Raw genomic sequence first — 57,671 nt, 5'->3', positions numbered from 1 at the left:
GGCCAACCAGAATTACTGACAAAGCTAAACAGTGGTCCAAATCGTGCTTTGTTACAGCGGGTGGCTATTAGTAAAGCGTTGGGTTACTTAAATCGTGCCCTTACAGAAAATTACATCGATTATCGTTTAAAAACAGCAGGTGTTACACGAAAAGTATTTACGCACGCTGCGGTTGATTTAATTTATACCATTTCGTCAGGGAGTCCTCGCTTAATTAATCAGGTTTGTGATGCGAGTTTATTTCATGGTTATCTGAAAAAATGTGACACTATTGATGATAAAATTGTCACTCTAGCTAAAGCCGATCTACCCTTTTTAAGTAGTGTACCGCCAGCACAAACATCGGTAGAGCAGGTAAATGACGCGGTTTTAACTGAAGCTGTTCAAAATGAGCCTGAACCATTAGTTGCCATTCCTTTACCAAGTAAAAAAATAAATCAACCATCACGTATCTCATTTGATAAAGCCATGCTCATTAAACTTGCAGGTGTTTTGGTGGTTTTGTTATTGATTTACTTAGTTTATTTAACGATTTCGTTATCAAATCAAGCAAATAGCAATTCAAGTTCACAACGTAATATGCAGCAAAAGTTGCCATCATCATCTTATAGCCAAACGCCACTGCGATATGATTCTGAAGAGGCAAATGCTGATATGAGACCTTCGATGCCAGTTGATAATTCTAACAGTCGGTATCAGATTAAATCTCCAACTAGTGTACAGTCGAATTTTGACCGTAGTTTTGAAAAGGTTGCCCCTTCAAATCCAGCAGCGATGAATGATCATCGTCTTAGTATGCCTTTGGCTGCGGTTGATAAAAGTAAAATTTCAACCACAAATACAGCAGCTGTATCTGAGTCATCATGGGATTCAGAGCATGATATTTATTTTCCTTTCCATCCTAATATGCAGGGTTTAAATGCGATTCGAGTCGATGAAGGTGTTGCACTTAGCCAAGTTATAAAAAATCAATACGGCGCGTGGAATGCGACAATTGAAGATATTGTCAGGCAGGTTAACCCTCATATAAATAACTTAAATGAAGTTAATAGCCAGCATGATCTTCAGTTACCTATTTTATCTGAGATTGGTTTATTAACTCGGACTAAGACCGGAAGTGTATATGTCTATTATGGTTCTTTTACCAAACAGAGTGCGGCAAAACAAAGCGCTGATTACTTGAATCAACTGGGGTTTAAAACCGTTTTTCAAAGTGAAAAATGGGATTATCGCTATGTTTCAAGAGTGTTTATAGGGCCTTATGCATCATTTGACCAAGCGCAGGATGCAATTGTTAATTTGAGCTTTAAGGATTTTGAGAAAATTTTTAATTAATTAAACTCAGGTTAGGTTTTTTATTTTCCCGAGTTTTATCAATTAGTTAGATGTTAGTTCGAGTATTAAGGTGGTAGATGTGACTCGCTCCAATAATTTAATCTATAAGGTTTTTAAATTTAGTGATTTACTAGCATTTATAGTATCACTATTTATTTTAGTCGGTTTTAACAGTACGTTAATTGAATCGAATAATATCTATGATTTTTTGACTATGCGTGTTTCGATGGTCAATTTTATTATTGTTTCTATTTTGTTTGGCTTATATAGTTTTTTCTTTGAGCAACTCTCGCTTTATCAGCCTAAGTATTTACCTCATACCTTAATAACAGATGCTTTTTCGATTATTAAAGCACAACTGATTATTAATATTCTTGTACTCGCTACGGGTAATTTACTGAATATTTCTATCTTCACCGGTTGGTTGGTTATACTGGTATTATTTCCTGCTACGGTTGTATTAACATTATTATTTAGACACATAGTCTGGTTCTCGATTAAACGCTTCCACCTAGGTGATTCAAATCGCCGCCATATTTTATTTTTAGGTGACTGTGAGTACGCATTTGCGTATGCAAATAAACTTAAAAATCAAGAAAGCCATATCATTGGCCATTTGTCTGCAGATGCATTAGGTTCAAATCATAACGATAAAGTGATTGGCACTTTTAAAGATTTTGACGAAATTTTGAAATACAACATTATTGATGATCTTGTTATTTTTACTGATACCTCCGCCAGAAATCCAGATTTAGATAGTGTGATATACCGGGCTCATTCCCAAGGTATAATGTTACGCTTTCCTATGGCTTCAGTGGTCAGTACATTATTTAAAAATACTGAAATGACAAAAATTAATCTCGATAATATTAGTTTTTCATCTACTGATAAAGCAGCACCAGAGCTTACTGTACAATCTGGTTACCATATTGGTGGTGCATTTATTTTTAAACGTATTATTGATTTAACTGCGGCTGTACTTGGTTTAATAGTATTAAGTCCGTTATTTTTAGTGTGTATTATTTTAATTAACTTGCAATCACGCGGTGGTGCGTTTTTTGTGCAAGAACGTTATGGTTATAATGGTCGCATTTTTAAACTGATCAAATTTAGAACCATGATTGCCGGTGCAGATGCCATGCAAGATAAGCTTAGAGAAACTAGCAATGAACTTGATGGCGCGGCGTTTAAAATGAAAAATGATCCGCGGATCACGGCGTTAGGCCGTTTTTTACGCAAATCAAGTATCGATGAACTACCGCAATTAATTAATGTCCTTAAAGGGGATATGAGTTTGGTTGGACCGCGTCCTTTACCAAAAGCAGATTATGACCGTTTCACTGATTTTAGGCATTTAAGACGATTAAGTGTATTGCCGGGGATCACAGGAAGCTGGCAGGTTGATGGCCGTAATAACTTATCATTTAATGAATGGATGAAACTTGATTGCGATTACATTGACAATTGGGATCATTGGTTAGATATCAAAATATTACTAAAAACCATCCCTGCGGTTTTAAAAGGCAAGGGAGCTTCTTAAATGCAATCGGAACACTCAAAAAAAAACTGCTTTTTTTAAACTCTATATTTCCGATTTTAAGTGAAACTTTTATTTTCGATCAGTATCAGAGGCTTAAATCTGAAGGTTTAGAGTTTGAGATTATCTCAAGTCATAAACCTTCAGATAATGAAGTACACCCTCACATGAAAGCGATGCAAAATGAGGTGAGCTATTTATGTGAGGCGCGATGGGGTGAGTTGTTATTATCGCATTGGTTATTTTTAATTTCTTCGCCTGTTGTTTATTTTAAAGCACTTTTAAGAGCATTTTTATTAGAAGAAAAGCTCAAAACTTCAATTGCCCATTTAACGGGCGCCTTATTATTAAAACGCCGTTATCCTGAACTAACTTGGGTTCATAGCCATTTTACCTATGGTGCAACTGCAATTGCATTTTGGCTCAAGTACATAAGTGATACTCCCTATTCGATTACTTTACATGGTGCTGATCTTACTTTTGATAAAGTGCCCGATTTAGCGCTGAAGATGCAAAATGCAGATAAAATCGTATCAATTTCCCAGTTTAATCTTGATTATCTTAACAAGTATTTTCCTGCGGTAGATCTAAACTGTTGCCAAGTCATTCCTTTAGGTGTGCCGGCAAAATTATCTGTCTCACCACAGACGAATCAATTACAGCAGCCGTTAGAGATTTTATCTGTAGGGCGCTTATCGATACATAAAGCCCAGCATTTACTCATTGAAGCATGTAGTTTGCTGCAAAAAAACAATATTAAATTTAATTGTACAATCATTGGCGAGGGTCCTGAGCGTCAAGCGCTTACGCAGCTTATTGAGCAATATTCTTTAGCTGAGCATGTGCAACTTGTTGGTGCAAAGTTTCACCATGAGGTATTGGCCTCTTATGCAAACGCAGATGTATTTGTACTGTCGAGTATTACTGAAGGGATGCCGCTGGTATTGATGGAAGCGATGCAAAATGGGGTGTTAGTGATTGCGCCGGATATTGCTGGGATCCCTGAACTATTAGATGCTGGCAAAGCTGGAATATTAGTACCTGTTAATGACGTACAAGCATTAAGTGACGCAATCGAAAAAGCCGCTTTAGATCCTTCTTCGACTTTAACCATGCAGCAGCATGCTATTTTTCACATTCAGCAGCATTTTGATTTAGATAAAAACACCCGTATGTTTGCTGCTATTTTTAGATCATTATTTTCTTGAGGGCTTTATGTTATTAACTCCATTTCGTTCGGCTAAGTTACTTGGCCTTAATTATCATGTAATTAATAAAGTTGAGCTTTTTGAAGTGATAAAACAGCAAGTAAGCAGCAATGAGCCTCTTAATGTCTATAACCTCAATGTGCACGCAGTTAATTTGAGTTTTACCGATTTGGCTTACAGGGAAGTACTTAACAGTGGCGATTTAATTTTTGTTGATGGCGCAGGTGTAAAACTAGGCGCTAAAATACTTGGATTAGAGGTGGGTCAGCGAATGACACCGATGGATTGGCTTGATGAACTATTTAGCTTAGCAACATTGCACCATTGGCCTCTTTTTTTACTCGGTGATGAAACTGAACAAGGTATTGCGTTTGCAGAGCAATTAAAAAAGCGACATCCTGAATGTCCTTTTGTTGGTCATCACCATGGTTTTTTTAATCGTGATAATCATGAAAATGATGCTGTTGTGGACCTCATCAATCAAAGTGGTGCCAAAATAGTTTTGGTTGGCATGAGTATGCCTATTCAAGAGAAATGGATAGCTGCAAATGCGCATAAATTAACTGCACCGGTCAAAATAGCCACAGGTGCGTTTCATCGCGTATATACCGGCAATATTTCTCGTGGTCCAAAGTGGATGACGGATAACGGCCTTGAGTGGTTATATCGTTTATTTGTCGAACCAAAAAAGACCTGGCGTCGTTATGTGCTAGGAAATCCGTTATTTTTAATCCGGATCCTCAAAGCTAAGCTATTTGGTTAATTTTAATCTGCTTAGCGCGTTGATCTAACCAAAGCCCGATTGTAATAGCACGTAATAATAAATCATGATTGTCTTCATTCCAGTCACAAAATGGTTTTTGCCATAGATCTTGGCCCATAATATGGTTTATTACATTGCGAGAGGGCTCTGATATTGCGTACCATCTGTCTTGAAATAGCTGACTATGTTGCAAATAAGTTGCAAAATCAGGCCAAGAGTTATGGGTTGAAATAGATTTAGAATGTTTAAAGAGCTCTTTGAAGTGTCTAATTAACTTAAACTTAACTCTGCGGCTAAAAAAGTGTAGCTTGATCATAGTTTCGGATGCATTTAAACGCCCGCCATGGTTATTATTTGGTACTTTTTGCGCGGCTTTTGGCAGCAGCATTTGAACTGCATCAGCAAATGTACGGTAATTGAGCTTATGTGCTTTGGGCATAGTGCGATAAATATCAATTATTTCATTATCGCAAAATAGTGGATCCCACGGTGTACAGCGCATTAAATACAATCGGCCCATAGCATCTGCTTCGCGATAGAGTGGGCGAATGCGTTTATCTTCCAGTTGTTGAACTGTGCACTGCTCAAAGTCAAAATAGCGATTAATGCTATGTCTTACTTTAGATTGCCACTCATCTCCTAACTGGAAATGAGGTTGATAAAAGCTCGCTTGTGTTTGACTTGCTTGATAGAGCGGCAGTGGGCGGCCCAAACATTTCTTTGCTTGTTTATTAAAGGCAAGGCCCTTTAATAAATAATCGGTATAACAACCAGTCAGTAAGCTGTCCCATTTGGTATCAATAAGTTTGTTACCAAATTGATGATAATGTGCATCTTTGATTGACCACATTCCGCCACTAACCCTAATGCTTTCATCAAAGCCTAAAGCGTAGTGATCGAACTCTCTAAAATAAGTGTGGTGATCTGAACTTGCGATTTGAGCCAGTTTTTGCGCCGTTTTTGCTTCTAAATTAAGTGAGTCACAAAAGGTTATGGTCGTGAGTTTTGATGGTTGTGGATGACTAAATAAAATTGAGCGAGAATCCGCGCCACCACTTAGCAATAATGCTGACGATTTTATGAAGCTATGAGTGCGTTTTTGCATGGCAGTTGAAATTGCGCAGGCAATCTTTTTTGACCATTCAAGTTGACTCATATTGGATTCAACTTGAATTTCTGACCAATAGCTTGTTTGCTGTTCTGTAAATCCAGCTGCATTGAGTTCAAAGGTATAGTGACTAGCAGGTTTTAATACTGTTATTTCATTATAAAAACAGGCTTGATCAAAGCTACTGCCTGTCGCAAGAACTTCAGCTACGGCTAGGTGATTTAAACTAGGTGTCGTGCATTCTTGATGCAGCCAGCTTGCTAAATTATCTGGATGAGAGCTTAGCATCAATTTGGGCTGATTTTTGGCTTGGTAAACATTATAAATACCAAGTTTATCTGTGAATAAGGTGACCTTCTGAGCACAAATAATTATGACCGCAAAATAACCATTGAGCACCTGACTGAATGACTGAGGCTGATTGAGCCAATGATGAAGCAGAAATCGGCCGACTAAACCGCCGCTTAGGTTTAAAGTCTGCGCGAATGCTAAGTCTTTTTTAGCCAATACAGGGCGACCTAAAACAAATAAATGCGTTTGGCTTTTCTCATCAAAACTTGGTTGCCAAAGCTCCGAGCTGTCGTTACGGCTCATACTTAGACCGACGTTGTCGGTCTTTAGCGTAAAGAGGTTGGCATGGTCGGTGAAGCGATTATCTGTTGCATGCTCAAGTGGATAGACACTGTTTTGACCTAATAAAAAATCGCTCATAATTTTTGTAGCTATGTTCTTTAAAGTACTAAATGAATTTCAACACGGCGGTTTTCTGCTTTTTTAGTGCCATCAGGAGTTCTAACTGCAGGGTGGCGCTCACCAAGTGCGCTGATGTCTATTTTATTTTCAGGAACACCAGCCAAAATAAGTCCATTAAGCACATTTGTTACACGTCTGGTCGATAAGCCTTCGTTATAAATATTTTGACCGGCTAAATCGGTATGACCAGAGAGTACAACCGTCTTTGGTTTCCATTCATTTACAGCTTGTTTTACTTCATTAATAGTAGCAATCGCTGTTTTGGTTAGATGATCTTTATCAAATTCGAAATAAACAATAAATTCAGGTGGCTGTTTGTTCTTTGCTGGTTCTTTTTTGGCTGGCTTTTCATCACAGGCACACGGCTCAACTTTGGCTACTCTTGTCTCGGGTTCTGCTTTTGTTGTAGGTTGTGGTGCTATTAATGCAAGCGCTTTAAAGAAGTCACGTTTGCAGACGTCAATGTCATGTTGTTGGAAGTTTTCTTCTTGTTCTTGCATCCAACAATCAAACATTACTTGGGCTTGTGCTGAAGGTGCGGGCAGGCGTTCTTTACTGCCTAATGAGAATGCTTGCATTAATGCGTGACGTGCGACTTTTAATTCTTCATATGCATGTTCAGGGATACGACGCATGTTAAGTTGCTGTGGCTCTACAATTCTACCATTGTTAACGCGCTGAGCTTTTTCACTGAATAATGCGTGATCGGCGACATCATTTTCATTATCTTCTTGTTTTGCTAGGCCTAAATACCCTTCGTATAAATAATAATAAAAGCTCGAATAATCTTCTTCGTATAGCCCTTCAGGTTGGTATGTTTCTGGAGGGGGAGTTTGGCTTGTACAGCCGTTTATGGAGCTAAATCCAATAAAAAACAATGAAATATAGAAGAGACGAGGTAGTAAATGAGTGTTCATAAGTAGTTCCAAAATAGTCCATTGTTATTGAAAATCGCTAAAGATAATAACATAGTTTATTGTTTTTAATAGTAATGATAGGTTCAAGCCTGATTGATTTTTATTGCTTTTTTATTACGCAATTTGTTGTGGCATTGCAAATGATTTATTTACGCTTCATTAACTTCTATTATTGCAGCGATTGCAAGTCGATTGATTTTACGGAAATAATTATTCAGCAGTAGTTCAGAAATAAGGATTAGTTTGTAATATTATGTTATTGTCAAACTTAAGCCAAAAAATATAATATATGGCTAGTTTAGTCTGCGTCTAGTGGCTAATTAATTAGATTCTCTTGTGTTATTTGCCGTTTGGGTTATTGGGATTCATTAAATATGTATAGATTGTTTATTGTTTCATTACTTGTGTCCTTGCTAGTCGCTTGTACAGCACCTTTTGGCCCTGCGCAGATAGCGAATAATCGCCAAGTATATGACGATAAAGTATTGTACATCAGTCATGATTATATGATTTCCTCTGGCGATCAAATTGAAATTTCATATCATATCGATGTAAGAAAACAAGATGTGTACCGAATTGCTGTTAGTGATCAGGTTCGAATTGAATTTCCACACTATCCCCAGTTCGACCGCTCATTAAATGTGCGTCCCGATGGTATGATCACAGTGCCTCATTTAGGCGATATCGAGGCCTTTGGTTTTACACCAATGGAACTTGCGGCCAAAATAGAAGAGGCTTATACCCCAATTCTTAGAAATCCTAAATGTACTGTGGCGTTAGTGCGTTATGGCGAAAGTATTCGCGAACTTAAAGAATCAATAAAAACAGCTACCCGAGGCCAAAGCCGTTTAGCGCTTGTTCAGCCTGATGGCCGTATTGCAATTCCTCTGATTGAGCCGATGCGCGTTGCCGGAATGCGAGTTGAAGAAATTCAAAAAGAAATTAATGATGAATATCAAAAGCTTGTTCCAGGTATGTTTACTTCAGTAACATTAATTAATGCAACAGGTAACCGAGTTTATATTATGGGCGCAGTGAAAGAGCCTGGCTATTATCAATTGCAGGGGCCAACCACGGTTACTCAGGCTGTTGCTATGGCAAAAGGGTTTATGCCTAATGCAGTTGCATCGGATACTTTATTAATTACCCGTGATGAAAGAAATAATGCGGTGGGTCGTTTAGTTGATATCGAGAATATTTTTGATACTGGAAACATAGGAAGCGATACCTTACTTCGTCAAGCCGATGTTATTTACGTACCAACTAGTCGTTTAGGTCGGGCTGCAATTGTTGGTGATACTATTCGTCGCTTAATCCCTGCTGATTTGGGGTTAATTTATAGCGTTTCTGAATCAGTCAATTTTATCCATAGTGGTGATTAATGGAACACGGAACATATAAAAATAAAAAATTGCCTAAGCAAGAACAAAATCAAACCATCCGTGACATAGTTGGTATCTTTTTCATTAAAAAAACATTGTTTTTAGGCAGTTTTTTTGCAGTCGTTTTTGCTGCTTTGGCTGTGGTATTGTTGTATCCGCCTATTTATGAAGTAAATGCTAAATTGGTGATTAAGCCGCAAATTGAAACCCCTGTAGTGTTTGATAAAGATGTTTCTCGGGTGAATTACGAAAATCGTGTTGATACTCAAATGATCAATACCGTTATCGAATTATTAAAGTCTGAACCTGTTATGACCGAAGTGGTGATGAGTCACCATCTGGCGCCAAGTAACGATGAATTTGAAATTCAAAAAGCCATTTTAAAATTAAGTGCCGGATTTAAAGCTGAGCCATTATCTCTATCAAATATTATTCAGCTAAAACTGCGAGGTGGTGATCCACAAGCGATTGTTGAGCAACTAAATAGTATTATCGATACCTATATTTCTTATCATATTAATGTAAATCAAACTTCAAAAAGTAGTTTAGATTTTTTTGATAAACAAACAGATACTTTTCAGACCCGTTTTACTGAGTTAACTAATAATTTAGCTAATGAAAGCCAACGAGTGAATGTAGCAAGCCCTACATTACAAAAAGAAAATATTTTACAGTTAATTAGAGATTTGGAGTATCGCAAAACGGAAGTGGCAATGGACACGAGCTCACTAAACGAACGTTTATTATTAATCACTAAAATTAAGAAAAATATTAAAGGTGATGATAAATGGGTCGGTTTGCCGCGGGATATTTTAGACAGTTTTCCTGCATTAATTGAAATGTCTAAGTCATTAGCTCAATTAATTATCAATAAACAGCGCGCTATGAGTGATTACTTACCAGACTCAAAAGCTGTGACAGATGCAGAAAGTCAATATCGTAATATGCATAAGCAAATCCATATTCAAATGAAGCAAATTATTGACGAGTTAGAGACTAAAGTAAAAAGTCGTCAAAGTGAGCTTAAAGAAATAGAAATTAAAATAGCTGAAGCACAGCAAGACCTTGGTTTATTAACCGCATCGTCGATTAATTTAGAACGTTTGCAGCTAGAGCACGATTTAGCTAAAAATAACTACACCCTATACAGCACTAAACGTGAAGAAGCGCGGATCAATTTAGAAAAAGACCAAGCTTTGTTTGCAAACGTTTCAATTGCAACACGTCCGGTAAAACCATTAGTTCCTTGGTTTCCACAAAAAACAAAAATTATGTTAATGGCAATTATATTGGCTTTTTTCTTAGCAATGGGCTTATGTATCGCAGCTTACTCGCTAGATCAACGAGTGGTTATGCCAAATGATATTATTTCAAAAACAAAAATTAGGTATCTAGGCTCGCTAGATGACACCTCTGCTTAATTCTTTTTAGGTAATAAAATGGCTAACGTATTTGATGCAATGAACAAACTTTATCCACAGTTGAATCGGATCAATGTCAGTGGAGAAACCGAACAAGTAAATGAAGCTGATATTGCTAGTCTGAAACAGAAGTTAGCAGAGCCTTTAGCCCAGCTAGAAGAAATAGAGCAGCTTGATAACGTTGCAGTAACAAAACAGCGAGCTTTGCAAAGCCATACTCTTAAACCTTTAGATAATACTGTCTGGTTACGTTCATTGAACAAAATCACATCAGGTTTAATTTCAAGTGCTGATGATGAACCACAGATGCTGATGTTTTTAGGCGTTAATCCGAAAGTGGGTAATACCACGATTTCGTATTATGCTACCCGTTTACTTTCGTCTTATGACTCTGAAAAAGCCTGTATCTTTTTTTCTATTAAGCTGACAAAACAACAGACCTCGCCGATATTTCAAGCGTTGGTAGAGAAAAACAAGTCAGTTGATGAATTTATCAATGAGCTTGAGTATTGTAATTTTACCGAAGTCTGTTTTGACATTAATTTAAAAGATATTCAATCAGCGGGTACTTTAAGTATCATTTCTAGTTTGTTAGCTGTTTTTAAACAAGATTATCGCTGGGTGATTGTCGATATGCCATCTGTTGCGCAAGTGCCAAGCTTTTTATCTTTGTTTCATTTAGCAGATGGAGTGGTTTTGATCAGTAAATCGGGTGAAACTCGACTACCGGCACTAAATGCGTTAATTGAAGATTTAGAAGAGTGCGGTGCAAACATAATAGGTTCAATCTTGAATTTCAGGACATTTCCTATTCCTAGATTTTTAATGAAGTTTATTTAAATACGAATTCTCATGATGCCACCAAACTTTTCAAAGATATCTCTAGAGCTCGTCTTTGCTATCTTATTTGGTGCATTAGTTGGTGCTGCATTTGTGGTGTCTATGAGCAATGTTTCTGCTCGTTGGACCTTAGTTATTTTAGGATCTGTGATTGCAGTTGCGTTATTATTATTTGTGACTGTGTTTTCAAATAAACTAAAACTGTCGCTGTTAATCGCTGCATTACTTAGTTTGCCAATATTTTTTGATATTAACTTTTTTTATCGCGATTACACGCCTTTTTATGTTTCGGCTAATGGTTTTTCAGTTACTCTATTCGATTTGTTTTTCTTTCCTTTGTTTTTTTACTGGCTATGGAAGCATAATCAAGATAAAAGCAGTTCGTTTCGCTTTGAGCCTGTTTTTATTTGGTTTTTTTCACTGTTGTTTTTTTTCAATCTACTTTCAAGCTTAATTTCCCCCTTCCCATTTTATAGCTTTAGTGCATTGTCGTGGTTTTTTAAAGCGATACTTATCTTCACTTTTTTTCGAAATAATTATAAAGACGAAGCAACCTTACAAATATTAGGACGGATCTTTGCCCTTATTTTATTGCTGCAAGGGATTATTGTGCTTGAGCAAAAGTTTGTAGGTGCCATCTTTACCGAGCAAGTGATTGGTAAGCAAATTAACATTGTGAGTTTGATTGGTAATCAGGAAGTAAAGCGGGTTGCAGGCTCACTCTCGCACCCTAATAACTTGGCTATGTTTCTTAATTTATTTTTGCCTGTGGCTTGTTTACTCTTTTTTGAAGAAAAGAAGGTCGCTTGGCGGATGTTTTTTGGTATTAGTATCTTTTTGGCACTCTTGGCTGAACTTTGGACTTCTTCGCGTGGTGGTTGGCTTGCATTGGCATTTTCGGGCAGTATTTGTTTTATTCTGATAATGCATAAGCAAGGTTTTAATTTAATTAAAGTTTTACTTAGTTTTATCATGGTATCTATTTTAGCTGCTACGGTTTTATTAACTGCTTCAGAAACATTTCGCACCCGAATATTTGGTGAAGATTATGGCACGGCGGATTTGCGCGTACCTCTAATGCAGGTCGCTGAAAACATGATTGTTGATAACCCAGTACTGGGTGTTGGCCTCAATGTTTATGCTGCTCGGATGCAGCATTATGATAATACAAATGAATATGTTTCTAGGTACTATCCTTTCCCTGTTCATAATACCTATCTGTTAATGGCTGCAGAATCAGGACTGCCATCGTTAATTCTGTTTTTAGCCTTAATTGTTTATATTTTATGGCTTGGACTGCGCTCGTTTTATCACCTAAAAGGCATCAATGAAAAAATGATTTTAGGCCTGATGGGTGGGGTAGTGACTTGGCTTATTCACAACCTGGTAAATCTTGATGATGCCTATATGAATAAGGCTGTTTGGGTGCTGCTGGGTATGATTGCAGGCCTTGCCTACAGTCAGAAAATTAAATTTAAGCAACGAGAAGTAGATAATATCAATGAGTAACCAATTGCTTTTGATGACGAGTTGTTGATGAGTGAGCAAAATCCGCACTCTGTGATTAAAGGCATAAGCTGGAACGGCTTGCGCGTTGCCTTTCAGGCAGTTTCTTCTATTGTTGTTATGGCTATTTTGGCTCGTTTATTACCACCTACCGACTTTGGGTTAATGGCTATCGCTATTTTAGTGATTGGGTTGGGTGATTTAGCATCTTCGTTAGGCATGGGCCCTGCAATTGTACAAAAAAAGGATTTGTCTTTAGAGGACATTCAAATCGCTCATACTATTTCGGTATTTTTTGGTCTGCTAGTGACTGGCGCAATTTGTATTCTCACTCCCTTACTCGTAGATTATTTTACCTTTGCTGCATTAGAAAACATCCTCATTTTGTTGTCAGTTACACTGCTTTTTAGTGCCTTTGGTTCAATCGCGCGTGGCTTGTTGGTGCGAGAAATGAATTTTAAAGCATTGTTTATGGTTGATTTTATATCGTATCTAGTTGGTTATGTTGTTGTTACAGTAGTTTTTGCGTTACTTGATTTTGGCGTTTATGCCTTAGTCTTTGGTGCAATATGCCAAAGCTTTTTAATGCTGTGTTTATTATTATTTTTTGCAAAACCTCCACTTAGATTTTGTTATAAACATGCAATTGCCTTGAGGCTTATGAGTTTTGGCGCGGGGCAAAGTGCGACTGGATTCGTCAATTATTTTGCAGCTAACGTCGATTACGTTTTTATAGGGAAATACTTGGGCGCTTCAGCCTTGGGTTTATATTCAAGGGCGTATCACTTGGTGACCTTGCCAATTGCAAAAATATCAGCGTCAATAACCGGGGTGATGTTTTCATCTTATTCTAAAAATCAACATAAAAAATCGCAATTAAAGCGTGATTATTTGATGGTTGTTGAACTTACTTCTTTGATTATATTTCCTATTTTGGCTGGCTTTTTTATAGGTGCTAAATGGGTGATTTTAGGATTATTTGGCCAAAATTGGCTTGAAGCTATCGTGCCGTTTCAAATTTTGTGTTTAGCTGGTTTATTTAAATGTGTTTTTAATTTAGCCGGTTCGTTAGTGCAAGCTTTGGGGTTTGTTTATGCTGAACTTCGCAGGCAATGTGTTTATTTGGTCCAGCTCGGCGTCGGTTGCTTTTTTGCTGTGCAGTGGGGACTTGAATATGTTGCTTGGGTTGTGGTGATAGCATCTTTTTTCTTGTACATCATGATGGCTCAGTTAGTGCTACGTTTAGTCGCTATTTCTTGGTTTGAATTTTTTAAATCACAACAAGCCGCAATTGTATTATCGGCGCTGATTTTGATAGTTGGCATTGTATTTAATCGCTTGATGTTGCAGGTCGAAGGTTTACCTTATGAGATTTCGTTAGGGTTATTTATCGTTGTGTGTGCGATTACTTTTATTGCAGGTTTTTTATTTTTACCAAAAGCGTTAATTGGCACCATGCCTAATATTTGTTTAGATAAAGTGCAGCATAAAATGCCAGCAATTTTAATTCGTTACTTGATTCGATTTTCACCTCATTACTCAGGAATGTACTGATATGTTGCGAACAATTTTTTTCACGCTGCTGATATTATCAACCTCTTTATTTGCATCAACGACTAAACAAGAGGTTGAGCGCGTTTTTCCTGATAATTATACACCCACGCCATTTGAAAACTTAGATCCTGCTTATGATCCTCGTTTTGTTTATTGGCCAAAAGGCTTTAATGACAGTGAAAATATGCTGGCTGGGACTATTTATATTTATGGCTGGGAGCAAGAGCCCCCAAATGGCTTGGTTTTGTATATCTATGACGATAGAAGTACTTTAGTTAATCGCAGTTGGATTGATATTCAAGTTCAATCTGGTATGAAAGACGATTTAAATAATGTGGTAATTGATCAAACCATTTATATGAGCCGAGTAGAAATTGTTCCACAAGGATGGACTCGAGTTATGGTGAATATTCATAACTATAAAGGGATGTTAACACGAGCAAAATTGTTAAAAGTATATAATGTCAATTCAATCCATCCGATAGATTAACGCGAAGAGCCAGTGGTAATGAAAAATAATAAAATCACCAAATGCCTGTATTTTCACTATCAAAAGTATCGCAGTGACGGTTCAAATACCCATACTCATGCATTTAAAGAGCATTTTGGCCAACTGTGTAATGAACAGGGCATTGATTTTTCTGTAATTGCTCCTACGCAAGTGTTACCTAAAGAGCAGGATATTAAAGCTGAGTCAAAATTAGACAAGCTTAAGACTCACTTAGCCAAATGGTATTTAAAAGACTTTAAAACCTTACTTGCCAATATCGCTCGTATGTATCGAGAGATTGAACTATTAAAAGCAGAGCAGCCGGATATTGTACTGACCCGTTATGGTGGCAATACCATTTCTATTATTTGGGCGTGTCGCTGGTTAAATATTCCGGTTGTGCTTGAGTTTAACTCTCCTTCTATCGAAAGTTTAACCTCAGATTATCGTCAGTTTTCTTATTTCAAACAGTTATTTTCTAATCAAAATGTATTTAGATTAGCCTCTGGTGCATTTGCCGTTTCTGATGAAATTGTTGCCGAAGCGAAGCTCGAGGGAATCGACAAACCGTTTGAGACCATTGCCAATGGCGTTGATTTACAGGCGTTTAATAAAGAACTTGTACCAATAAATATGCCTAAGAGTAACAAGCCTTCACAAGAGGAGATTGTAATTGGCTTTGTCGGGAGTTTTGCGCCATGGCATGGGGTTGACTTATTAATCACCTGTTTTATTAACTTATTAACGCTTGGCTATAAAGTACATTTACTGTTAGTGGGTCATGCGAAACAAGATTCGCGTCAACTATTGGCTCGTTTGAATGCTGCGGATGTAAAACCACATGTCACTATTACTGGCTATGTCGAAAGAGAAGACATTCCTCGTTATATCCAGCAAATGGACATTACGACTTTGCCTAATACAGAAGATTATTGCTCACCACTTAAATTGTTTGAATATATGGCTATGGCGAAGCCTACCGTGGCTGTATGTACTGCACCGGTAATTTCAGTGATGCGATCAGATATAGAGGGGCTAGTGTTTGAACGTGGTGATGTACAGCAATTTCAAGCGCAGTTAATGAAATTAATAGATAAGCCTGAGCTTGCAGTTTTACTGGGAAAGCAGGCTCATTTGCGAGTAGCTGAACATTTTACTTGGCGACATAACGCGCAAAACGTTATGTCGTTACTTGAACAAGTTCATCAGCAATATTAGCGTTTGATCTCGCCATAGACTATGTCACTGCGTTGCCAAACGCGTAAGTAGTCTACTTTAAATTCAGCAGGTAAATTGCTGCTACGAGGCATGCCAAGCCAACTTGGAAATGTTTCGGTATCTATGGTGATTTGCATGGGGGTATGCCAATGGATATTCTTTTTTCGACGGATTAATTGATTATCGAAATACCAGCGGATCTCTAATTCATCCCAATCAACGGCATATACATGGTAATCATCCGCAAGAGCAGTGTCGTTAACATAGGTTTTAGGATCAGAGATTCGATTTGTGTCATCTTCTAATGCTGGGTCGCCATAATAGACGTGAGCATTTGAATGATGATTTCTTTCTTTACCTGTAGAGGCGCCACCAATTTCAACAATATCGATTTCATAGGTGCCAGTGGTTGTCCAGTTATAGAGAAAAAAAGCACTTGAAGCGCGAGAACGATTTGCTTTAGCTCTGATTTCAAAATAACCGTATTTTACTTTTTCTTTTGTTCTGGCAAATGAAGTACCAATAAGCGTTCCTTTGCCATTAGATTCATCGGTCACTGAAAGTACAAGTTCGCCATTCACTAAATTGACGTTATCTTGCATAAAAATACCAGGCGCACGGCCAGCCCAGTGAGGGTGAATATTTTGCCATTTATTTAGATTTATACTGTCATCATTAAACTCATCAGATACGTGAGCGAGATATTTCCACTCGCCATAACGAGGGGGATCTGCGTGAATACTGATACTGAATAATAGTAATAACGCGGTGAGCCCTTTTTGGCCAAATGATGACATAGGTATCTCCTTATTCTTTATGCCGAGTTGTCCTGATCCAAGGTAATTTCTTTTTACGAATAATTGATTTTAATACTAACCAAGTTTTCCAAATAATATACCAAGGTACAAAAATGGAAACCTTTAAAAAGCCTAACAGCGAGCCAAATCTTAGGCTAGCAATTAAATAATGTAATACCAAGGTTGCAATTAAAATCAAGCTCGCTATTTTTACTAATTGGCTTCCGAGCACCATAGCAACAACAGTGAGCAACATCATTAAGCTTGCTGGAGGCATAATGATATCAACTAAGGCTTCAAGCGCCCAGCGATGGCCTTGCAGTGTTTTTTTATAAAGTGGCTTTGCATAATGTTTGATCATTGCAATTCGGCCCAATTCCCAACGCTCTCGTTGCGATGACGCATTTTTTGCTGTGACGGGCATTTGCGCAGCAGAACTTGCATATTCAACCAGTCTTACTTTGTGACCATGTTCGAGTAAAAAAATATGGTATTCCAAATCCTCAACAATTGAATGCGCTTTATAAGGGCATTGTTCGATAGTATGGCGCAGTAGACTAAAACCATTGCCAAATAAGCCCGCAGATTGACCAAGAGCAGTTCTACCTGCAGGGCGAAGACCATTAAATGATGACATCCCCATTTGCATCGCTAAGGTGCGCATACTGGCGGTCGGGTTTTTGATGGTATCAAATAGCTGTAATGCAGTTGCGCCAGTTGCGAACTCATTATTAAGTGCTAATAAGGCGTTATGGCTCAGGGTTGAATCGGCATCGATAACTAAAAATGCCTCCCAGTCATCGAGTAATAATGCGTTAAATGCGTACTCCAGAGCTTGACCTTTCCCGGGATTATCATGTCTTTCAAAGACTTGAGCGCCGCTAGCTTGAGCAAGATATGCGGTGTCATCGTCACAGTTATCTGCAACCACAAATACGGCATATTTATCGGTGGGATAGCTTTGTGCAAGAGCATGTTTGACCGTGTCTTGTATCAATAACGCTTCATTATGTGCCGGAATAATAATGGCTATTTTTAATTGTTTGGCATTGTTTGGCGCAGGAGTTTGCCTCCTCACTGCGGCCAATGTGATGATCCCCGTATATACGATGGGCAAAGCTGCAATAAATAAAACTGCCCATGCAATAACGTTTAAGATGTTAATTAACATTGTTTCCCTATCAATAATCGCTTATTACGAATTCTTAATGATATTGTCGAAATAGTTAATAGTTTTAATTAGGCCTTCTTCTAAATGAATTTTAGGTTCCCAATTGAGCGCTTTTTTAGCTAAAGAAATATCGGGTTGACGTTGTTTTGGGTCATCGTTAGGTAATGGCGCAAAGGTTATTTTTGAACTAGAGCCTGTTAAAGCAATTACTTTTTCGGCTAACTCACGAATGGTAAATTCAACTGGATTACCTAAGTTGATAGGGCCAGAGACTTCCTTCGGTGTATCCATAAACAGTAAAAAAGCATCAATAAGATCACTCACATAACAAAACGAGCGAGTTTGAGTACCTTGGCCATAGAGCGTAATATCTTTATTTTGTAAGGCTTGCATAATAAAGTTTGAGACAACGCGGCCATCATCAGGATGCATATTTGGACCGTATGTATTAAAGATACGAGCCACTTTAATGTTTACATCGTGTTGTTTTTTATAATCAAAAAATAATGTTTCAGCACAACGTTTCCCCTCATCGTAGCAAGAGCGGTCACCAATCGGATTTACATTACCCCAATACGATTCAACTTGAGGATGAATAATAGGATCGCCATACACTTCACTGGTTGAGGCTTGAAATATTTTTGCCCCGGTGCGCTTAGCAAGACCTAACATGTTAATGGCGCCATGCACGCTGGTTTTGGTGGTTTGAACCGGATCGTGTTGATAATGAATTGGAGAAGCGGGACAAGCAAGATTATAAATTTCATTCACTTCAACATAGAGAGGAAAGGTAACGTCATGACGCATTAATTCAAAACGTTTATTGTCGAGTAAATCAATGATGTTTGATTTATCTCCAGTAAAAAAGTTATCAACACAAATAACATCATGCCCTTGGTCAATCAAGCGGCGACATAAATGTGACCCCAAAAAACCTGCACCACCAGTTACGAGTATTTTTTTCTTATTTAACATGCTGTTATCTTATATTTTTTGTTGTTATTGATTTGTGATAATTATTACATGTTTTAACGTAACCGCATAGAGTGCTATACGACGAATGGCTGATCTATCTCATTTAATTGGTCTTAGGGAACCTAAATTTTAAGGAAATAATTTCGTAAACTTAAATTAAAACCCCTAGTTGATTTTTTAATTTTGGCAATAAAGCGAAATAAACAGTATTTTGTTCAATATTCTTTACAAAAGTCTCTTCTCAAGACTTTTTTTTCGAGTATGATTCGGCTATCTAATATTGCGTGACTTGAGGTTTGAATGCGCTTAGAGATCCATTGTGCTGATCGAATCGGTATTGCACAGGAGATTCTGAATATTTTGGTAAGTTATCATGTTGATCTCAAAGGTATTGAGGTTGATTCGAAACATTGCCGTATGTATGTGTCTTTTCCTCCGATTGAGTTTGAACAATTTCAAAAAATAATGCCTTCAATACGTTTGATTGATGGCGTTGAAGATGTGCGCACCACGGCATTTATGCCATCAGAGCGTGAGCATAACGAACTCAATACCTTACTTAGCGCGCTCCCTGACGGCATTATTTCAATTGATGCAAAAGGCATGGTTCGTTTATGTAATGATGCCGCTTGTCGCGACCTTAATGTTACGCAGTCTGAAATTATTGGCTGTAATATTAATACGTTACTTAAAGGTTTTAATTTTAACCGTTGGTTAGAAGGAAAAGAGGTCTTAGGGCAAACAACTCGAGTTGAAGTCGACGGCGAAGATTTTATTGCCGATATTTTGCCAATTTCCGTGCCTGAAAACCAAGTTGATAAAATCCTTGCTGGTGCTGTTATCAACATTAAATCACAAAGCCGTTTGGGTCAGCAGGTCAGTGCATTTCGTCGTTATGGCCAAGAAAGTTTTTCAACGATTCAAACCAATAGTACAGCCATGCGCCGTGTGGTGCGTGAAGCACGAAAAATGGCACAACTTGAAGCGCCTATTTTAATTACGGGTGAAACAGGAACGGGTAAAGAGTTACTGGCACGTGCTTGTCATTATGCCTCGCACCGTTCGATGAAATCTTTTTTAGCATTATCGTGTGCTTCATTGCCTGATGATGTCGCTGAAACTGAATTATTTGGTTATGCCGGTTATGAAGATGGCGCAAAACCGAGTCGGGGCATTTTAGAACAAGCGGATGGTGGCACGGTCTTTTTTGATGAAGTGGGTGAAATGTCTGCTCGTCTGCAAACCAAATTGCTACGATTTTTACAAGATGGGACATTTCGCCGCGTTGGCAGTGAAAACGAAATTAAAGTGAATGTGCGCATTATTGCTTCTACTCAAAAAGACTTGCCAGGCATGGTGCAAGAAGGAACGTTTCGGGAAGATCTGTATTATCGTATTAATGTGCTGAATTTAGATATTGCACCTCTTCGTGATCGCAGTGCAGATATTGGGCCTTTGACCGAACATTTTTTACAAAAATATGCTCATCAAGTAGGTCGAGCAGCGCCAACATTAGAGTCTGGTTGTTTAGAGTATTTACAACAGTACCCTTGGCCTGGTAATGTGCGTCAATTAGAAAATGCCATTTATCGTGCTGTATCGTTACTTGATGATGATGTACTTAGCGCAGAACATTTACAATTACCTAGTTTTACCAATGATTTAGGCTATTTGGAATCTGATTTTGAAGGCTCCTTAGAGCAAGCGGTGAAACGATTTGAATCGACCTTACTGCGTAAACTTTATCCTGCTTATCCAAGCTCTAGGCAACTGGCTAAACGTTTAGGCCTCAGTCACACCGCAGTGGCAAATAAATTGCGAGAATATGGTATTAACCGCAAATCGATAAAAGTATAGTTGGATTAAAATAGCGTTATTCGAATGAGTAACGCTATTTGGTTGGAAATGAGGAGTGGGGCTGTTATTTATTGCCCATATCTTTACTGACACCATCAGCGGTAATTTGTTTAATTCCTGCTTCATCAAACTCAATATTTAAGCTGCTTACTCGGCCAGTAAAAAAATAATCTGTGCCATCAATATTTAATACATAATCACCTTTAACCTGGTTGCTAAGCACTTGTTTTTTCAAAGTAATTGTATGTTCACCTAAAGCCCATTCAAATTGTTCAAAATATCCTTTGGCAAACTCTTGCACCCAAACATTTTTATCGTCTTGGCTTAATGCGAGTGCTACTGAATAGGATTCAGGGAGCTCTTTCATAGCATAACTTTTTTTGCCAATGCGCATTTGACCCGTAGTCGCTTGCCAAGAAAAACCAAATTCAAACTCTTTTTTTAACCCTGTAGGGTAGGTTAATGTGCCTTTACCGGCAAAATCAAAATCGGCAAAACAGCTAAAACTGCACAGACTTAACATTAACGTTATTGTAGTAAGCGTTCGGGTCATAATCGGAAAAACCAAAAGAGATAATGATAATCAGTATAGGAAGAATTTAGCGAGCTGCCAAAATAGCAGTATTAATTGTCACTTGTAATATTTTGATTATCAGCGAAAATGTGTTTCCCTGGTATGACCTCTGGTAAAAAAATGAATCTATATTTTCGCTTGTTGCTTTTATTTTTTCGGATCAAACGCAATAAAATCTATCAGCCGCTATTAGATGAAGTCAGTATCTCGTTCACGGCGTTGCCCACCGACTGCGATATTAATTTTCATCTTACTAACTCTCGTTATTTAGCATTAATGGATATTGCTCGTACTTGGATGACGGAGCGTTTTGGTTTGCTTAGCAAAATGTTGAAACGCCGCTGGTTTCCAATTGTAAATGCGACCGCAATTACTTACATCCGTGATATTAAACCGTGGCAAAAATTTGAGATTAAAACGCGTTTAGTGGGTTGGGATCATAAATATTTTTATATTGAGCAACGTTTTGAATCTGAACGTGGTTTGCATGCAATTGCTTATGTACGTGGCGTATTTAAAAAACGTAGCGGTATTGTGAGTATTGAAGAGATGTTAGAAGTGGCTGATTTTGATGGCGTAGCCCCTATTTTACCTGCAGAAATTATTCATTGGAAAGAAATGCTGGAGCAGAAAAAAATGAATAACAAACCTCAATAATTGAGGTTTGTTATTTAATTTTCGTTTGGGAAATTAAAACTTAAATTTAGCACCTAACATAAAGACTACAGGGTCGATATTGACGGTTGAGGTGAGTGCTTTTGCGCCATTGGCATACACAGTTGCATCAGTATCGATATCAATGAGTGATACCATGGCATGGATCCCCCATTGTTCATTTAAGCTGTAGTTAAAACCGGCTTGTGCAGCTAAACCGAATGAATCATCTAATTTAATTTCAACATCGTTAGTTTGTAATGTCGCTTTTAAATCGGCACCTGCTTGCTCATCAAAGAAAATGGTGTAGTTTAAACCAGCCCCAATGAATGGGCGAAACGCAGCACTCGCATCACCAAAATGGTATTGTGCCAGTAGTGTAGGTGGTAAATGCTTTGTTTTACCAATACTTGCGCCTGCTAAACCATCTTCACCAGTGATATCATGACTAAAAGGTGTCGCTGCGACTAATTCGATTACCCAATTGTTATTTAAAGCATAATCAAATGTTATACCTAGCTGAGTGTTTGAATCAACACCTAAACCTAACGTTGGGGCCTCATTAATTGAGGAGGAACTGCTGTTTGGATTTACGTGGATTGCCCCGATATTGACACTTAAATTTGCATTAGCGAAAGGTGCTGAAAGAAGGCCCGCTGTTAATAGTGCGCTTTTTAATAATTTGCTCATATTGGTTCTCCGAGGTTTTAATCTTTGTCTGTATTCGTTGGTATGGCGCTATTATGGCGGGTCAAAAAAAACAAAACCTGTTCTAGATCAAGTTATCTCTTAGGTTGGCATGTCATTAATTTAAAACTTGATTTAGATTAAGTTTTTCAGCACTAGCGTGGTGTTTTTTTGCTGTTTAGTGTGCATTAAACTTTCGTATATTTTTGATCATTGACATGTTAATGACATCTTTGCTCGGTTAAATAGAGTTTCTTGATTATCGATGCGAGTGACTCATTTATGCAGTCAATACAATCTCAGCTGCCATGTAGCGAAGTTGCACGTTATTTACAGCAACTTATCCAGTTTAAATCAATTACTCCAAATGACGCTGGAGCTTTAGCTTGGTTATCTGAAAAACTTGTCTTGTTAGATTTTGAAATAACATGGCTTGAGCAAGAAGGAGTAAGAAACTTTATTGCTAAACGAACATTTGGCGAAGGGCCAAATATTGGTTTTTGCGGGCATGTTGATGTTGTACCTGCAAATAACAAAGGCTGGTATAGCGAACCTTTTAGCGGCCAAATTATTGATCAACACATATATGGCAGAGGCGCTGCTGATATGAAAGGGGCCATTGCAGCCATGCTTCGCGCATGCGAGTTATGGTTAGCTCAACCTTATCCTCAATCTGGCAGCTTTTATTGGCTCATTACCAGTGATGAGGAAGGGGAAGCTGAATTTGGAACTAAAATGATGCTGGCACATTTAGCCGAGCAAGGTATTACCTTAGACGCATGCCTAGTCGGTGAACCTAGCTGTGAAAATAAAATTGGCGATACTATCAAAAATGGTCGTCGAGGTGCGTTATCTGGCCATTTAGCGGTTTATGGAAAAGCGGGACATGTTGCTTATCCGGAGCTTGCTTCTAATGCCGCGCACCAAATAAGTGAAGTAATGCAGCAGTTATTGGCAATTGATTGGCAAAAAGATAATGAAGGGTCTAAAACCTCTTTACAGATCACAGATTTAAATGTGCCAAATCCTTTTGATAATTTAGTGCCCGCTGTTGCTGAATTACGTTTTAATATTCGTTACAGCCATAGCTATCAAAGTAATGATATTCACTGGTTAATTAATCAAGCGGTAGGAAAGTGCGCTATAAATTATCAACTCACATGGCAGCGTCCTTGTGAAGCTTATTATAATGGTGGAGCTAAGCTTAATGGTGTTGATTATATGCAGTTACTTGAAGCAAGCATAGTGCAGTGCTGTCAAATATACCCCGCTTTAAGTACCTCCGGTGGCACTTCTGATGGTCGCTTTTTTTCAGCAGAAAGTACGCAAGTATTTGAGTTTGGCTTAAGAAACTTCTCGATTCATCAAGTAAATGAACGTGTTGCTTTACATGAGCTTGAAGAGTTAACCGCAATCTATTGTGATTTTTTGCATCGGGCTTTACGGGCTTAAATTTATAAATAAATAGGCCGCTATTTAGCGGCCTATTTATTTTTCGAAACTATTTTTTTATTAATGAGAGGTTTGATGTACTGCTAAATAGCGTTTTATTTTTTGCTCTTTTAGCGCCTCTAGGTCAACTAGAACTAAACCATCTACGCAGTAGTTAAATTCAGGGTCGACGCTGAAACTTAAAAACTGAACACCGTTATCGTGGCATAAATCAGAATATTGTTTTAATAACGTCGGTATTTGTACGCCCATATTGGCCAGTAAATGCTTTAACGTTACAAAGTCTGCTTTGGCATCATTACCAACAAAAATCCCTTCAAATTCAGCTTGTTGATTAGCATCGGAGATGAATGGACATTGTGGTTGGGCTAAAGTATTTGCGGCTGGAAAATAATGTTGGTAGTAGTAAACCAACAGCGATTTAGCTGTCATTGGTAAGCTATTGGAAATACTCACCGGGCCAAACAGGTAGCGATATTTAGGGTAGCGAGTAATAAATGCCCCAATTCCGTACCATAAATAATCTAGACTTCGTTTACCCCAATATTTAGGTTGTACGAAGCTGCGGCCCAGCTCTAATCCTTGAGCAAAATAAGGCTGCATTGTCGGTAGGTAGTTAAATAAGCTTGCAGTATAGAGGCCATCATGGCCTTCTTTTTCGGTAATGGTATCGGCATCTGCTAATCGGTAGGCGCCAACAATTTCTAACTGGTCGTTATCCCACAATACTAAATGCTGATAAGTCATATCATATTTATCAATGTCACGACGTTTACCTGTCCCTTCACCTACCGCACGAAAAGCAATTTCACGCAACCGACCTAGCTCTCTAAAAATAGGGGAGCTGCCATCATAACGATACAGTCGAATTTGCATTTTATCTTGGGTCATGCCCAATAATTCAGTGGCTTCAATCGCTTGTTTTAAGCTTTTGCGGCACTCTGGTTGCGCAATTGGATTTTGAGTTTTAAATGGCAATTCTTTTTTGCTATTGAGTCTATACAGTTGTTTTTTTATTAACTCTGCAACCACTTTATCACTGACATTATCGAGTGTGTAAGCTTCTGGTGCGATGGGAGAGCCAATTTCAAACTCAAGGGATTTATGGCGTTGCTTAAACATTTCTTGCACTAATAATAAGCTTGCAAGCGGTTTGTAAATCATTGAAGTGCCATAAAAAAGCGGGCTGTTTTTGGCTATAATTTGAATTGGCAAAATGGGTGCGTGACATTTACTGGCAAAGCGTAAAAAACCACTGTTCCAAGTGCCGTCTTTAATGCCGGTTGGGCTTAGGCGTGAGACTTCTCCCGCAGGAAAAATAAGCAGAGCCCCTTCATTTTTTAAATGTTGGCTGATATTTGCAAGCTCTCGCTTTTTACTATTTCCAGAAAGATTATTAACGGGTAATAATAAGTTGTGCATTGGCTCAATCGCCATCAACATGCGATTTGCAACGACCTTAATGTCTTTACGAACTTGATGAAGAAGGTTTATCAATGCTAAGGCATCTAAGGAACCAATAGGGTGATTTGAAACAATCACTACCTTACCTTCAGTTGGAATGTTGTCGATTTGTTGGGGGTTAAAGCGAGTCTTAAATTCAAGTTCTTCAAGGACTTGCTCAACAAATTCAATGCCTTTGAGGTGCGGATACTGGGCTGCGAAGTTTACAAACTCTTGCTCATGCAATAAGTAACCAAGCCCTTTAGTGACGATGCTTTTTAATTTTGGTGAGTTGTTTAATTGTGGAAGATTATTTTCCACGACATTTTCGACATTAATCATAGTAACCTCAAAAACAATCTAGTTACAGCAAGATTAAAAAGAGGCTGTGACAAATTAGCGTTAAAAAAATGACAGTTTTAAGACGCTAAATTGTCAGGGTGAAATTAAGCGGCATGAACGACGTTCGAACTGATTTTTTCGATACTTTTTTGTTGTTCAGTCCAAAAAATAAGTTCCATGCTTGCATCGTGATGTTCAACAAAGGCAGTGCAGCTTTCTATCCAGTCACCATCGTTGATGTATATCATTTGATGTTTATAAACAATTTCGGCGCTGTGAATATGGCCGCAAATCACGCCATCAAGATTTTGTTTTTTTGCGTATTTTAAGGCGGCATCTTGATAGCGGCTAATAGCTAATGTGGCGCCACTGATTTTCGATTTGATGTAAGCCGCTAACGATAAATATTCTAAGCCAAGTAATCTTCGAGCTTTGTTATACCAACGGTTTAAAAATAATAATAAATCATAGAGGACATCACCTAAACGTGCTTGCCATTTTCCGAGGCAGACTTCGGCATCAAAAATATCGCCATGACAGACTAAAAATCGTTTACCTGAAAGGCTTTGAAAAATGACTTGTTGTTTTATTTCGATCCCTGCAAAAAAATGATTAGCGTAGCGCCGAACTGAGGCATCATGATTACCGGGAATATAAATAACTTTACAGCCTTGTTGTTGCATAGCAATGAATTGTTGCAGTACTTCATAATGGCTATTAGGCCAGTAAAGCTTGTTTTTAAGGGATTGAAAATCAATGATATCACCAACCAGATAGAGGACTTCAGGTTGGATATGTTTTAACATATCGAGCAAATAGTTTGCTTTACAATCTTTATAGCCTAAGTGTAAATCGGAGATAAAGAGACTTTTTACTTTGAGTGTTTTATCCATTACACGGGTACCTTGTTAGTCAAACTCAGTATGATTTAAAAGTAAAAAGCCTTGGTGACAAAGCAATGATGAAACCATGATGCTTTAATGACAGGAATAAATATGAGCTTATTAATTGTGATCCCCAATCGCGATACCACCAAGTTAGAACAAAAGTTATTTGAGTTATTACCCGGCGAAACCATTGAAGTTTGGCCTAACGTGCAAGATTTTGACGCGGTAACGTTTGTATTAGCTTGGTTGCCGCCAGAAGATATTTGGCAGCAGCTGCCAAATGTGAGAGCAATATCGTCTTTTGGCGCTGGAGTGGATGGTTTATTGAGTGATGCCGTGCCTGATGTGCCGATTGCCCGTATCGTCGATTCGATGCTGGCACACGATATGGCTGAATATGTGCTTGGCCATATTTTGGCGTATAAGTTGCGGGTGTCTCAGTATTTACAGCAGCAGCAAGGCGCACATTGGTATCCTAAACGAGCCCATCAAGGGCGTAGAGTAGGGATTTTAGGATTTGGTCAATTAGGACAAAAAGTAGCAGAAGTATTGGTGGAAAATAATTTTGTTGTGAGCGCATGGTCTAAAAATGAAAAAAATCATCAAACTGTGACTTGTTTTTATGGCGATGAGGGATTGTTAAGCATGGCGTCAGAGTCGGATTATTTAGTTTGTCTGTTGCCACTGACAATAAAAACTCAAGGAGTCTTAAATCAGCAATTATTTAGTGTCATGCCAAACCATAGTGTATTAATCAATGTTGGACGTGGTAAGCATTTAATTGAAGATGATTTATTTGTTGCGCTGCAAAAACAAACAATAAGCCACGCTATTTTAGATGTATTTACTATCGAACCATTGCCCGCGGATCATCCATTTTGGCGTTGTAAACAAATAACAATTACACCCCATGCATCGGCTTTGACCGATATCAATACCGTTGTGGCGCAAATTGCAGATAATTATCAACGCAGTCAATCTGGAAATGCGCTAATTAATTGTATTAATCGAAAAAATGGATATTAATTTCTGTAAATGTATTGTTAAAAATTATAAAGTTAGCTAGACTGCTGTTCGTACAATAAATGTGCGAATAACAATAATAAAGATTCCAATAATAACTAATAATAAATTCAATTGGGGGAGTTATGCAGCGATCTGCGAGCCGTGGGGTTAAACTAAGTTCCGTTGCTTTAGCTGTTGCAGTATTGGCTATTTCTGCTTGGTTCAATCAAGCTTCAGCGCAAAGTACAGATATAAGCGTTGTGACTATTCAAACTAAATAAAGCCCTGATGGGCTTTATCTTTTTCTAAAGTGTGCCTCTCTATTTTCGAGTTTTTTTTCGCAGCTTTTGGTTAGCAATACATAGGTTGCACCAACACCGCCATGGTGCTTTTGTGCGCTGTAGTAAGCAAGAACAGCTGGTAGTTCGGCCAACCATTTAGCACAGTAACTTTTTAGTATGGCTGCCGTGGGTTGATTATAAAGCCCAATGCCATGACGAATTAAAACCGTTCGAATATTACGTTGCTGGCATTCATTTAAGAAGCTTATTAAAGTGTTTTTTGCTCGATTAAGTTTAACGGATTGTAGCTCTAAGCTGGCATCAACTTGATATTTTCCTAAGCGTAGATTTTTAAATACACCAGCTTGGACACCGGTTTTTTTGTAAGTTAGTTCATCGTATGGGTCGACAAAGATAACTGGTTCTTGGATTAAATAATCTTGATTTAAATGAACATCAGCCAACGCTGCTTTTTGTTTCTCTAGCTGGGCATAGGTTGGCGAGAGTGATTTGGTTGTGCGGATGAAAGAGCTCTGCTCAATGGGCACTACATCTTGCATAAGTTCAGCAAATAAAGCGTCATCAGAAATGGTCATAACTCACCTCTAAATTTTTTACTTATTATAACCACTATCTAAATATGAGACGAGGTTTTGCCGTTATTTTATTGGCAAAACCTGATTATAAGGTACTTGTTGCTGTGTTTATTCTAAATCTAGTTGGCCATGTGTATATACTTTGAATAAGTAAAACGCATTTATTAGTACCAGGGTGATATTAGAAATATTGCCAGTAGGGATCGCATCAAAGCGATAACATAAAAAAAGAATAATACAACCACCTAATGCAGCAATGCGAAGCCACGTGACGTTATTGATAAAAAAAGCGCCAATGCAAAGTGCGAGACCTAATAAGTTGATTGATTGTGCAGCTAGAAGCTCCATTATTCCTTTTCCGATATGATAATTTGGAGCGCTATTATGGTGAAAAGTTAGGCGGACGACAAATGAGAATAATTAAAATTTTACTATTAGTTTTTCTAATCCAAAGTTAAATGAGTCAGTGCAGATAAAACGCCTTCTTTTTTAATGATTCGATATTTTTGGCATCCAGAAATATTAGATTTTGAATGACAAAAAAATATATTTTCTTCTTTATTATCAAGGGTTACCTTGAGGTTGCTGTCAAGAATAACTTGCTCTAGATTAAATATACCAGGCCAGTAAATACTCTTTGCTACGAGACCTGATTTTTCATAAATAATTAAGCTAGGTTTAGGTGATAAAAAACCTATTACTGTAACTAGGGCTAAAAATAATAATTTTAAAAGAGCTAACTTAGATTTTGAGCTGGTTTGTTGCGAGAGTTTTGGAACATCAGACTTTATCTGGTCTGCGGATTGCTTTAATTTTTTTGCCTGCTGTTGTTTTTTGAGTTCAGTGGCAGATAAAAGTTTTTGCTGTTTAATCTTTATGGACATAATTATTTTTTAAATTAGACTGTTTGAAAGCATGTAAACTGATAATTTAGCACACAAGTTATTGGTTAACGTCTATAATAGCTCATGTAGTTCATGTAACAACCGCAGCGCAAGTATAAGAATTAAATTAATAGGATGAATTATGGATGCAGATTTCTCTGTATTAATTGTTGACGATGTTGGCACCGTACGAAATTTTCTTCAGCAAACATTAGTGCATTTAGGGATTGATAATATAGATCAGGCATCAACAGCTGGACAGTGTTTACAATTAACACAGGATAACAAGTATTCGATTATCTTTTTAGATATCGAGTTACCTGATGGCAATGGTAAGGAAATTATTGAAAAGCTTAATGATATATCACCAAGTAGTAATGTGGTGATGGTATCGGCTCATTCTACAGTTGAAAATGTCAAAGATGCCATTGATAAAGGTGCAAAAGGTTTTGTCGTTAAACCATTTTCGCCCAAGAAAATTGCAGCTATTTTGAAAAAATTTGCTCCAGATTTAAGATTGCCTTAAATACTGAATAAGCAGGGATTGTCTCAAGTGAGTTTACTGTTCCTGCTAGTATGTAGAAAATAAATTATTAATACTGAATTTTAGATATAAAAAAACCGGCCTAGGCCGGTTTTTTTCTGCGATCAAAACAAATTATAGTGCTTTGATTTTTGCAGCTAAACGGCTCTTATGACGAGCAGCTTTGTTTTTGTGAATTAGACCTTTAGTTGCGTAACGATCTAATACAGGTACAGCTACTGTAAAAGCTGCTTGTGCAGCTTCTTTGTTGCCAGCTTCAATAGCGGCAATTACTTTTTTGAAAAAAGTACGCATCATTGAACGACGACTTGCGTTGTGTTGACGGCGTTTTTCGCTAGTTAAAGCGCGTTTCTTTGCAGACTTGATGTTAGCCAAGGTTTGCTCCTAACAATCTTAAATAAAGCTTAATTTAAAGGCCGAGGAATATGCCTTTATTTCGTGATAATGTCAATTATCTTTTCATAAAAACCACTTCTTAACGAACATCGGTTTGGCCGCTCTAGCAGTTAATACCGCTATTGTAACAAAGTAGTCAGTATCAGTACTAGTCTTAATTGCCTGTAATTATCAGAAAAAAAATAAACAGCTTGCTCAGATGTTTACGTCATTGGCAGAAGTAGGATTTATGGCATAATAACATGTTATTTCGATAGAATCTAAAGGTGGGGCGTGAGTAAAGGGTTATTTAGGTCAGGAATGATCGTCAGTGCAATGACTATGATATCAAGAGTCTTGGGGTTAGTTCGAGATTCTGTGGTTGCTAATTTACTTGGTGCCAGTGCTGCGGCTGATGTATTTTTATTTGCTAATCGGATCCCTAATTTTTTACGCCGTTTATTTGCCGAAGGGGCTTTTGCTCAGGCTTTTGTTCCTGTTTTAAGTGAAATCAAATCCCAGCATGGTGATGATAAGGTCAGGGAGTTTATCGCAAAAGCCAGTGGTACACTGGGTGTAATTTTGCTGATCATCACTATTTTGGGAGTGATTGGCTCACCAATCATTGTTGCAGTGTTTGGTACTGGTTGGTTTATGGCTTGGCTTGATGGAGAGCCTGCGGGAGAGAAGTTTGAGCTTGCCGCTATGATGCTAAAACTTACTTTTCCCTATTTGTTTTTTATCAGTTTAGTGGCCCTTTCTGGGGCGGTGCTTAATGTTTATAATCGTTTTGCCGTCGCTGCATTTACTCCAGTGTTACTCAATATCTGTCTAATTGCGTGTGCTTTATTGCTACATGATCAATTTAGCTCACCAGGCTTTGCGCTTGCGGTTGGAGTGTTTTTAGGTGGGGTGGTGCAACTTTTATTTCAAATCCCATTTTTATATAAAGCGCGCTTATTGGCCAAACCCAAATGGGCTTGGCAAGATGAAAATATTAAGAAAGTCCGAACACTAATGTTACCCGCAATTTTTGGAGTATCAGTCAGCCAAATCAACTTATTACTCGATACTGTGATTGCTTCTTTATTAACGACTGGCTCAATTGCGTGGTTATATTATTCAGACAGATTGATTGAGTTTCCACTTGGGTTATTTGGTATTGGTATTGCGACGGTCATATTACCTGCATTGTCTAAACTTCATGTTGAACAACAAGGCCATCGTTTTCAGGCCACGCTTGATTGGGGAGTACGCTTTGTCATTTGGCTTGGTTTACCCGCGTTGTTCGGTTTGATTGTGATTAGCCCAATTATTATTACGGTTTTATTTGGTCATGGAGAGTTTATGGCTGAAGGGGCGAATAATATCGAAAAAGTATCTTATGGCGTTACCGCATACGCGCTTGGTCTTGTGAGCTTTATGTTGATAAAAGTATTAGCACCAGGCTTTTATGCTCAACAAAACACTAAAACACCCGTTAAAGTAGGCATCATAGCTCTGGTGCTTAACATGGTGTTTAATATCATGCTTGCTCCATTTTGGGGGTATGTCGGTTTAGCACTGGCTACATCGCTTTCTGCAACGTGTAATGCGCTGCTGTTATTTTATTTTCTTTCTAAGCAAGGTGTTTATCACATTTCTCGTTTTAGCGTGATTTTTAGCTTTAAGTGCCTTGTTTCAGCAGGTGTTATGGCGGGTCTGGTTTTTTATGTTGAGCGTTTATGTGCTTGGCAACAAGATACACTTTCGGGTCAAATTATCATCTTATCCGGTTTATTAATTCTTGCTGCGTTTAGCTACTTTAGCATGTTGCTGTTGCTAGGCATTCGACCTTACATGATAAAAAATGTGATGGGTGCTGAATCCTAACAAAAAAAAGATTATACTCGGCGTTTGGTGTGCTTTGGCTTAAAAAAATAGAAAAGGTTATTAACTCGATGGAGCTAGTGAGAGGCGTTCATAACATTAGAGACCGACATCGAGGTTGTGTCCTCACAATTGGTAATTTTGATGGTGTGCATTTAGGCCATGTTGCGGTACTTAATGGTTTAATCGCCGATGCAAAGCGACTTGGGTTACCTAGTACCGTAATGCTATTTGAACCTCAGCCACAAGAGTTTTTTGCCAAAAATAATGCGCCTGCTCGCTTAACTCGTTTACGAGACAAGCTTACTTTATTGAAGAAAATTGGTATCGAGCGTGTTATTTGTATCCAATTCAATGCAACTTTTGCTAAATTAGCACCTGAATATTTTGTAGATGTAATTTTGCATCAAAAATTAGGTGTAAAAGCACTCACGGTGGGTGACGATTTTAAATTTGGCATTAATCGCAGTGGTGATTTTAACTTATTGCAGCAATTAGGCGAGAAGTTAAATATTTCAGTGCAAAACACGGCTAGCTTTCGTCAGCAAAATAGTCGTGTTAGTAGCACCGCTATTCGTAAATCACTCGAAAATGCGGATTTTGCTGCAGCACAACAGATGTTGGGTCACTCTTATTCTATTTCAGGTCGAGTGATCCATGGTTGGAAAAAGGGTCGAGAGTTAGGTTTTCCAACGGCTAACATAGCGTTAAAAAGACAAGTAAGTCCATTACACGGGGTGTTTGCTGTGAGTGTAGCAACCGCTAACGGGATTTTACGGGGCGTAGCTAATATTGGCTGTAAACCAACACTCAATGGTAAAACCACATTATTAGAAGTACATTTATTTGATTTTTCAGGTGATTTGTACGGAAAATTTATTAGCGTAGAAATAGTTAAAAAACTACGCGATGAGCAAAAATTTGACACGTTAGCGCACCTTATTTCACAAATCCAAGCAGATGTGAAAATTGCTAAACAGTGTTTTATTTAATTTCAGTAGCCGATACGGAAAGTAGGATTAATGAGCGACTACAAACATACTTTGAATCTACCGGAAACCGAGTTTCCAATGCGCGGCAATCTTGCCAATCGCGAACCAAGCATGCTCAAAACATGGTATGAACAGGATTTATATGGCCAAATTCGTAAGGCTAAAAAAGGTAAAAAAACCTTTATTTTGCACGATGGACCGCCATACGCTAATGGTAATATTCATTTAGGTCACTCAGTTAATAAAATTTTAAAAGATATTATTATCAAAGCAAAAACGCTTTCTGATTTCGACGCGCCATATGTACCAGGTTGGGATTGCCACGGTTTACCGATTGAATTACAAGTTGAAAAGAAAGTTGGCAAGCCTGGTCAAAAAGTCACTGCCGCTGAATTTCGTGAAAAATGCCGTGAGTATGCAAATCAACAAGTGAATGGCCAAAAAACCGACTTTATTCGTTTAGGCGTATTAGGTGATTGGGATCGTCCATATCTAACCATGAATTTTGATTTTGAAGCGAATGCTGTACGTGCATTGGGCCGCATCATCAAAAACGGTCATTTTCATAAAGGTTCTAAACCTGTGCATTGGTGCACAGATTGTGGGTCGGCACTTGCTGAAGCTGAAGTGGAATACCAAGATAAACAATCTCCAGCTATTGATGTGAGTTTTAGTTTTATCGACCAAGCATTACTTGCGGATAAATTTTCTTTACTTGCTGATCACCAAGGTGAAGGCGAAGCTAAAATTGTAATTTGGACTACGACACCTTGGACTTTACCAGCCAATCGTGCCGTTGCAATCCATGCCAATGTAGAATACAGCTTGGTTCAAGTTGACACTGACGCAGGTAAGCAGCGATTAGTGATTGCTTCTGATCTAGTTAAAGATGCAATGGATCGTTATGGTTTTAGTCAATATCATGCATTAGGTTATTGCCAAGGCGCGCAGCTTGAACATCTTCAAGTTCAGCACCCGTTTTATGATTTTACTGTGCCTGTTATTTTAGGTGAGCACGTTACAATTGATTCAGGTACGGGCGCTGTTCATACAGCACCAGGTCACGGTCAAGAAGATTTCGTGGTGGGTAAATTATATGATCTAGAAGTGGCAAACCCAGTGGGTGCCAATGGTGTTTATTTACCAGATACACCAATTTTTGCTGGACAACATGTCTTTAAAGCGAATGCAAGTGTGATTGAAGTGCTAAAAGAAAAAGGCACTTTAATGCATCATCAGGCGTTAATGCATAGTTATCCACATTGCTGGCGTCATAAAACACCTATTATTTTCCGTGCAACGCCACAATGGTTTGTCAGCATGGACCAAGCTAATTTGCGCGAAGATTCATTACGCGAAATTAAAAAGACGCAGTGGTTACCTGAGTGGGGCGAAAGCCGCATTGAAAACATGGTTGCTGCCCGTCCAGATTGGTGTATTTCACGTCAACGTACCTGGGGCGTGCCAATTGCACTCTTTGTTGATAAAGATACTGGTGATTTACACCCAGATACCGCTAACTTAATTGAGCAAGTGGCTGTTCGCATCGAAGAAAAGGGTATTCAAGCTTGGTATGACCTGGATCTTACTGAGCTATTAAGCACCCAAGATGCTGAGCAGTATGTCAAAGTACAAGATACCTTAGACGTGTGGTTCGACTCGGGTGTGACTCATGCTTGTGTGGTTGATGCACGTGAAGATTTAGTTGGCCCAGCTGATTTATACCTTGAAGGTTCAGATCAACACCGTGGTTGGTTTATGTCATCAATGATGACCTCAGTCGCGATTAATGGTCATGCACCTTATCGTCAAGTGCTTACCCATGGTTTTACGGTTGATGAAAATGGCCGCAAAATGTCTAAATCATTAGGCAACGTTATTTCACCACAAGATGTGATGAATAAATTGGGTGCCGATATTTTACGTTTGTGGGTTGCTTCAACAGATTACACTGCCGAGATGACAGTTTCTGATGAAATATTCAACCGTGCAGCGGATCGTTACCGCCGTATCCGCAATACTAGCCGTTACTTATTATCAAACTTAAATGGCTTTAATCCCGCGACTGATTTAGTTGCAGTGGAAGATATGGTTGAGCTTGATCGTTGGATTTTAGACCGAGCAGCGGTGATTCAAGAGGAAATCATAGCAGCATATGATGACTACCAAATGTTGGTTGTGACGCAAAAGTTGATGAATTTTTGTACTGTTGAGCTTGGTTCATTCTATTTAGATGTGATTAAAGACCGTCAATATACAGCTAAAGCAGATGGTCTTGCCCGTCGCTCATGTCAAACCGCTTTATTCCATATTGCTGAAGCAATGACACGTTGGATGGCGCCAATTATGAGTTTTACTGCGCAGGAAATTTGGCAAGTATTACCGGGTGAGCGTGAGCAATTTGTCTTTACCGGTGAGTGGTATCAGGGTCTGGTTAAAGCTGAAAACGCTGAAGCAACCAATGCATTTTGGCAGTTAATTTTAACTGTGCGCGACCAAGTAAATAAAGAGCTTGAAAGTGCCCGTAAAGCTGAGCTAATTGGTGCTGCTTTACAGGCTGAAGTGACTTTATATGCAGATGATGAACTTGGCGTTCAATTAAACCGAGTCGCTTCTGAACTACGCTTTGTATTGTTATGTTCAAAAGTATCAATTGCAGCAAGCGACAGTGCTGGTGCAACGGCTAAAGCAACTGAAATTGATGGTTTATCGATTAGTGTTGCTGCTACTAACGGTAAAAAATGTGAGCGTTGTTGGCATTACACCGATGATGTTGGTACTAATGAACAGCACCCTGATATTTGTGGTCGCTGTGTGACCAACGTTGACGGCGATGGTGAAGTGCGTCAATTTGCTTAGGAGCAAGGTGTGCTAAATAACAAAAGTGGTTTAGTTTGGTTATGGTTAACAGTGATCTTATTAATTGTTGACCAAGTATCAAAGTATGTCGTTAGCACACAAATGGAGCTCTATCAGTCGATAGAGCTTTTGCCTGTGTTTAACCTGACATATGTACATAATTATGGTGCTGCGTTTAGCTTTTTAAGTGAAGCCGGTGGTTGGCAACGATGGTTTTTCAGCATTATAGCTCTTAGCATTAGTGTGTTGTTAACTTGGTGGTTGAAAAAGCTACCAGCAAAAAACATTGTATTATGCAGCGCTTATTCTCTGGTTTTGGCCGGTGCGTTGGGTAACTTATACGATCGTTTAACTTATGGTTATGTAATCGATTTTATTCATGTTTATTATGATAATTGGCATTTCCCAGCTTTTAATATTGCCGATAGCGCAATTTGTATTGGTGCTGGATTGTTATTATTAGATGCATTTCGCGATCAAAAATCAGAGGAGTTAAAGCATGACTGATGTAGTAATTGGTGCGCAATCTGAAGTTGTATTTCACTTTTCAATTAAGTTATCTGACGGCTCTGCTGCTGATTCAAGCAAAGTGCATAATAAACCAGCGAAATTAGTAATGGGAGACGGGAGTCTTACGGCTAATTTTGAAAAGTGTTTGTTAGGTTTAAAAGCGGGTGAAAATAAATCTTTTGAACTTGCACCTGAAGATGCTTTTGGTCAGCCGAACCCTGATAACATCTATCATCTTGACCGCAGTAAGTTTGGCGTGGATGCACCCGCTCAGGTAGGTGCAATCATTGCTTTTACGCAGCAAGATGGTACTGAGCTTCCTGGACTTATTCGTGAGGTTGCTGGTGATTCTGTAACGGTTGATTTTAATCATCCTTTAGCTGGTCAGCATTTAACGTTTGATGTTGAAATTATTTCGGTGGCCAATTAATGAAAGTTTTATTGGCCAATCCTCGTGGTTTTTGCGCTGGTGTTGATAGAGCCATCAGTATCGTTGAGCGTGCTCTAGATATTTTTACTGCGCCGATTTATGTTCGCCATGAAGTTGTACATAACAAATACGTGGTTGATAGCTTAAAAAAACGTGGTGCCGTATTTGTAGATGAACTAGACCAAGTACCTGATGATAATATTGTTATTTTCAGTGCTCACGGTGTGTCTCAGGCGGTGAGAGCCGAGGCAAAGCGCCGTGCTTTACGAGTATTTGACGCAACCTGTCCCTTGGTTACTAAAGTGCATATGGAAGTAACTCGCGCAAGTCGTCGTGGCACAGAGTGTATTTTAATTGGTCATCAGGGACATCCTGAAGTCGAAGGTACCATGGGCCAATACGACAGTAAGAAAGGTGGCATTTATTTGGTTGAAACAGCTGAAGATGTAACCAATTTAGTTGTCAAAGACCCGAGTAATCTTTTTTATTGCAGTCAAACCACTTTATCAGTTGATGATACGGCGGATGTGATTGACGCACTGCGCGCTAAGTTTCCTCAAATTGATGGTCCTCGCAAAGATGATATTTGCTATGCCACGCAAAATCGTCAAGATGCGGTGCGAGAGCTGGCTGAAAAAGCAGATGTATTGCTCGTGGTGGGCGCTAAAAATAGTTCCAATTCTAATCGTTTACGTGAGCTTGCTGATAAAATGGGCACCACAGCTTATTTAATTGATGATGCCAGTTCAATGGAACAAACATGGTTTAAAGCAAGTGATACTATTGGTGTGACAGCTGGCGCATCGGCGCCCGAAATTTTAGTTAAGCAGGTTGTTGCACAACTAAAAGAATGGGGTGCAGATGATGTGGTTGAGAATCCAGGCGAGATAGAGAATATCGTTTTTGCAGTGCCTGTTGAACTAAGATAACATTTTATCGAAATGAGGCCCGAACATGACCTATTATGCTCAGTTTCAAGGGTATCTTTTACCAAGCCTCATTAACGATCGTATTACATTGGCCACCTTAGTGGTTGGCCAATTTCTTGCTATTATCCTTTCATTTTCTCCGTTCACACAAGGCGACCCTTGGTTAAGACTTGGTTTGATCAGTCTTTTTATTCATGTTGTTGCGCTGATAAGTTTATTTTTACTCTCAATTATTAAACCCTTGATTAAAAAAAACACTTTAACACCACAAGTGCTGATTATTTTATTGGTCATTAATGGGGTGACGAGTTTAGCTACAGTATTGCTCGTGCAATTAGCGCTCTTAGAACTCAGTGCTTTTAATGATGTGCTTGGAAAAAACTTACTCATAGCGACCATTTTGGCTTTGTTGTTTGTACAATTTAGTGTGATGCATCAAGAGCACAATCAAGCTAAATCGGCTTTTGATCGGGCTGAACTTGATGCACTGCAAGCTCGGATCAGACCACATTTTTTATTTAACAGTTTAAATACTGCCGCTGAATTAGTGCATCATGATGCTAAAGAAGCCGAAAAAACGATTCTTGCACTTGCTGCCTTAGCCCGCGCTGCAATGCAAGCTGGAAAGTCAGTGACCTTAACGCATGAGATTAAATTAGCGCAGCAATATTTACAGATAGAACAATGGCGGCTAGGCAATCGATTAGCCCTTGAGTGGCACATGCCCCCTGAGATCCCTGAACTCCAGCTACCAAGTTTAACAATTCAGCCTTTGCTAGAAAATGCGGTTAATCATGGGATTGAACCATTATCAACAACGGGAGTGATCCGAGTTGAAATGCATGTTACTTCGCAGTCAGTCACTGTTATGATTATCAATCCTATTGCTAAAGATGCACATTGCGTGCGCGAAAATAACGGTGTTGCTGTGGCTAATATTCAAAAGCGTTTAAGTTTAGCTTTTGCGGATAAAGCATCTTTAACTACTCACAAACGGCCTGAACAATATCGGGTTAAATTAGTATTGCCACTAGGAGAATAAAGTGAGGGTATTAATTGTTGATGATGAACCTTTAGCTAGATTGAGATTAAAGCGATTACTAAATGAAAATCATCCACATTTCCTTGTGGTTGGTGAAGCTCAAAATGGTGTCGAAGCACTCACACTGGCAAAAATGCACTTACCGCAAGTTGTTTTTTTAGACATCGAAATGCCGCTGATGAACGGCTTAGAATTAGCTGAACAACTTAATTTATTTAAAATTCCACCGGCATTAGTATTTATAACCGCTCATACTAATCATGCACTCGCTGCGATTCAAACGGTTCCTACGGGTTACTTAGTTAAACCATTAGAAGCCGAGGCGCTGGCTAAAGTGATTGCGTCTTTAGGCAAATTAAATCGAGCGCAACTTGAGAGCCAAAAAGAAGCCAGTATTCAATATCAGCTAGGATCAAATACGCGTCAGTTATTAGTTTCTGAGGTGCTTTATATTGAAGCGGATGATAAGTTTTCCAAAGTATTTCACCATGGTGGTGAGGTCTTACTCGATACATCTTTGAAGCAATTAGAGCTAAAATATCCGCAACAATTGCTCAGAATCCACCGTAAAATACTCATTAATCAAAATAAACTTGATGCTTTGTTTAATACCGAACAGGGTTTATTTGTATCCCTAACCGGGCTTGATAAGCGCTTGGAAGTAAGCCGCCGCGAAAGTAAAAAAGTAAAACTACTATTTCAAACTCAATAATTTAATTGCTTGACCATTTATCGGGAATTCTTAACCGCTCACTCCTTCATTGATTGTATTAAGGTCAAATCTGCATACTCTTACCCTTAGATTATTCTAATAGTGTACTTATTATGGCTTATCCAAAACGTCAAATTGGTTTCACCCTACTTGAAGTGCTCATTGCATTTATTGTCTTAACTGTTGGTTTACTTGGCACTGTTGCGCTGCAAGCAAAAGCAAAACAGGCGAGCTATGATTCAGTGCAGCGTGCAGCGGCACTTGCGCTTGCTAACGACATTGTGCAACGTATTCGTTCGAACGACAGTCCTACTTTAGTAAATGACTATAAAGTTAATTTTAGTAGTGAGAGTAAAGCTGGTTCTATCTCTTCTTGTTTAAGTAATTTATGCAATGCTTCACAACTCGCTCTTTATGATATTGAAGAGTGGAAAAAAGCGATTAAAGCCAAAGAGCGTACAGGTGCGCTTGCTAATGCGAGTGTTTGTATCGATCCCTCATCCCCCGGTGCAAACGAAATAAATTTACAAGTTGTTGTGAGTTGGGAAGGCAGACAGCAAATGACTCAGTCTGATACCAATAAAGCGATTAGTTGTGGCAGCTCTAAAAATCGTCGCATGGTGGTCATTGATACCTATATAAATGTGAGGAATGGCTAATGAAACAACGAGGTTTTACCATAGTTGAGTTAATGATTTCGCTATTTGTCGGAGCGTTTATTCTCGCAGGAGTTATGTTTACGTATGTAGCAATGAAAACTACCACCAAAGATACGCTCGAAATTGGTGATTTACAGGAGTCAGGTCGGTTAGCGATGGATATTTTGCGTCGTGATATCGAATTAGCAGGATTTTGGGGAACGTTTTCGCAATCACCTAACGAGGCGAATGTTTTAGCGCCCGCCTTGCCATCACCAGATTGCAGCGCCGGTGAAAATAACGCTAGTTTTCCGGTTGCTTCATCATCCAATTTTCGTTTTGTTTATGGTGAGCAGACTAATGGCGCCAATGTGCTTGGTTGTATCTCCGACAGTATAAGTAATAGTGATGTGATTCAATTAAAGGGGGTTGCCGGTAATGACTCAACGGGTCAATCAACGGGCACTAATCAATATTATTTTGTGGTTAACCCAAATTCGATTTCTGTAATAAGTGGCACAGGCGCTGTGGTTGCAATACCGCCTGGCTCTTCGCTTTGGGCTTATAACCATCATGCATATTATATTGCTAATGATAGTTACACAGTAAATGGCCGCTCATTAACAGTGCCCACACTAATGAGAAAGCGATTAACTGCAAAAGGGATTACTACTGAGACAATAATGGAAGGCGTTGAAAATATCCGCTTTTTATATGGTATGGATTTTAACGGCGATAATCGAGTCGATACTTATAAAACTGTATCACAAATGAGCGCTTCTGATTGGGAGCAACAAAGTGGCGTGATTTTAACGGTGCAAATGTTTATTTTAGTTCGTTCAATGGATATAGACCGAGATATGAAATCCGAGAGCCGAACTTATACCTTAGGTGGTAGCGGGCAAAATGCGCGAGACCTTACGTTTAACGATCAATATCGTCGTATGTTGTTTGTTTCAACGGTACGTTTGGATAATGGAGGAAATGACAGATGGCAATGGTAACTCAACATAAGCAACAAGGCGTGGTTTTGGTTGCTGCATTAGTCATGATTATCGCAATGACTGGAATTGCAGTGAGTTTAATGAGCTCAAGTTCATTAGATTTGAAAATGGTTAATGCCGCGCAAGAAAGTGAAACGGCAGAAATGATTATAAAAGGTGATGCTGACTTATCACTACGCGGTGCAATGAATGAAAAAGGTGCGAGTAAATTATTATGGTTGAACGGACAGTTTGGCGGTGTTGGCGTATCACAAGATATTACTGCGCAAAGTGCTAATCCTGATTCAAAAGTGGTTTTATTTAATGAAAACACAGGTCCTACGGAGCTTGATTGTCCACCGCAATATGCAGTGACCAACGGCATTAAATGCAATGCACTTAGAATTCAAGCCGAAATGAAATATGGTGCTGAGAAAAAGCACATTGTTGTGGTTCATTCTGGTATTTTGCAGGAGCTTGGTGGTGCGGGGCAGGGACAATAATGAATTATTTATTAAATGGTATTTTTGAGGGGAATAAAATGAAGTACTTCAATTTATCTTTAAAGGCTTTGACCTTGTTGTGCTTGTCAGTGCAAGTGCCCGCTGTAAGCGCAAGTGATATCGAATTGTATGTTAATCATAATGTACAAACTACCGAAAAACCCAGAGTGATGATTGTATTTGATACATCGGGAAGTATGGAGAGTTCCGTTGCGACAGGTGAATATTGTTATAATCGAAAAGGAAATCAAGTTTACTGCGCTGACTCTCGAATTAAAGTTGCACAGGCGGCAATGAAGGCACTTGTAGAACAAAATACTGATATTGAATTTGGACTTATGCGCTTTAATGGTGGCAGTGGGGGTTATATTTTAGCTGGGCTTGGTAGTTCAAAAGAAGCAATATTAACAAAAATAGAAAGCTTAAGAGCTGGTGGAAGTACGCCGCTTGCTGAAACTTTATATGAGTCATACCTATATCTAACTGGTGGTGGGGTGAATTATGCAAAAAACATTGCCGATAGGGATAAAGATATCGAGGATAATTCTAGTTATGATTCACCTTTTAAACCAAAAAAAGATGATAGTGGTTTAGATATCCTTCGTTGTGATAACAGTATCAATATGATCATTATGACCGATGGAGATCCAACCGAGGATGGTGGTCAGAATGGCAATATAAAATCTTTGTATAATAGTAAGTATGGGGCATATCCGAAATCTAAATCAGGAAGTTATTTAAATTCTTTAGCAAAGTATATGTTGAATGTTGATTTGTTCCCTACTACCTCTGGAGTGACAGATATCGCACGTACATTCACCATTGGTTTTGGGTCAGGTATGAGTGATGATGGACTTGATTTATTGAAACAAACAGCATCAGATGGTGGAGGTGAGTATTTATTAGCCAGTACGGCAGAGCAGCTAACAGAAGCGCTTAAAAAAACTATCACTAAAATCCGTCAAATTAACGATACCTTTACTTCGCCTTCGGTTGCTAGCAGTCAAAGTGACCGTACCCAAACCCTAGATGCAGTTTATTTTGCAATGTTCTACCCAAATACCGGACCAAGATGGGATGGTAATATCAAAAAGCTGAAACTTTCAGGTGAGAAGCTAGTTGATAAAAATAATGATGCGGCCATTGATGGTGAAGGAAATATTAAAAAAACAGCTTCAACATTTTGGTTGAAAGAAGGTGAGGCTGCTGATGGCAACGTGGTTGGTAAAGGGGGGGTTTCTGCTCGTATTTCAGCTATGGCTTCACGAAAAGTGTACACTGATGTAGGTACTGCTGGTAGTGGCGGTAGTATGCCAGTATTTAGTTTTGATAATGTTAAAACCACCTTAAAAGCAAGCTCTGTATTTAGTGGTTATAGCGACCAACAATTGGCTAATTTAGTCAATTGGAGTGCGGGTATCGATATCGATGATGAAGATTTAGATAATAGTAAAACCGATTTAAGGCCTGCAATTTTTGGTGATCCTCTTCACTCTCGCCCTGTGGCGATAAATTATGGTGATGGTAATATTCGCTTGCTAGTTGGCACTAATGCTGGTTTTGTTCATATGTTTAAAGACAGCGGTACAACGGATGATATCAGTGAAGAGTGGGCGTTTATTCCTTCTGAGTTATTTCCTATTTTACCTGAGTTAAAAAACAATGTGATCCCTGAAGTTGGTGAAGGCAAAGTGTATGGTATGGATTTAACGCCAACTATTTATATTGATGATGCAAATGATAATGGCATTATCGAATCCGGTGATAAAGTGTGGGCTTTTTTAGGAATGCGCCGCGGCGGTTCATCTTATTATGCGTTAGATATCAGTGTAGCTGATAAACCGAAATTACTCTGGTCAAATCCAATCAATCCAACAAAATCGGGTTATAGCCTGCTAGGTCAAACGTGGTCTCAACCTAAGGTGACTTTTATTGATGTCGCAGGTTATAAAAATAAACCGCTATTAGTCTTTGGTGCGGGTTATGATATCGCAAAAGATGCAAATGCCTCTGCGACTGATACCAAAGGATTGGGTGTATTTATTGCAGATGCGGAATCGGGTGAACTAGTCGCAAGTTTTACACCTGGTGGTGGCACCGTTAATTTTAGTGGATTAAGTAATAGTATTCCTGCAGATATAGCACTACTTGATTCTGATTACGATGGAATGACCGATAGAATGTACACTGCTGATACCGGCGGAAATGTTTGGCGTATCGATATGCCAAGTGATTCACCTAATGGGAGTGAACCATGGACAGTTATTAAAATTGCAGCACTGGGTGGTACAGGAGTTACAGATAGAAAGTTTTTTTATCAGCCAGAGGTTGCTCGAACTTATTTTAGTAAAGTAACTGAAACGACTATAGATGATAATGGATCAGTCTCGAAACAGCTATCTCGTCGACAAACACCTTATGAAGCAATTTTGATTGGCAGTGGTAATCGAACAAACCCTAAAAACACCAGTGTTGACGATCAATTATTTATGATCCGAGATGAAAAAGTATTAACGCAATCATTCACGTTAAGCTCTAAACCTAAGGTTGTAACAATTGATCAACTTATGGATATAAAAGCTAAATCATTTGAAGACAAATCAGTCGATGAGTTTAGAACATTAGAAGCTGAATATGCGAAAAATTTTGTTGGCTGGCGCTATGCGCTAGGCGTTAGTGAAAAAGCTTTGGCAAAGCCAGCAGTAATTGGAGGGGTTGCTTATTATACTTCTTTCACTCCTGCAAGTGATTCAAATGTAAGTCAATGTGATATTAACGGTGGTTCAGGTGCTTTATATGCATTTCATTTACATTATGGCGCTAAAATTTATGATAATTTAAAGTTTGATGTTGGCAACAAAGTGCCATCAACACCGCAGCTTATTTTTGACAAAGGAGAGGATGATAACAGTCAATTCTTGTTAATTGGTGTAGGCAGTGGTCAAGATGGTAGTGGTGTCATTAAAGCGAAAGCCATCTCAAATAATCTGGTACCTATCGATGAAAATGGTGACGGTAAAATTGATTTAAGTGGCGATTTTGTTGGTTTAAAAACGCATAGAACTTATATTTATCGAGAAGCAGACTTTTAAGGCAAAAATATGAAACAGCAAGGATTTACATTAATAGAAGTGATGATTGCAGTCACAATAGTAGGTATATTATTAGCTATTGCAATCCCTAACTATAGTGAGCATGTTAAGCGTTCTGCACGTACAGAAGCGATGACTGCCTTACTTGATATTGCGAATAAACTAGAACAATATTATGTAGATAACCATGAGTATACTAGTTCTTTAACAGATATTGGTATCGGTTCATCTAGTACAGAGACAGGCTTGTATAGTTTAGAAATCACAACCACAAATGCAAATACAAAGTTCACTGTTAAGGCAACACCTGCGTCGGGAATAGCCCTTCAAGATAGCGGCTGTACTAGTTTTACTATTGCAGATACATCTGAAAAAACCTTTACTGGTAGCGGTCCCTGTTGGTAAATCTAAAAGTGCCAAAGTAATAATTATTTATCACTTTGGCACTTAATATCCCTTATCCTGAAACGTCCTGCTTGGCTTATTGTCAGTCTTTTTCCCATAATATCTGGGTAATCTTTAAGGCAATAAATAAAACTCCCTGATTGAAAACCCGCGATACTGCCATCACCTCGATAAGTTATTGCGTGGCGAGGATATGTCAATGTATCTGTTGCAGGAATAGCATTTAACATAAAGATTATAGTATCGTTATCATCAAGAAATTGATTGGCGTTTGCATCTGTAAATAGGTAAATTTTGTCCTGCCAATTGTTGGTGCATTGAGCACCTTTCATTGGGCAGAATGTTATTGAAAGATTATAGCTAACGGCAGAATTTCGAGCATAAGCTAAATTCGTTTTCAGCAATGACATCTTGTTATTTTGCCGGTTTTTTGCAAGCAGAGGGCCATAAGAGAAACTAGCGATGGAAGTAATAATAGATAAAATGGTAATGCATACCATTAATCCTAAAAATGTAAATCCTGAATGTGTGAACTTCATCCTTGAAGCCTTACAATGATCCTTTTATTTCAAATTTAGCCCAAGTTTTAGCTTGTGCAAGTATAACTTGATTTACCTAAATTATAGGTTTTTCCTGTCGCGGTGACTTCAAATGCGGTATTACTGTCAGCTTGATCCTTTGGGCAATAAACAAAGCGGTGTGCACCTGATGCACGGCCTTGTCCGTTGTAACTGATAGCGCCTGAGCCTAATATTTGGCTAAATTTATCTTGAGATTTAACAATGCTCATTGTGCGCAAAATGGTATCGTCAGGCGAATCAAATTTTTGGTTGTTATTTACGTCAACAAAAACAGTGACCTTATCTAACTGCCAGTTTGAGCTACAAACATTATTATTTAGTGGGCACATAGTAACAACTTGGTCGACGGAAGATGCTTTAGCCCGCGCAAATTTAAGATTACGTGTAAATTCATCAACAAAGCTACTTGCTCTATCACTTGCAAGCATTGTACTGGCATTAAACATAGTGATTGCAGAAATGATACCTAGAATTGCGATACCTACCATTAACTCTAAAAGAGTAAAACCTCTATTTTTATACAACATGTGAGTCTCCTTTTTTCTAAGTATAACGTTTATTTTTTACCCTGCTAAGCCTTATTTTATCAGTATTTTTACTGATTTTTAACATTTACTAAGCGGGCTTAAAAAATCAGTAATTGCACCTAGTTACGTGATTGTCTAAAATCGATGCAATTTAGTTCTAATTTGGGCGCAACAATGAAAAAAATCGAAGCCATAATCAAACCTTTTAAATTAGATGATGTGCGTGAAGCGTTATCTGAGATTGATATTACAGGAATGACAGTCTGTGAAGTAAAGGGATTTGGCCGTCAAAAAGGACATACTGAGCTCTATCGTGGTGCTGAATATATGGTGGATTTTTTGCCAAAAGTTAAATTAGACATTGTACTTGCTGATGAAGATGTAGACCGTGCAATTGATGTCATTATTAAAACAGCGCAAACAGGAAAAATTGGGGATGGTAAAATCTTTGTCACTGATATTGAGCGCGTGGTGCGTATTCGTACTGGTGAAGAGGACGAAGCTGCTATTTAACCTAAATACTAGATAATAAATCAATCTGAGGCCGTTATTTTCAACGTTAACTGCGTTGAAATAACGTGCAATAGACCAATTATTGACGTTTCAAGCGGGCTTGTTATCCTCTGAAATCACTGGCTAGAGAAACATAACAAAGAAATCTAGCTTTAATTCAATATTTTGGTAAATCTCTTATCCAGAACTCAGGTTTTTTTAGTTTGTATTCTTAAGCAATACAAAAAAGGCGCTTATCGCGCCTATTTTAGTTTTTGTTTGCTTGTAGAATTTGCTCTGAGTGGTCTCGAAGATCAGAAAGACCTAGTTTATCATAGCTGTTGACCATAATTTCTAAAGCTTCTTTGACATAACTACTTTGGCCAAAATGCTCAACTACATACTTACCACGATTAGCCGCAGCTAAATAAGCTTGGCGGTCGTAGTAATAATTGGCCACTTTTACTTCGTAACGAGCCATTTTATTGAGTAACCAGACTTGACGTTTTTTAGCTTCATCGGCATAGCTACTTGTTGGATACTTTTTGATTAACGTATCTAAATCTTTATACGCTTCACGGGTTTTTATTGGATCGCGGTCAGCTCTATCAACACCAAAATACTCTTGAAAAGCATTTTCATCGGCTTTGATATTATTTAAACCACGCATGTAATACATGTAATCAAGATCTTTATGATTTGGGTTTAATCGAATAAACCGGTCAATTGTGGCAATCGATTTGTCGGTATTATTTGATTGATAATGCGCATAAACTAAATCCATTTGTACTTGTTTTGACATTGGGCCAAAAGGGTAGCGGGAGTCAATCGCACTGAGTAATTCGATTGCGCGAATATATAAACCCGAATCAAGAGTTTGTTTTGCATCATCGTATAAGGCTTGGGCTGACTTGTTTGGCACTCGTTCAATTTGTTCTTGTTCAGGTTTAGATGAACATGCACTTAGCATTAGAAGGATCAAAGCGGCGCTAAAAACACGTTTCCTTTTTATATTTATCATTTATTAACTACCTTTGTTGTCTTGAGCTAGGCCAAGTCGGTAAAACCGAGTAAACTATACCTAATTAAGCGATTCTACCCCAGTCAGCACGAGCTTGCACTGGTAAATTAGGTAAACATGTTAAATGGCTGAGCAAATATCTTTATCCGCTGAAGTTCCTTTAGAACTTGGTGGCAAACGTCTAGACCAAATTCTCGCTGATTTGTTCCCTGAATATTCTCGATCTAGGATAAAAACTTGGATTTTAGATGATATGGTGCAAATTAACGGCGAAATTAAAAATATTCCCAAGGAAAAACTGTTTGGTGAAGAGCAAGTTGTCATTAGTGCTACCATCGAACCACAACGTGAATACGAAGCACAAAATATCGCACTGAATATCGTGTATGAAGATGATGATATTTTAGTAATAAATAAACCGGCAGGTTTAGTTGTTCACCCTGGTGCAGGTAATGCCGATGGCACAGTGCTCAATGCGTTGTTACATCATTGCCCTGAAATCGCAAACGTACCACGCGCTGGTATCGTGCATCGTCTTGATAAAGACACGACAGGGTTAATGGTGGTTGCCAAAACAATTCCTGCACAAACTCGTTTAGTGGCAAACCTTCAAGCGCGCTATAACTTTACCCGAGAGTATGAAGCAATTTGTACTGGAACCATGACAGCTGGTGGCATGATAGATAAGCCCATTGGCCGCCACGCAACAAAGCGTACTCATATGGATGTAACAATAACCGGTAAACCTGCGGTAACACATTTTCGTGTAGCTGAAAAATTCAGAAGCCATACCCGTTTACGTTTACGTCTAGAAACAGGCCGTACTCACCAAATTCGTGTCCATATGTCTTATTTAACACATCCGTTGGTAGGGGATCAATCTTACAACGGTCGTCCAAGACCGCCGAAAAAAGCAACACCAGAGCTATTTGAGTGTTTACAAAAGTTTCGTCGTCAAGCGTTACACGCGGTGATGTTAACTATTGAACACCCAATTACGGGCGAGATGATGACTTGGCATGCGCCAATTCCAGATGATATGCAATATTTAACCGAAGTTTTACGTGCAGATACTGCGCTACATGGTCGTGAAGACTATTAGTGAAACTAGTTAAACCTAATTGGCCTGCACCTTTGCAGGTCAATGCGTTTTCAACAACGCGAGATGGCGGCGTTTCTAAGCCTCCATTTGATAGCCTAAATCTTGGTTTCCATGTTGGTGATAATGCCAAGCATGTTGAACAAAATCGTCATATTTTAAATCAAAGTTTGCCAGCACCTGCACTTTGGCTCAATCAAACTCACAGCACCAAAGTTGTAGTGGTTGACTCTAATTATCCTGCATGCGTGAATATTCCTGATGCTGATGCGTTTTATACTAAGTGCCACAATCAGCCGCTTGCGATTATGACTGCCGATTGTTTACCTCTTTTTTTATGTGATAAACAAGCTAGCCAAATTGCGGTTGTTCATGGCGGTTGGCGAGGCTTGGCCAATGGGATTATTGCTAATACCATTGCAAAGTTTGATTGCCCTGTAAATGAGATATTGGCTTATTTAGGTCCTGCAATTGGCCCCGGTGCATTTGAAGTTGGCAGCGATGTCGTTGACGCTTTTTCATCTTTAGACACAACATCGATATTTAGAGCCAAAACCAACGGTAAATATTGGGCTGATATTTTTGCCATTGCTCGCGCTCAATTAGCGTTATTAGGCATCAAAACTGTTTTTAGTCAGCAGCTCTGTACTTATCAAAATGCCGAATTATTCTTTTCCTATCGTCGTACTGCCAATACGGGGCGTATGGCACATGTAATTTGGTTAACACAAAACTGATCTAAATCAATAATCTTTTGTTTCGCACCTTGAACATTGTTCATCTTGCACCCATCTAGTAAGTAGTTAATTAGTTTTTCAAGGTTAAATACGATGCGATTAGATAGACTGACAAGTAAATTCCAAGCTGCGATATCCGATGCTCAATCTTTAGCGTTGGGTCGAGATCACCAATTTATAGAACCGGTGCATTTAATGTATGCACTTTTACAGCAAACCGGTTCAAGTGTGCGAGCATTGTTAGCAAAAGCTGGAGTGAACTCTTCTGAGATGAATGGCAAAGTATCACAAGCCATGGAAAAGCTATTTAAAGTAGAAGGCATTGGTGGTGATGTACAATTATCACCAAACATGGTTAATTTACTGAATTTATGTGATAAATACGCGCAAAAACGCAAAGATAAATTTATCTCAAGTGAGATTTTTATTTTAGCTGCCTGTGAAGATAAAGGGCCTTTGGGCGAAATATTTAAAACCTTTGGTTTAAATGCCACTAAAGTAGAAACCGCAATTCAAGCTATTCGTGGTGGACAAAAAGTTGAAGATGCCAGCGCTGAAGATTCTCGCCAATCACTCGAAAAATACACGGTTGATTTAACTGAGCGGGCAGAGCTCGGAAAGCTTGATCCCGTTATTGGTCGTGATGACGAAATTCGCCGCACGATTCAAGTATTACAACGTCGTACTAAAAATAATCCAGTATTAATCGGTGAACCCGGTGTGGGTAAAACAGCCATAGCTGAAGGATTAGCACAGCGAATTATTAATGGTGAAGTGCCTGAGGGTTTAAAAGATAAGCGAGTGCTTTCACTCGATTTAGGTGCGCTTGTTGCTGGGGCTAAATATCGTGGTGAATTTGAAGAACGATTAAAAGCAGTGCTGAATGAGCTTGCCAAAGAAGAAGGGCGCGTTATTTTATTTATTGATGAAATTCATACCATTGTCGGCGCAGGTAAAAGTGATGGTGCGATGGATGCGGGTAATATGCTCAAACCTGCGTTATCGCGCGGAGAGCTCCATTGTGTGGGGGCAACCACTCTAGATGAATACCGTCAATACATCGAAAAAGATGCGGCACTTGAGCGTCGCTTTCAAAAAGTGCTGGTTGAAGAGCCGACAGTCGAAGACACCATCGCAATTTTACGTGGTTTAAAAGAGCGCTATGAACTACATCACAGTGTTGAAATTACCGATCCGGCCATTGTGGCGGCAGCAACGCTATCACATCGTTATATAAGTGACCGTCAACTCCCAGACAAAGCAATTGATTTAATTGATGAAGCAGGCTCATCTTTACGGATGCAAATCGATTCAAAACCAGAAGTGCTAGATAAACTTGAGCGTAAAATTATTCAATTAAAACTTGAAGATAACGCGCTTGCCAAAGAAAAAGATGAAGCGAGCTTGCAGCGCCAGCAAGATATCAAACAACAAATTTTAGTATTAGATAAACAATATAATGAGTTAGATGAAGTTTGGATTGCAGAAAAAGCCTCGCTTCAAGGTACACAAGTTATTAAAACAGAATTAGAACAAGCGCGGTTAGATTTAGAAATTGCTCGCCGAGCGAGCGATTTACAACGCATGTCAGAGCTACAATATGGCCGCATTCCAGAACTAGAGCGCAAACTTGATTTAGCATCGCAAGTTGAAATGCAAGATATGCGTTTATTGCGAAATAAAGTGGGCGAAAATGAAATTGCTGAAATTTTATCGCGTTGGACCGGTATTCCAGTCACCAAAATGTTACAAGGTGAACGCAGTAAATTATTAAAAATGGAAGAAAACCTCCACACCCAAGTGATTGGCCAAGATGAAGCTGTCACAGCTGTCGCTAATGCAATTCGCCGCTCGCGAGCTGGGCTTTCAGATCCAAATCGTCCGATTGGCTCTTTCTTATTTTTAGGCCCGACCGGGGTCGGAAAAACCGAATTAACCAAAGCATTGGCAACGTTCTTATTTGATACCGAAGATGCCATGGTACGTATCGATATGTCGGAGTTTATGGAAAAGCACTCTGTGGCTCGATTAGTGGGTGCGCCGCCAGGTTATGTTGGTTATGAAGAAGGTGGCTATTTAACCGAAGCTGTTAGGCGCAAACCTTATAGCGTTATTTTGCTTGATGAAATCGAAAAAGCACATCCCGATGTATTTAATATTTTGTTACAAGTGCTTGATGATGGCCGTTTAACGGACGGACAAGGGCGCACGGTTGATTTTAAAAATACCGTGATCATTATGACATCAAACTTAGGTTCTGATGTTATTCAAGAGCATGCGGTTAACAGTGATTATGAGCGTTTAAAAGCTATGTTAATGGACGTGCTCACAACTCAATTTAGGCCAGAGTTTATTAATCGAATTGATGATACCGTGGTATTTCATCCACTTTCGACCGAGCACATTAAACATATTGCGGATATTCAGTTAGCTAAATTAAAACAACGTTTAGTTGATAATGGATATACGATGCGGTTAACCGATGAAGCGCTTAGCCAGTTAGCGCTTGCTGGATTTGATCCTGTGTTTGGGGCAAGACCATTAAAACGAGCTATTCAACACTATATTGAAAATCCATTAGCGCAAAAATTACTAGAAGGTGATTATGCTGCTGGTAGTTGCTTTGTTATTGCTCTGGTCGATGGACAGTTTAGTATTACCGTTGATGCTCAATAACTAAGCTTGAGTAACTTGAAGAAGGGTTTGAATTGTAATTCAAGCCCTTTTTTATAATGTGGCTTCACAAAACATTTTTATGCGCTTTTGCGCCAGTTCGATGTGCTCCAGTTTATCGGCACTTGAAAGAATTTTTTCTTGGCCACTTTCATCAATCGCAGTGATTTCTCCAAAGTTTTCTAACACGTTGAGATTGTGACGCGATTTTTCACAGTAATCTTCTGAGCGTTTATCAAGCTCCTCGACTAAGGTCGGTTTAGCTTCATCAAACAGCATTTCAGTTGTTGGTAGCGTCAGATTTACTGGCTCTTTTATTTCAAACTCTTGGTAACTCGAATGTTCAGGCATTATTTGTGAATAATGCACAATTCCTTTAGCGTCAGTCCAAGTATAAACGCGAATCGTTTTTGCGCTGACATACAGACTTGAGCTTAATAAAATAACTATCCCTAGGTATTTAACTGAAAAACGAATGTCCATCTAGCTTATCTCTTTGCACCTTTGTTTATTAGTTTAAATCAAGCTGGCTGATTTAAAAGTGTTATTTAGCTACAAGACTTAAAAATAATAGAAACATCATCGACAAAAAAAACCTTCAGTCGCATAATAATGACCAATCTGTCTTGCTAAATATCAGTATAAAATCAGTAGGTTTTAACTGCTAGAGAACCAATTATGCACCCTGTTAAACTCAGTAATCGCGCGTTTGTTATAAACCAGTTTGGTTCAGTTGACGAATTTAGCTCAGTAGAACGCGATGTTGCCAGCTTAAAATCACAGCAAATTTTGATAAAAACAATCAGTGCTGCGGTTAATCCAATTGATGTCAAAACTCGTAATGGTATAGGTTTTGCCGCAGCTCAAAATAAAGAAAATTTTCCGCTAGTACTGGGTTATGACGTGTGTGGTGAAGTGATTGCATGTGGTCAAGATGTGAGTGAGTTCACTCAAGGCGACTGGGTCATTGGCATGGTTGGCTTTGCTGTTAACCCAGGTTGTTATCAACAATATTGCTTAGTTGATGCCACTGAGGTAATAAAAGTCAGCGCAGCGAAAGAAAATACTCTGTTATCGGGTCTGTGTTTGGCGGGGCTCACGGCGTTGCAAGGTATTCGGTTGTTAACGCGTAATTTATCTAAAGAACAACATATTTATATTAATGCAGCACGTGGTGGCGTAGGCCATTTAGCGCTTCAAATTGCGCGAAACTTAGGTTTTAAAGTAACCGCAGTTACCGGTGAGCCAAAAGATCAGTTATTTGAAACGCTGGCGATAGACGCCATCAGTTATGAGGTGTTTTATGCAGGGAATCAAGCGGCTGGCTTTTTTGATATTGCTGGTGGCGAGCGTGGGTTATCGGCATTAAGTGCCCTTAAACCAGGCGCCCAAGTGGTGACCGTACCTACTATTACAGCGCCACAAATTGTTACAACTGCAGCACAATTAGGGCTTCAATGTACAGGTATGTTGGTAGAGAATAATCTAAATGATTTACGGCAATTAGTTGATTGGTATCAAAACAATCAACTTGAGCTCATAATTGATAGTGTTTTTCCTATGAGTGACGTTGCAGCTGCGCATTTACGGGTCGCAACTGGGCAAACAGTTGGAAAAGTTATTTTATTGGCCTAGTTCATAGCTTGAGTATTTTAATCTTGCCCCCATTGTATCTGGATGGCTATAAAAGCGTTTCGCTTTGAGGATATATTTTGACAAATCAGCAATTAATTTCAACTTTGCAAACTCTTAGTTTGCCTCATAATTTATCCGCAGTGGTTGGAATAATTCGAGGTATTGAACGTGAGACGCTCAGGATCACAGAACAAGGGCGCTTGTCCTCAAAACCGCACTCAGCAGAATTAGGCAGTGCATTAACGCATAAATATATCACCACTGATTTCTCAGAAGCGTTGTTAGAATTTATCACTCCGGCGCAAGCTGACTCAGCACTCACATTAAAGCAGCTTGAGGATATTCATAAATTTACCTTGTCTAAACTAGATGATGAAATTTTATGGCCAATTAGTATGCCGTGTTTTATCAAGCATCAAGATGAAATTGCATTGGCGCAATATGGCACATCAAACACTGGGCAAATGAAAACCTTGTATCGAGAAGGTTTAAAGAATCGCTACGGTAGTATGATGCAGGCTATTGCCGGTGTGCATTTTAATATTTCGTTTCCAGAATCATTTTGGGTGAAACTACAAGAGCTGCAAAACGATACCCAAGAACTTCAAGACTTTATTTCTGCAAGTTATTTAGCGGTTATCCGAAACTTCAAACGCAACTTATGGCTAATTAGTTACTTGTTTGGTGCCTCACCGGCTTTGTGTAGTTCGTTTTTACAAGGGCGAGAAACAAAATTACCTTTTGAATCCTTTGGTAAAGGCAGCTTGTATTTACCTTATGGTACTGCATTGCGTTTAGGTGACTTAGGATATACCAATAGTGCCCAATCGGCGTTAAACGTTACTTACAATAATTTAGATGACTATATTGCAGGTATTAGAAGTGCGATAACAACGCCATCTGGCTTATATAATGCAATTGGTGATTATCCTGATGGTCGCCGTAAGCAGCTTAATCATAATATTTTGCAAATTGAAAATGAGTTTTACTCACCGATCAGACCAAAAAGAAATACTTTAGCAGGTGAAAAGCCAAGTGAAGCACTCGCACGAGGCGGCATTGAATACATTGAAGTTCGAGCATTGGATGTAAATCCTTTTTCATCCGTAGGCATTAGTCTTGAGCAAATGCGCTTTCTTGATGTATTTTTAACCTATTGTGCGCTTGAGTCTTCGCCGTTAATGTCAGTTGCTGAACAAGCGCAAGCCTCAGCTAATTTGAGTGCTGTGGTTAACAATGGCCGAGATCCTGAGTTGGTATTATCGCGTAATGGGGAAGCGACTAAGTTACAAACTTGGGGGGCAAACTTATTTGCCGATCTTGCTTTAGTTGCCGATTATCTTGATAAAGCGTATAAAACAGATGAATATTCACATACTATTGCAACCTTGAGTCAGTGGATTGTGAATTCTGAAATGACTTTTTCGGGCCAATATATGAGCAAACTACTTGCTTCGGGTTTAGATAATGGTGCTTATGCTTTTTCATTAGCGCAAGCGTATAAAGCTAAGTTTGCAGCGCAAGATTACAGCACACTAACAGCAGACATTTTTGCTGAACAAGCTAAACATTCTTTACAGCAACAACGTGAGATTGAACAAAACGATACAGTTAGTTTTGAAACGTTTTTAGCTGATTATTTTGCATAAAAAAACGCAGCTCATTGAGCTGCGTAAAGGGATTCTTCAGGGATGAAAACAATGCTAACTGCTGCATTCAAGTAATCAGACACGTAGAAAAATAAAAAGTTCAAACTATGAAGAAAAATATTTTATTGTTTTCGTCTATTTTGATTTTAGGAGGCTGCGCTTCAGCACCTCCTGAAAATCCTCATGATATTTGCGATATTTTTAGTGAAAAACGTGATTGGTATTTTGCGGCCAAAGACGCTCAAGAAAAATGGGGCGCCCCAAAGCAGGTGTTGATGAGCATGATGTTTCAAGAAAGCTCATTTAAACACAATGCTCAACCGCCAATGGATTATTTTCTTGGTTTTATACCTATCGGTCGTAAAAGTTCGGCTTATGGTTACTCTCAAGCGAAAACTCCAACTTGGCAAGATTACATCAAAGAGTCTGATAACTCAGGAGCCGATCGTGATGAGTTTGAAGATGCCATCGATTTTATGGGGTGGTTTGTTTATAAAACCCATAAAATTAATGGGGTGAGTAAATGGGACTCCTATGCGCAATACCTCAATTATCATGAAGGGTGGGGCGGTTATAAACGCGGTACTTATAAAAAGAAACAATGGCTAATGAATACAGCCACAAAAGTAAAACATCGTGCTAGTAATTACGCTGCGCAATTAAAAAAGTGTGAGGCTGAGCTTGATAAAGGCTGGTTTATGCGGTTGTTTACTTGATTGGGCTGAGTACTTTGAAGTGTTTTTTAAGATTTTACAATCAATTGTGACAAATTTAAAAAGGCTAACTTGAAGTAAATTAAGTTAGCCTTTTTGTTGATATGTTAAATTTCAACAGAGCGCAATAAAGCATTAATACCTACTTTTTCACGAGTCTGTTGGTCGACTTTTTTAACGATAATAGCCGCGTACAAACTGTGGGTGCCATCAGATGATGGGATTGAACCTGGTACAACAACAGCCCCAGCAGGCACACGGCCAAAGTGGGTTTCACCGGTTTCACGGTCGTAAATTCGTGTGCTTTGGCTGATATAAACACCCATTGAAATGACCGCACCTTGCTCAACAATAACACCTTCAACAATTTCTGAGCGTGCACCAATAAAACAGTTGTCTTCAATAATGGTAGGATTTGCTTGTAAAGGCTCTAAAACGCCGCCTATGCCAACACCACCTGAAAGGTGAACATTCTTACCAATTTGTGCACACGAACCTACAGTGGCCCATGTATCGACCATAGTGCCATCATCAACATATGCCCCAATATTGACATACGAAGGCATCAGAACTACGTTCTTGCCAATAAAACTGCCTTTACGTGCTACCGCGTTAGGTACTACGCGCATTCCACCTTCTTTGAATTGCTCTGGGGTGTAGTCACTAAATTTTAGTGGCACTTTATCGTAAAATTGATTAACCCCATCGTGCATTGCTTGGTTGTCGCGGATCCTAAAAGAAAGCAACACTGCTTTTTTGAGCCACTGGTGTACTACCCACTCATCTGAAATTTTTTCAGCAACACGTGCAGCACCACTATCGAGTAAGTTAAGTGCTTCGATAATGGCATCTTTTACTTGTGGATCGACCGTTGTTGGGTTTATCTGATCACGATTTTCCCACGCTTGTTCGATAATAAGTTTTAAATTAGACATTGGTGGTCCTTAATGTGTGTTTGCTTAATCACTATCTGAATTAAGTCGTTTGATCAAAGCATTTTGAATACTAATTTGTTCATTGTCAT

The 57,671-nt window shown here is 38.8% G+C and carries 56 protein-coding genes (2 of these 56 cut by a window edge); 37 read left to right on the top strand and 19 right to left on the bottom strand.

Going from position 1 to position 57,671, the window contains the following annotated elements; all coding sequences use genetic code 11:
- The 4 genes from PTUN_RS12790 to PTUN_RS12775 all read left to right on the top strand — a co-directional run.
- Nucleotides 1-1,335: the 3' portion of an AAA family ATPase gene (locus PTUN_RS12790; RefSeq protein WP_009837340.1), read on the top strand. 492 nt of this gene lie to the left of the window's left edge; 1,335 of the gene's 1,827 nt are visible here — the last part of the coding sequence; its start codon lies beyond the left edge, outside the window; the stop codon is at nt 1,333-1,335.
- Between the two features lie 79 nt (nt 1,336-1,414).
- Nucleotides 1,415-2,875, top strand: coding sequence for a sugar transferase (locus PTUN_RS12785; RefSeq protein ID WP_050760015.1), 1,461 nt, complete (start codon nt 1,415-1,417; stop codon nt 2,873-2,875).
- A gap of 164 nt (nt 2,876-3,039) precedes the next feature.
- A complete protein-coding gene (locus PTUN_RS12780; RefSeq protein WP_157579374.1) occupies nt 3,040-4,080 on the top strand; it encodes a glycosyltransferase family 4 protein in 1,041 nt (346 codons plus the stop codon).
- Nucleotides 4,081-4,087: 7 nt separating this feature from the next.
- Nucleotides 4,088-4,843 (top strand): WecB/TagA/CpsF family glycosyltransferase, encoded by a 756-nt coding sequence (locus PTUN_RS12775; protein WP_050760014.1) that lies wholly within the window; start codon nt 4,088-4,090, stop codon nt 4,841-4,843.
- Here PTUN_RS12775 and PTUN_RS12770 read toward each other — a convergent pair.
- Together PTUN_RS12770 and PTUN_RS12765 are read right to left on the bottom strand one after the other, a co-directional pair.
- Nucleotides 4,827-6,662: an asparagine synthase-related protein gene (locus tag PTUN_RS12770; protein WP_009837336.1), complete on the bottom strand. Its 1,836-nt coding sequence runs from the start codon at nt 6,660-6,662 to the stop codon at nt 4,827-4,829. The genes PTUN_RS12775 and PTUN_RS12770 overlap by 17 nt on opposite strands.
- 20 nt (nt 6,663-6,682) lie before the next feature.
- Nucleotides 6,683-7,621, bottom strand: coding sequence for an OmpA family protein (locus PTUN_RS12765; RefSeq protein WP_040643645.1), 939 nt, complete (start codon nt 7,619-7,621; stop codon nt 6,683-6,685).
- A 374-nt stretch (nt 7,622-7,995) separates the two neighbouring features.
- Here PTUN_RS12765 and PTUN_RS12760 point away from each other — a divergent pair, with 374 nt between their 5' ends.
- The 7 genes from PTUN_RS12760 to PTUN_RS12730 are packed head-to-tail and all read left to right on the top strand — an operon-like array spanning nt 7,996 to nt 16,032.
- Nucleotides 7,996-9,003, top strand: a complete 1,008-nt coding sequence (locus PTUN_RS12760; protein ID WP_009837333.1) for a polysaccharide biosynthesis/export family protein — start codon at nt 7,996-7,998, stop codon at nt 9,001-9,003.
- Nucleotides 9,003-10,424 carry a GumC family protein gene (locus PTUN_RS12755; RefSeq protein ID WP_009837332.1) on the top strand — a complete coding sequence of 474 codons (1,422 nt, stop codon included), beginning with the start codon at nt 9,003-9,005 and terminating at the stop codon, nt 10,422-10,424. Before PTUN_RS12760 ends, PTUN_RS12755 begins: the two co-directional genes overlap by 1 nt.
- Before the next feature lie 18 nt (nt 10,425-10,442).
- Entirely contained in the window at nt 10,443-11,264 is an 822-nt protein-coding gene (locus PTUN_RS12750; protein WP_009837331.1) for a P-loop NTPase family protein, read from the top strand.
- A gap of 12 nt (nt 11,265-11,276) precedes the next feature.
- On the top strand, nt 11,277-12,773 hold the full coding sequence (locus tag PTUN_RS12745) for an O-antigen ligase family protein (protein ID WP_009837330.1): 1,497 nt from the start codon (nt 11,277-11,279) through the stop codon (nt 12,771-12,773).
- A gap of 27 nt (nt 12,774-12,800) precedes the next feature.
- Complete coding sequence (locus PTUN_RS12740; protein ID WP_009837329.1) at nt 12,801-14,324, top strand: lipopolysaccharide biosynthesis protein; 1,524 nt, start codon at nt 12,801-12,803, stop codon at nt 14,322-14,324.
- 1 nt (nt 14,325) lies between these two features.
- Nucleotides 14,326-14,814: a hypothetical protein gene (locus PTUN_RS12735; RefSeq protein ID WP_009837328.1), complete on the top strand. Its 489-nt coding sequence runs from the start codon at nt 14,326-14,328 to the stop codon at nt 14,812-14,814.
- Nucleotides 14,815-14,832: 18 nt separating this feature from the next.
- Nucleotides 14,833-16,032, top strand: a complete 1,200-nt coding sequence (locus tag PTUN_RS12730) for a glycosyltransferase family 4 protein (protein WP_009837327.1) — start codon at nt 14,833-14,835, stop codon at nt 16,030-16,032.
- Here PTUN_RS12730 and PTUN_RS12725 read toward each other — a convergent pair.
- Genes PTUN_RS12725 through PTUN_RS12715 form a run of 3 tightly spaced genes read right to left on the bottom strand, consistent with a single transcriptional unit; the run spans nt 16,029 to nt 18,975 of the window.
- Entirely contained in the window at nt 16,029-16,829 is an 801-nt protein-coding gene (locus PTUN_RS12725; RefSeq protein WP_009837326.1) for a family 16 glycosylhydrolase, read from the bottom strand. The two genes, PTUN_RS12730 and PTUN_RS12725, sit on opposite strands and share 4 nt — an antisense overlap.
- Nucleotides 16,830-16,839: 10 nt before the next feature.
- Nucleotides 16,840-18,000 carry a glycosyltransferase family 2 protein gene (locus tag PTUN_RS12720; protein ID WP_009837325.1) on the bottom strand — a complete coding sequence of 387 codons (1,161 nt, stop codon included), beginning with the start codon at nt 17,998-18,000 and terminating at the stop codon, nt 16,840-16,842.
- Nucleotides 18,001-18,024: 24 nt separating this feature from the next.
- Nucleotides 18,025-18,975, bottom strand: coding sequence for a UDP-glucuronic acid decarboxylase family protein (locus PTUN_RS12715; RefSeq protein WP_009837324.1), 951 nt, complete (start codon nt 18,973-18,975; stop codon nt 18,025-18,027).
- A 300-nt stretch (nt 18,976-19,275) separates the two neighbouring features.
- On the opposite strand from PTUN_RS12715, the gene tyrR reads away from it, so the two are divergent.
- Nucleotides 19,276-20,832, top strand: coding sequence for a transcriptional regulator TyrR (tyrR, locus tag PTUN_RS12710; RefSeq protein WP_009837323.1), 1,557 nt, complete (start codon nt 19,276-19,278; stop codon nt 20,830-20,832).
- A gap of 64 nt (nt 20,833-20,896) precedes the next feature.
- Here the strand turns inward: tyrR and PTUN_RS12705 are convergent, their stop codons facing one another.
- Nucleotides 20,897-21,385: a hypothetical protein gene (locus PTUN_RS12705; RefSeq protein ID WP_040643644.1), complete on the bottom strand. Its 489-nt coding sequence runs from the start codon at nt 21,383-21,385 to the stop codon at nt 20,897-20,899.
- 141 nt (nt 21,386-21,526) lie between these two features.
- On the opposite strand from PTUN_RS12705, the gene PTUN_RS12700 reads away from it, so the two are divergent.
- Complete coding sequence (locus tag PTUN_RS12700) at nt 21,527-22,063, top strand: thioesterase family protein (RefSeq protein WP_040643713.1); 537 nt, start codon at nt 21,527-21,529, stop codon at nt 22,061-22,063.
- Between the two features lie 33 nt (nt 22,064-22,096).
- Here PTUN_RS12700 and PTUN_RS12695 read toward each other — a convergent pair whose 3' ends face one another.
- Complete coding sequence (locus PTUN_RS12695; RefSeq protein ID WP_009837320.1) at nt 22,097-22,750, bottom strand: OmpW/AlkL family protein; 654 nt, start codon at nt 22,748-22,750, stop codon at nt 22,097-22,099.
- A gap of 279 nt (nt 22,751-23,029) precedes the next feature.
- Here PTUN_RS12695 and dapE point away from each other — a divergent pair, with 279 nt between their 5' ends.
- The gene (gene dapE, locus PTUN_RS12690; RefSeq protein WP_009837319.1) at nt 23,030-24,199 is read left to right on the top strand and encodes a succinyl-diaminopimelate desuccinylase; all 1,170 of its coding nucleotides are present in this window, start codon (nt 23,030-23,032) and stop codon (nt 24,197-24,199) included.
- Nucleotides 24,200-24,259: 60 nt separating this feature from the next.
- On the opposite strand, the gene olsF is transcribed toward dapE, so the two are convergent.
- Both olsF and PTUN_RS12680 read right to left on the bottom strand, forming a co-directional pair.
- Nucleotides 24,260-25,984, bottom strand: coding sequence for a bifunctional ornithine lipid synthase OlsF (gene olsF / locus PTUN_RS12685; RefSeq protein WP_009837318.1), 1,725 nt, complete (start codon nt 25,982-25,984; stop codon nt 24,260-24,262).
- 104 nt (nt 25,985-26,088) lie between these two features.
- On the bottom strand, nt 26,089-26,877 hold the full coding sequence (locus PTUN_RS12680) for a UDP-2,3-diacylglucosamine diphosphatase (RefSeq protein WP_009837317.1): 789 nt from the start codon (nt 26,875-26,877) through the stop codon (nt 26,089-26,091).
- A 102-nt stretch (nt 26,878-26,979) separates the two neighbouring features.
- Here PTUN_RS12680 and PTUN_RS12675 point away from each other — a divergent pair, with 102 nt between their 5' ends.
- Together PTUN_RS12675 and PTUN_RS21985 are read left to right on the top strand one after the other, a co-directional pair.
- The gene (locus PTUN_RS12675; RefSeq protein WP_009837316.1) at nt 26,980-27,897 is read left to right on the top strand and encodes a 2-hydroxyacid dehydrogenase; all 918 of its coding nucleotides are present in this window, start codon (nt 26,980-26,982) and stop codon (nt 27,895-27,897) included.
- A 122-nt stretch (nt 27,898-28,019) separates the two neighbouring features.
- Nucleotides 28,020-28,157, top strand: a complete 138-nt coding sequence (locus PTUN_RS21985) for a hypothetical protein (protein WP_009837315.1) — start codon at nt 28,020-28,022, stop codon at nt 28,155-28,157.
- Nucleotides 28,158-28,171: 14 nt separating this feature from the next.
- Here PTUN_RS21985 and smrA read toward each other — a convergent pair whose 3' ends face one another.
- The 3 genes from smrA to PTUN_RS12660 form a co-directional block, all read right to left on the bottom strand.
- Nucleotides 28,172-28,753: a DNA endonuclease SmrA gene (gene smrA / locus PTUN_RS12670; RefSeq protein WP_009837314.1), complete on the bottom strand. Its 582-nt coding sequence runs from the start codon at nt 28,751-28,753 to the stop codon at nt 28,172-28,174.
- Between the two features lie 108 nt (nt 28,754-28,861).
- Entirely contained in the window at nt 28,862-29,101 is a 240-nt protein-coding gene (locus tag PTUN_RS12665; protein WP_009837313.1) for a hypothetical protein, read from the bottom strand.
- A 95-nt stretch (nt 29,102-29,196) separates the two neighbouring features.
- Nucleotides 29,197-29,637, bottom strand: coding sequence for a hypothetical protein (locus PTUN_RS12660; RefSeq protein WP_009837312.1), 441 nt, complete (start codon nt 29,635-29,637; stop codon nt 29,197-29,199).
- Nucleotides 29,638-29,779: 142 nt separating this feature from the next.
- Between PTUN_RS12660 and PTUN_RS12655 the strand changes: the two genes are divergently transcribed.
- Nucleotides 29,780-30,163 (top strand): response regulator, encoded by a 384-nt coding sequence (locus PTUN_RS12655; protein WP_009837311.1) that lies wholly within the window; start codon nt 29,780-29,782, stop codon nt 30,161-30,163.
- A 132-nt stretch (nt 30,164-30,295) separates the two neighbouring features.
- Here PTUN_RS12655 and rpsT read toward each other — a convergent pair whose 3' ends face one another.
- Nucleotides 30,296-30,556, bottom strand: a complete 261-nt coding sequence (rpsT, locus tag PTUN_RS12650; protein WP_009837310.1) for a 30S ribosomal protein S20 — start codon at nt 30,554-30,556, stop codon at nt 30,296-30,298.
- Between the two features lie 336 nt (nt 30,557-30,892).
- Between rpsT and murJ the strand changes: the two genes are divergently transcribed.
- From murJ to PTUN_RS12585, 13 genes are all read left to right on the top strand, one after another.
- Nucleotides 30,893-32,428, top strand: coding sequence for a murein biosynthesis integral membrane protein MurJ (gene murJ / locus PTUN_RS12645; RefSeq protein ID WP_040643712.1), 1,536 nt, complete (start codon nt 30,893-30,895; stop codon nt 32,426-32,428).
- 68 nt (nt 32,429-32,496) lie between these two features.
- Nucleotides 32,497-33,417, top strand: a complete 921-nt coding sequence (gene ribF / locus PTUN_RS12640) for a bifunctional riboflavin kinase/FAD synthetase (protein ID WP_009837308.1) — start codon at nt 32,497-32,499, stop codon at nt 33,415-33,417.
- Between the two features lie 30 nt (nt 33,418-33,447).
- Nucleotides 33,448-36,276 (top strand): isoleucine--tRNA ligase, encoded by a 2,829-nt coding sequence (gene ileS / locus PTUN_RS12635; RefSeq protein WP_009837307.1) that lies wholly within the window; start codon nt 33,448-33,450, stop codon nt 36,274-36,276.
- A 9-nt stretch (nt 36,277-36,285) separates the two neighbouring features.
- Nucleotides 36,286-36,783, top strand: coding sequence for a signal peptidase II (lspA, locus tag PTUN_RS12630; RefSeq protein ID WP_009837306.1), 498 nt, complete (start codon nt 36,286-36,288; stop codon nt 36,781-36,783).
- The gene (gene fkpB / locus PTUN_RS12625) at nt 36,776-37,216 is read left to right on the top strand and encodes an FKBP-type peptidyl-prolyl cis-trans isomerase (RefSeq protein WP_009837305.1); all 441 of its coding nucleotides are present in this window, start codon (nt 36,776-36,778) and stop codon (nt 37,214-37,216) included. The genes lspA and fkpB overlap by 8 nt, the downstream gene beginning before the upstream one ends.
- On the top strand, nt 37,216-38,145 hold the full coding sequence (ispH, locus tag PTUN_RS12620; protein WP_009837304.1) for a 4-hydroxy-3-methylbut-2-enyl diphosphate reductase: 930 nt from the start codon (nt 37,216-37,218) through the stop codon (nt 38,143-38,145). The genes fkpB and ispH overlap by 1 nt, the downstream gene beginning before the upstream one ends.
- A 25-nt stretch (nt 38,146-38,170) precedes the next feature.
- Nucleotides 38,171-39,187, top strand: a complete 1,017-nt coding sequence (locus tag PTUN_RS12615) for a sensor histidine kinase (protein WP_009837303.1) — start codon at nt 38,171-38,173, stop codon at nt 39,185-39,187.
- A gap of 1 nt (nt 39,188) precedes the next feature.
- On the top strand, nt 39,189-39,899 hold the full coding sequence (locus PTUN_RS12610; protein WP_009837302.1) for a LytR/AlgR family response regulator transcription factor: 711 nt from the start codon (nt 39,189-39,191) through the stop codon (nt 39,897-39,899).
- 113 nt (nt 39,900-40,012) lie between these two features.
- Complete coding sequence (gene pilV, locus PTUN_RS12605; protein ID WP_009837301.1) at nt 40,013-40,558, top strand: type IV pilus modification protein PilV; 546 nt, start codon at nt 40,013-40,015, stop codon at nt 40,556-40,558.
- Nucleotides 40,558-41,541 carry a PilW family protein gene (locus tag PTUN_RS12600; protein ID WP_009837300.1) on the top strand — a complete coding sequence of 328 codons (984 nt, stop codon included), beginning with the start codon at nt 40,558-40,560 and terminating at the stop codon, nt 41,539-41,541. Before pilV ends, PTUN_RS12600 begins: the two co-directional genes overlap by 1 nt.
- Nucleotides 41,529-42,023, top strand: a complete 495-nt coding sequence (locus PTUN_RS12595) for a hypothetical protein (protein WP_009837299.1) — start codon at nt 41,529-41,531, stop codon at nt 42,021-42,023. The genes PTUN_RS12600 and PTUN_RS12595 overlap by 13 nt, the downstream gene beginning before the upstream one ends.
- Nucleotides 42,023-45,115 (top strand): pilus assembly protein, encoded by a 3,093-nt coding sequence (locus tag PTUN_RS12590; protein WP_232521785.1) that lies wholly within the window; start codon nt 42,023-42,025, stop codon nt 45,113-45,115. The genes PTUN_RS12595 and PTUN_RS12590 overlap by 1 nt, the downstream gene beginning before the upstream one ends.
- Nucleotides 45,116-45,124: 9 nt before the next feature.
- A complete protein-coding gene (locus PTUN_RS12585; RefSeq protein ID WP_009837296.1) occupies nt 45,125-45,520 on the top strand; it encodes a type IV pilin protein in 396 nt (131 codons plus the stop codon).
- Nucleotides 45,521-45,543: 23 nt separating this feature from the next.
- On the opposite strand, the gene PTUN_RS12580 is transcribed toward PTUN_RS12585, so the two are convergent.
- Entirely contained in the window at nt 45,544-46,059 is a 516-nt protein-coding gene (locus PTUN_RS12580; protein ID WP_009837295.1) for a GspH/FimT family protein, read from the bottom strand.
- 47 nt (nt 46,060-46,106) lie between these two features.
- Entirely contained in the window at nt 46,107-46,628 is a 522-nt protein-coding gene (locus tag PTUN_RS12575) for a GspH/FimT family pseudopilin (protein WP_009837294.1), read from the bottom strand.
- 174 nt (nt 46,629-46,802) lie between these two features.
- Here PTUN_RS12575 and glnB point away from each other — a divergent pair, with 174 nt between their 5' ends.
- Nucleotides 46,803-47,141, top strand: coding sequence for a nitrogen regulatory protein P-II (gene glnB / locus PTUN_RS12570; protein WP_009837293.1), 339 nt, complete (start codon nt 46,803-46,805; stop codon nt 47,139-47,141).
- 247 nt (nt 47,142-47,388) lie between these two features.
- Here glnB and PTUN_RS12565 read toward each other — a convergent pair whose 3' ends face one another.
- The gene (locus PTUN_RS12565) at nt 47,389-48,141 is read right to left on the bottom strand and encodes an outer membrane protein assembly factor BamD (RefSeq protein ID WP_040643642.1); all 753 of its coding nucleotides are present in this window, start codon (nt 48,139-48,141) and stop codon (nt 47,389-47,391) included.
- A 124-nt stretch (nt 48,142-48,265) separates the two neighbouring features.
- On the opposite strand from PTUN_RS12565, the gene rluD reads away from it, so the two are divergent.
- The 3 genes from rluD (at nt 48,266) to clpB (ending at nt 52,653) form a co-directional block, all read left to right on the top strand.
- Nucleotides 48,266-49,243, top strand: a complete 978-nt coding sequence (gene rluD / locus PTUN_RS12560; RefSeq protein WP_009837291.1) for a 23S rRNA pseudouridine(1911/1915/1917) synthase RluD — start codon at nt 48,266-48,268, stop codon at nt 49,241-49,243.
- A complete protein-coding gene (pgeF, locus tag PTUN_RS12555) occupies nt 49,243-49,977 on the top strand; it encodes a peptidoglycan editing factor PgeF (RefSeq protein WP_009837290.1) in 735 nt (244 codons plus the stop codon). The genes rluD and pgeF overlap by 1 nt, the downstream gene beginning before the upstream one ends.
- A 93-nt stretch (nt 49,978-50,070) precedes the next feature.
- Nucleotides 50,071-52,653 carry an ATP-dependent chaperone ClpB gene (gene clpB / locus PTUN_RS12550; RefSeq protein WP_009837289.1) on the top strand — a complete coding sequence of 861 codons (2,583 nt, stop codon included), beginning with the start codon at nt 50,071-50,073 and terminating at the stop codon, nt 52,651-52,653.
- A 51-nt stretch (nt 52,654-52,704) separates the two neighbouring features.
- On the opposite strand, the gene PTUN_RS12545 is transcribed toward clpB, so the two are convergent.
- A complete protein-coding gene (locus PTUN_RS12545; protein WP_009837288.1) occupies nt 52,705-53,133 on the bottom strand; it encodes a DUF4124 domain-containing protein in 429 nt (142 codons plus the stop codon).
- Nucleotides 53,134-53,328: 195 nt separating this feature from the next.
- Between PTUN_RS12545 and PTUN_RS12540 the strand changes: the two genes are divergently transcribed.
- The 3 genes from PTUN_RS12540 (at nt 53,329) to PTUN_RS12530 (ending at nt 56,650) form a co-directional block, all read left to right on the top strand.
- The gene (locus tag PTUN_RS12540; RefSeq protein WP_009837287.1) at nt 53,329-54,285 is read left to right on the top strand and encodes an NADP-dependent oxidoreductase; all 957 of its coding nucleotides are present in this window, start codon (nt 53,329-53,331) and stop codon (nt 54,283-54,285) included.
- A 77-nt stretch (nt 54,286-54,362) separates the two neighbouring features.
- Nucleotides 54,363-55,934 carry a glutamate--cysteine ligase gene (gene gshA / locus PTUN_RS12535; protein ID WP_009837286.1) on the top strand — a complete coding sequence of 524 codons (1,572 nt, stop codon included), beginning with the start codon at nt 54,363-54,365 and terminating at the stop codon, nt 55,932-55,934.
- A 107-nt stretch (nt 55,935-56,041) separates the two neighbouring features.
- Complete coding sequence (locus PTUN_RS12530) at nt 56,042-56,650, top strand: transglycosylase SLT domain-containing protein (RefSeq protein ID WP_009837285.1); 609 nt, start codon at nt 56,042-56,044, stop codon at nt 56,648-56,650.
- 104 nt (nt 56,651-56,754) lie between these two features.
- Here PTUN_RS12530 and dapD read toward each other — a convergent pair whose 3' ends face one another.
- Nucleotides 56,755-57,582, bottom strand: coding sequence for a 2,3,4,5-tetrahydropyridine-2,6-dicarboxylate N-succinyltransferase (gene dapD / locus PTUN_RS12525; RefSeq protein ID WP_009837284.1), 828 nt, complete (start codon nt 57,580-57,582; stop codon nt 56,755-56,757).
- A gap of 24 nt (nt 57,583-57,606) precedes the next feature.
- Nucleotides 57,607-57,671 carry the final stretch of a [protein-PII] uridylyltransferase gene (glnD, locus tag PTUN_RS12520; RefSeq protein WP_009837283.1) on the bottom strand. 2,557 nt of this gene lie beyond the right edge of the window, so the window shows 65 of its 2,622 coding nt (coding positions 2,558-2,622); its start codon lies beyond the right edge, outside the window; it ends in the stop codon at nt 57,607-57,609.

This window comes from Pseudoalteromonas tunicata, from assembly GCF_002310815.1.
In the GTDB taxonomy this organism is placed as follows: Bacteria; Pseudomonadota; Gammaproteobacteria; order Enterobacterales; family Alteromonadaceae; genus Pseudoalteromonas; species Pseudoalteromonas tunicata.
This window is presented reverse-complemented; position numbering and strand designations above follow the sequence as displayed.

Bases quoted from the DNA above. Each gene is read 5' to 3' on its own strand.
- PTUN_RS12780 (WP_157579374.1), top strand. From the start codon at position 3,040: ATGAAAGCGATGCAAAATGAGGTGAGCTATTTATGTGAGGCGCGATGG.
- PTUN_RS12775 (WP_050760014.1), top strand. From the start codon at position 4,088: ATGTTATTAACTCCATTTCGTTCGGCTAAGTTACTTGGCCTTAATTAT.
- PTUN_RS12770 (WP_009837336.1), bottom strand. From the start codon at position 6,662: ATGAGCGATTTTTTATTAGGTCAAAACAGTGTCTATCCACTTGAGCAT.
- PTUN_RS12765 (WP_040643645.1), bottom strand. From the start codon at position 7,621: ATGAACACTCATTTACTACCTCGTCTCTTCTATATTTCATTGTTTTTT.
- PTUN_RS12760 (WP_009837333.1), top strand. From the start codon at position 7,996: ATGTATAGATTGTTTATTGTTTCATTACTTGTGTCCTTGCTAGTCGCT.
- PTUN_RS12755 (WP_009837332.1), top strand. From the start codon at position 9,003: ATGGAACACGGAACATATAAAAATAAAAAATTGCCTAAGCAAGAACAA.
- PTUN_RS12750 (WP_009837331.1), top strand. From the start codon at position 10,443: ATGGCTAACGTATTTGATGCAATGAACAAACTTTATCCACAGTTGAAT.
- PTUN_RS12745 (WP_009837330.1), top strand. From the start codon at position 11,277: ATGATGCCACCAAACTTTTCAAAGATATCTCTAGAGCTCGTCTTTGCT.
- PTUN_RS12740 (WP_009837329.1), top strand. From the start codon at position 12,801: ATGAGTGAGCAAAATCCGCACTCTGTGATTAAAGGCATAAGCTGGAAC.
- PTUN_RS12735 (WP_009837328.1), top strand. From the start codon at position 14,326: ATGTTGCGAACAATTTTTTTCACGCTGCTGATATTATCAACCTCTTTA.
- PTUN_RS12730 (WP_009837327.1), top strand. From the start codon at position 14,833: ATGAAAAATAATAAAATCACCAAATGCCTGTATTTTCACTATCAAAAG.
- PTUN_RS12725 (WP_009837326.1), bottom strand. From the start codon at position 16,829: ATGTCATCATTTGGCCAAAAAGGGCTCACCGCGTTATTACTATTATTC.
- PTUN_RS12720 (WP_009837325.1), bottom strand. From the start codon at position 18,000: ATGTTAATTAACATCTTAAACGTTATTGCATGGGCAGTTTTATTTATT.
- PTUN_RS12715 (WP_009837324.1), bottom strand. From the start codon at position 18,975: ATGTTAAATAAGAAAAAAATACTCGTAACTGGTGGTGCAGGTTTTTTG.
- tyrR (WP_009837323.1), top strand. From the start codon at position 19,276: ATGCGCTTAGAGATCCATTGTGCTGATCGAATCGGTATTGCACAGGAG.
- PTUN_RS12705 (WP_040643644.1), bottom strand. From the start codon at position 21,385: ATGACCCGAACGCTTACTACAATAACGTTAATGTTAAGTCTGTGCAGT.
- PTUN_RS12700 (WP_040643713.1), top strand. From the start codon at position 21,527: ATGAATCTATATTTTCGCTTGTTGCTTTTATTTTTTCGGATCAAACGC.
- PTUN_RS12695 (WP_009837320.1), bottom strand. From the start codon at position 22,750: ATGAGCAAATTATTAAAAAGCGCACTATTAACAGCGGGCCTTCTTTCA.
- dapE (WP_009837319.1), top strand. From the start codon at position 23,030: ATGCAGTCAATACAATCTCAGCTGCCATGTAGCGAAGTTGCACGTTAT.
- olsF (WP_009837318.1), bottom strand. From the start codon at position 25,984: ATGATTAATGTCGAAAATGTCGTGGAAAATAATCTTCCACAATTAAAC.
- PTUN_RS12680 (WP_009837317.1), bottom strand. From the start codon at position 26,877: ATGGATAAAACACTCAAAGTAAAAAGTCTCTTTATCTCCGATTTACAC.
- PTUN_RS12675 (WP_009837316.1), top strand. From the start codon at position 26,980: ATGAGCTTATTAATTGTGATCCCCAATCGCGATACCACCAAGTTAGAA.
- PTUN_RS21985 (WP_009837315.1), top strand. From the start codon at position 28,020: ATGCAGCGATCTGCGAGCCGTGGGGTTAAACTAAGTTCCGTTGCTTTA.
- smrA (WP_009837314.1), bottom strand. From the start codon at position 28,753: ATGACCATTTCTGATGACGCTTTATTTGCTGAACTTATGCAAGATGTA.
- PTUN_RS12665 (WP_009837313.1), bottom strand. From the start codon at position 29,101: ATGGAGCTTCTAGCTGCACAATCAATCAACTTATTAGGTCTCGCACTT.
- PTUN_RS12660 (WP_009837312.1), bottom strand. From the start codon at position 29,637: ATGTCCATAAAGATTAAACAGCAAAAACTTTTATCTGCCACTGAACTC.
- PTUN_RS12655 (WP_009837311.1), top strand. From the start codon at position 29,780: ATGGATGCAGATTTCTCTGTATTAATTGTTGACGATGTTGGCACCGTA.
- murJ (WP_040643712.1), top strand. From the start codon at position 30,893: ATGACTATGATATCAAGAGTCTTGGGGTTAGTTCGAGATTCTGTGGTT.
- ribF (WP_009837308.1), top strand. From the start codon at position 32,497: ATGGAGCTAGTGAGAGGCGTTCATAACATTAGAGACCGACATCGAGGT.
- ileS (WP_009837307.1), top strand. From the start codon at position 33,448: ATGAGCGACTACAAACATACTTTGAATCTACCGGAAACCGAGTTTCCA.
- fkpB (WP_009837305.1), top strand. From the start codon at position 36,776: ATGACTGATGTAGTAATTGGTGCGCAATCTGAAGTTGTATTTCACTTT.
- ispH (WP_009837304.1), top strand. From the start codon at position 37,216: ATGAAAGTTTTATTGGCCAATCCTCGTGGTTTTTGCGCTGGTGTTGAT.
- PTUN_RS12615 (WP_009837303.1), top strand. From the start codon at position 38,171: ATGACCTATTATGCTCAGTTTCAAGGGTATCTTTTACCAAGCCTCATT.
- pilV (WP_009837301.1), top strand. From the start codon at position 40,013: ATGGCTTATCCAAAACGTCAAATTGGTTTCACCCTACTTGAAGTGCTC.
- PTUN_RS12600 (WP_009837300.1), top strand. From the start codon at position 40,558: ATGAAACAACGAGGTTTTACCATAGTTGAGTTAATGATTTCGCTATTT.
- PTUN_RS12595 (WP_009837299.1), top strand. From the start codon at position 41,529: ATGGCAATGGTAACTCAACATAAGCAACAAGGCGTGGTTTTGGTTGCT.
- PTUN_RS12590 (WP_232521785.1), top strand. From the start codon at position 42,023: ATGAATTATTTATTAAATGGTATTTTTGAGGGGAATAAAATGAAGTAC.
- PTUN_RS12585 (WP_009837296.1), top strand. From the start codon at position 45,125: ATGAAACAGCAAGGATTTACATTAATAGAAGTGATGATTGCAGTCACA.
- PTUN_RS12580 (WP_009837295.1), bottom strand. From the start codon at position 46,059: ATGAAGTTCACACATTCAGGATTTACATTTTTAGGATTAATGGTATGC.
- PTUN_RS12575 (WP_009837294.1), bottom strand. From the start codon at position 46,628: ATGTTGTATAAAAATAGAGGTTTTACTCTTTTAGAGTTAATGGTAGGT.
- glnB (WP_009837293.1), top strand. From the start codon at position 46,803: ATGAAAAAAATCGAAGCCATAATCAAACCTTTTAAATTAGATGATGTG.
- PTUN_RS12565 (WP_040643642.1), bottom strand. From the start codon at position 48,141: ATGATAAATATAAAAAGGAAACGTGTTTTTAGCGCCGCTTTGATCCTT.
- rluD (WP_009837291.1), top strand. From the start codon at position 48,266: ATGGCTGAGCAAATATCTTTATCCGCTGAAGTTCCTTTAGAACTTGGT.
- clpB (WP_009837289.1), top strand. From the start codon at position 50,071: ATGCGATTAGATAGACTGACAAGTAAATTCCAAGCTGCGATATCCGAT.
- PTUN_RS12545 (WP_009837288.1), bottom strand. From the start codon at position 53,133: ATGGACATTCGTTTTTCAGTTAAATACCTAGGGATAGTTATTTTATTA.
- PTUN_RS12540 (WP_009837287.1), top strand. From the start codon at position 53,329: ATGCACCCTGTTAAACTCAGTAATCGCGCGTTTGTTATAAACCAGTTT.
- PTUN_RS12530 (WP_009837285.1), top strand. From the start codon at position 56,042: ATGAAGAAAAATATTTTATTGTTTTCGTCTATTTTGATTTTAGGAGGC.
- dapD (WP_009837284.1), bottom strand. From the start codon at position 57,582: ATGTCTAATTTAAAACTTATTATCGAACAAGCGTGGGAAAATCGTGAT.